Below are 55,617 nucleotides of genomic sequence, written 5' to 3'. Positions count from 1 at the left end.
TGTGACCGCCCGCGTCAGAGCCACCCTGGAGGGCGTCTTCGAGGCCGTCGCGCGCACCGCCGACGAGGCGGCGCATCTGCTGGCCGCCGCCTCCGCGCCCGCCCCGGGAAGCCGCGGTCCGGGAAGCAGCGGCCCGGGAGGCCGCGGTCCGGTCACCGCCGACCTGGCGGCCCTGCGGCCCGCACTGCACCGCCGGCTGGGGGAGGAGCGGCTGGTGTCGGGCATCGGCTTCGTCGCCGCTCCCGGCCTGCTGGCCGACGTGCCGGCATGGCTGGAGTGGTGGCAGTCCGCCCCCGAGGGAGCCGTCCGCCCGCTCCTGCTCGACCTCGACCCCGGTACCTCCGCCTACTCCGACTACACGCACTGGGACTGGTACGCGCTGCCCCGCGACACCGGGGCGCGCACGGTCGCCGGCCCGTACGTCGACTACCTCTGCTCGGAGGAGTACAGCCTGACGCTGGCGGCCCCGGTGCGGGTGGCCGGGCGCTTCGCCGGGGTCGCCGCGGCCGACGTGTACCTGCGGCACTTCGAGGCGGAGGTGATGCCGCTGCTCCAGGGGCTGCCGTACCGGGCGAGCCTGGTGAACGCGCGCGGCCGGGTGGCTGCCTCGACCGACCCGCGCCACCTCGCGGGCTCCCTGCTGAAGGGACCGGACTTCGCCGGCGTCCTCGCTTCCCCGCACCCCGTGGCCCACGCGGGGCTGACGCTGACGCCCTGCGAGGGCATCCCGCTGCTCCTGGTCACGCCGGCGGCCGCTTCCTGAGGTGCTGCGGACCTGGGGTTCCGCGGATCGAGGTGCTGTGGATCCGAGGGTCTTGAGGTGGCCCGCGCCGGGCGGCCGTGGGGGACGAACCGGGTCAACCGCCCGGAGTGCGACATAAGGGTGCGGCCACCTCCGCGGCGTGTCCGGATTCCGGTGCGTGCGCGATCGGGAATCTCGCATTCCGGTTAGTCGTGGCACTCCGGGCCCCGCCCGGCCGCCCGCCGCCGCCGCAGGCTTGCGGATGTGAAGACTGAGGTCAGGAGGCCGTGATCGACGATCTTCGGCCGTCACGGGCCCCTTGCGGAGGATCTCCGGCAGAGCCGGATCGTTATCCTCAAATCTTCCTCAGATCTAGTGACTCCCCGCTCATGGCGTCTCTAGCTTCCTGACCGGGCAGCCCGTGTGCCGGCCCCCAGCAGCGGCCGTGCCGAGGACCTCCTGTCGAAGCTCCCGCACCACCGACGCCTGCGTCAAGATCATTGATTCGAAGGATGTTCAGAGCATGAAGGTTTCCAAGGCCGGTGCCGTCGTCGCGGTCCTCGCACTCTCCCTGACCGCCACCTCGTGCGGCGGCTCCGAGGAGGAGTCCACGATCTCGATCGGCATCAAGTTCGACCAGCCCGGCCTGGGCCTTCGTGAGGACGGCGCGTTCTCCGGCTTCGACGTGGACGTCGCGAAGTACGTCGCCAAGGAGCTGGGCTACGACGAGGACCAGATCGAGTTCAAGCAGGTCTACAGCTCCGACCGCGAGCTGCTGCTCCAGTACAAGGAGGTCAAGTTCGTCGTCGCCAGCTACTCGATCAGCGAGAAGCGCAAGGCGAAGGTCGACTTCGCGGGCCCGTACTTCCTGGCCCACCAGGACCTGATGATCCGCTCCGACGAGACCGAGATCAAGAAGGCCCAGGACCTCAACAGCAAGCGGCTCTGCTCGGTGACCGGCTCCACCTCCGCCCAGAACGTCAAGGACAAGCTGGCGAAGAAGGCCGACCTGCTGGAGCTCGGCGGCTACTCCGAGTGCGTCGTCGCCCTCCAGGACGACGTCCTCGACGCCATGACCACGGACAACGCCATCCTGGCCGGGTACGCCGCCCAGAAGTCCAACCAGGGCAAGTTCAAGCTCGCCGGCCTGAACTTGAGCGACGAGTACTACGGCATCGGCGTCCGCAAGGGCGAGACGGAGCTCCAGACCCAGATCAACGCCGCCCTGCGCAAGATGGTCAAGGACGGCTCCTGGTCCCGCTTCGTGAAGGCCAACTTCGGCGACGAGTACCGCAGCGAGCCGGCGCCCGCCATCACCGAGGGCAAGTGACCCGGGCCGTACCGCCGCCGGCACCGGCCGGCGGCGGTACGGACGCGTCGGTGCGCCGTCGGGGTGCGGGTCAGCCGAGCGGTACGGAGACGATGGAGGACGCCGTCGCGGGGTCGCTCCAGTCCGCGTCGAACGCCGCGTTCACCACGTAGAGCCGCCCGCCCCACACCGCCGCCGTGGTCGGCTCGTCGAAGCGGGCGTCGGTGATCCGCCGCACGAAGCGGCCGCGCGTACCGTCGTCGCTGAGCGTGAACACGTCGACGGCGTACGCCCAGTTGCGCACGACGTACAGCGTCCGGCCGCGGAGTGCGAGACCGTCCCCGAACCCCACCGAACCCTCGCCCTCCAGCACGGTGCGCGTCGCCGCGCCCGTGCGCGGGTCGACCCGGAACAGGGCGGAGACGTTGTCGTTCACGACGAGCAGGGCCCGCCCGTCCGGGGTCCGCTCGATGCCGTTCGAGCCCCAGTACGCGCCGCCCGGCGGCGTCGGCGTCCACGCGCCGCCGAGCGGCAGGACGCGGACCGCCGCCCCGGGCACCCCCGCCGTGCCCAGCGGCAGGTGGTACAGGGCGTCGTTGAACGAGTCGGTGAACCAGGCACCGCCGCAGGCGACCACCACGTCGTTGACGAACGCCGTCCCCGTCACGGCCTGGTGGGTGGCCAGCACCCGCCCGCTGCCGGCGTGCACCACGCTGATCCGGCCGCTGGCGCCGCCCGCGACGAGCAGGCGCCCGTACGGGTCCAGCTTGAGCCCCACCGACATGGGCCCCGTGCCCCGCGTGACGATCCGGCCCGTGCCGGTCACGAGGTCGACCCGGTAGAGGGAGCCGTCGATCAGGGACCCGGTGTAGGCCACGCCCCCGCGGGAGACCGTGATCCCCTCGGGCTGGAAGCCCGGCGGGGTGGCGAGGGTGGTGGGCCGGTCCGCGGTGGTCCCGGCACCGGCGGCCGAAGCGGCCGGGGCGAGCGGGCCCGCCAGGGCGGAGCCGGCGAGGGCCGCGGCGGCACCGAGGAAACCGCGTCGTGAGGGAGAGCCTGCCACTGTCCGGTCCTTCCGAATCGACGGTGGGGCGAGGGCGTGCGACCCATCCACCTCAGCACACCACTCCCGTGACGGCGACGGTCTGCCGGGACGCTTCACAAGGGAATGAGGACGTTCCCCTTCACCCCGCGGGCGCCCGGCCCCCGTGCCGCCCGTACCGCCGGTGCGCCCCGGCCCCCGTGCCGTCCCGGCGGCCGGGTACCTTGATCGCGAGCTGCGGGAGGGCGGTGCCATGACGGAGGACACGGGCCGGCACACGGGCCGGGACACGGAGCGGGACACGGGGACCGGCAGCGCCGCGGCGAGCGGCGCGGGGGAGCGCCGCGTCACGGTGGTGACCGGCGGCAGCCGGGGCATCGGTGCCGCGGTCTGCCGGAGGCTGGCGGCCGAGGGCCACGACCTCGCCCTGGCATACGTGAGCGACGCCGAGGCGGCCGAGCGGGTGGCCGCCGACGTCCGCGCGGCCGGCGCGCGCTGCGTCACCGTACGCGCCGACACCTCGGTGGAGGACGACGTCGACCGCCTCTTCGACACGGCCCGCGACGCCCTGGGGCCGGTCACGGGACTGGTCAACAACGCCGGCGTCACCGGACCCCTCGGCCGGCTCGCCGACGCCCGCACCGAGGACCTCCGCCGCGTGGTGGAGGTCAACCTCCTCGGCAGCCTGCTGTGCTGCCGGCGCGCCGCCCGCGACCTGCCCGACGGCGGCGCGGTCGTCAACATCTCCTCCGCCGCCGCGACCCTCGGCAGCCCCGGCGACTACGTGCACTACGCGGCCACCAAGGCCGCCATCGACACCCTCACCCTCGGCCTGGCCAAGGAACTCGGCCCCGCGGGCATCCGTGTCAACGCGGTGGCCCCCGGCATCATCACCACCGACATGCACGCGACGATGGGCGACCCCGACCGCCCCGCCAAGGCCGCCGCCGGCATCCCGCTGCGCCGGCCCGGACACCCCGACGAGGTCGCGGGCGCGGTCGCCTGGCTGCTCTCCCCGGACGCCTCGTACACCACCGGCACCGTGCTGCGCGTCTCCGGCGGCCGCTGACGGCGCCGGCCGCGGGCGGGCCGAACTCGGCGGCCCGCGAGTCAGGTTGATGTTCTGTCACAGACCGGACCGGTTGTCGGCGCCCGGTGTCATCATGCGGGAATGACGCAGGCATCAGAGTCCGCAGCCACCGGTCCCCGTACCGCGGGCACCGTCACCCGCCTCTTCGCCGCCAGGGTCCGGGAGACCCCCGACGCCCCCGCCCTGATCGCCGTCTCGGGCACCCTCTCGTACGCCGAGCTGGACGGCCGCGCCAACCGGCTCGCCCGCCGGCTCCTCGCCTCCGGGCTCCCCCAGGGCGCCACCGTCGCCGTCGCCCTGGCCGGGGAGGCGGACACGGTCGTGGCGCTGCTGGCCGTGCTCAAGGCCGGCGGCGCGTACGCGCTCCTCGCCCCCGACGCGCCGGGCACCGCCGAGAAGCAGCTCGCGGCCACCGCCCCGGACGCCCTGCTCACCGACTCGCGCACGCGTTACCGGCTGGGCGCGGCACAGGGCGACCACCGCGTGATCCTCCTGGACGACGACGAGGAGGCCGTCGCGGCGCAGCCGGCCGACGAGCCGGGGGCCGAGCCGGGCGGGACCGCCGCGGTCCTCTTCACCGGCGCCGACGGCACCCGCGCCGTCCCGGTCGGCCACGAACGCCTGCTCGCGGCCCACCAGGCCTGGTCCGAGGTGGCCGGCACGACCCCCGCCGACCGGCACCTGATCACCGCCCGGCTCGACGTCACCGCCTTCGCCGCCGGCTGGACCCGGGCCCTGTGCGGCGGCGGGGCCCTGGTGCTGCCCGGACCGGCCCGCGAGCGCGCCGACGAGCTGCGGCGCGTCCTCGCCGAGGAGCGCGTCACCGTCCTGCACACCGACCCCGGCTGGGCCGTCCACCTCTTCCGCCGGCGCACCCCCGCCCCCGACTCCCTGCGGCTGGTCACGGTCACCGGCGACCGCCTCTACGTCGACCAGCAGGCCACCCTCCAGCGGCGGCTCAGCCCCGGCGTGCGGCTGCTCAACGTGTACGGCGTCACGGAGACCGCGGGCGTCGGCACCTGGTTCGAACTGGCCCGCCTGTCCCGCCCGGTGGCCCGGTCCGCGTCCCTGTCGCTCCTCGGCGAGCCCTTCCCCGGCTGCCGGGTCGAGGTCCAGGACGGCGAGATCCGCCTCGGACCGCCCGAGGGCGGCGACGCCGTGCCCACCGGCGACCGCGGCCGGCTCCGCGAGGACGGCCTGCTGGAGTTCGGCGGGCGGACCCGGGACCTCGTCGTGTCCGACGGCCACACCGTGGACGCGTACCGCGTGGAGTCCGAACTCCGCTCCCACGAGGGCGTCGGCGGCGCCATCGTCGCCCGGATGAACGAGGGCGTACTGCTGCGCACCCTGGCGGTGTACGTCGAACCGAGCCCCGACGACGGCGACCGGGGGCCGGACCGCCCCGCCCCGGGCTCGGTCGAGCTGCGGCGCCACCTGGAGGGCCGGGTCCCCAAGGAGGACATGCCCAAGGTGGTCGTCCGGCTGCGCGCCCTGCCGCGCAACCGGGCCGGCCAGGAGGACCGCGCCGCCCTGCCGCGCCCGCCGTCCGGCCACGCCACGGGCACCAAGTACGGCGCGGCGCAACCCGGTTCGGCCGAACCCTCGGGCTGCGGCGCCGGCTGCGCCACGCTCGTGGTGGCCCTCTTCGCCATGGTCCTGACGGACTTCCTCTGGACCGGCTCCACCGACCTGTCGGGCGTTCCCGGCCCCTGGGCGGGCTTCTTCTTCGGCCTGTACGCCGCGGAGTGCCTGGCCTTCGGCGCCGGCATGGCGTTCCTCTTCACCGGCCTGCCGCGGATGCTGCGCGCGGGGCGCTCCCCGGGCCTCACCAGGGCCGCCCACCTCGCGGTGGTGTACCTGCTGGCCTCGTGGTGGCCGCAGGACAACGCGTACCGGCTGGCGGCCAAGACCGACTGGCCCCAACAGGCCCTCCTGGTCTACACGTTCAACATCCCGCTGATGGTGGCCGCCGCGATCGTCGCCGTCTACGTCACCCGCCGCCCGAAGGACACGTACGACGCCGACTGACCCGGATCCGGGGCGCGCGCCGCGCCCCGGTCCCAGGACCGCCGGCCCCTGTCCCCCGGAGACCGGTCAGCCGGTGAACATCATCGAGAGGGCCGAGGAGGCGCGGCGGACCAGGGCGTCGGCCGCGTCCAGGGCCGGGCGGCTGTGCGAGGCGAGGAGTACGCCCAGGTACGGCGAGGGGGCGAAGGCCGCCGTGGGGACGGCCGGCAGCAGGAGCACGCCCAGCTCCGCGCAGCCGGCGGTGAGCGCCTCGACGTGCTCGGCCAGCCCGGCGTCCGGCAGCCGGGCCCCGAGCGGCACCCGGTCCACGATCCGCACCAGGTGCCCGGCTCCGCGCAGTTCGTCCAGCCGGGCCCCCACCATGAACGCGACGGACGGCCCGGTCAGCCGCAGGTTGGTCTCCGTCGGCGCCAGGCGGCCACCCCGGTCGGCGACGAAGTCCACGTCGAACCAGCCCCGGTAGCCGTCCGCCGCCAGCTCCCTGCCCACCGCGTGCCCGAACGCCAGCGCCGCCGCCTCCAGCGGGGCCGGGACCACGCCGGGGCCCACCGTCGCTCCCCGGTAGGCGGTGCCCGCCACCTCCATGACCGCCGCGCCCACGTCGTGCACCCGCCCGGTCGCGTCCACCAGCCCGTCGTACGTCAGGTCGCCGCCCTCCGGCACGCCCTCGACGTACTCCTCCACCAGCAGCGGACCGCGCGGCAGCCGCCGCAGCACCGCACGCGCCCCGCCCGGCGCCACCACGGCGGTGCCGGAGCCGCCGACGCCGTGCTCGGTCTTCAGCACCGCGGTCTCACCCGCCCGCGCGCGGGCCCGCAGCAGCCGCGCGGCCCGCCACCGGGTGGCGGCGTACGCCTGTTCCGGCACCCGGATCCCCGGATGCCGCCCGGTCCCCGCCAGCCGCCGGAACAGGGCGTTGGCGGCCGACTTGGACTCGTACCGCAGCGCGGCCGCCCCGGTCTGCCCCCAGGACACCATCGGCAGCCCCGTCTCCCGCAGCCGCGCGGCCAGCGCGGGCCGCGCCGCGAGCCCGGACCGTACGCCGCCGCGCCCGGACGTTCCCTCCGCCAGCCCGTCGTACAGCTCCACCTCCCCCCATCCCAGCTGCCGCGACACCGTGGCCAGCCAGCCCTGCGGCACGCTCAGCGGCAGCACCAGGGCCGCCGGGTGGGGGCTGTAGAAGGCGGCCAGGCAGGAGTAGTGGTGCGCGGGCTCCTGCACGTCGTCCAGGGTCGGATCCGCGAACTGCCGGTTGTACTCCGCCACGTTGCCGAGGTGCACGGCGCGCCGCCCCCCGGTCCAGGCCCGCACCCAGGCCGGCGTGCCGGCCAGCCGTACCTCGAAGCGGGGAAGCCCGCGCGGGGCCCCGGCGACCGGCCGCGCGCCCACCGCCGTGTAGAACGGCACCGCGTGCGGATCGGCCTCCACCAGCAGCCGGTCCGCCCCCAGCCGCCGCGCCCGGGCCAGCGCGTCGCGGTACAGGGTCCCGCCCACGCCCTGCCGCACGGCCCGGGGCTCCACGAACAGCAGCCCCAGCCGCACCACCGGCGCCTCGCCCTCCAGCGAGGCCAGCCCCAGCACCTCGCCGCGCCGCTCGGCGACGACGATCCGCCGCCCGGCCACCTCGCCGGCCAGGAGGGTGAGTTCGGGGACACACGACTTGAGGAACGCGTCGTCGTACCCCCAGTGCGCCTTGGACCGCAGCATCAGCCCGGTCAGGGCCGCCGCCTCCTCGGGGCGGGCGGCCCGCAGGCGGATGTCCGTACCGGGCATCAGACCCCCGGCGCGGGGACGGTGGCGGCCTGGTGCCGGGCCACCAGCGTGCGGACGTCCCCGGGCAGCCAGTCCCCGGCGGGCTCCCGGCCGGAACGGGAGAGCCGGTGCAGGATCTCGGCCGGCCTCGGCCGGCCGGCCGGATCCTGCCGCAGGCAGTCGCCGACCACGGCGGACAGGTCGGCGGGCAGGGTCCGCAGCGCCCGGTCGAGGACGGTGCCCTCCGGGAAGGGCGCGGCGCCGGAGGCGTGGCACAGCACCATGCCGAAGGCGTACGCGTCCACGGCCGGGGTGAGCGGCCCGCCGGTCAGCTGCTCGGGGGCGAGGAATCCGCGGGTGCCGACCACGAAGTCCGTCCGCGTGAGGGCCGTGCCGTCGGCGGCCCGCGCGATCCCGAAGTCGATCACGCGGGGGCCCGCGTCGGAGACCACGACGTTGCCCGGCTTCAGGTCCCGGTGGATGATCCCGCAGGCGTGGATGCCCTCCAGCGCCTCCGCCAGACCGAGCGCCAGCACCCGTACGGTCGCGGGGGGCAGGGCGCCGTGGGTGCGCAGCACCTCCTGCAGGGACGGCCCCGGGATGTACTCGGTCACCAGCCAGGGCCGGGCGTCGTCGGTGCCGGCGTCGACCACGGGCGCCGTGTGGAAGCCGCCGACCCGCCGTACGGCGTCCACCTCGCGGGCGAAACGCCGGCGGAAGGAGGGGTCCTGGGCCAGTTCCTCCCGCACCACCTTGACGGCGACCCGGCGGGCACCGGGCGACACCCCGAGGTAGACGGTGCCCATGCCGCCCTCGCCGAGCCGGGCGGTGAGCCGGTACCGGCCCACGTGGTCCGGGTCGTCCCGGCGCAGGGGCGGGTGCCGGACGGGCTCGGGGACCGGCGGGGCGGGGTGGCGTGCGGCGGCCGCCGCCGCGTCGTCGGCCTCGGCGGCCCTGCGCAGCCGGGCGATCTCGATCTCGCCCTGGGCGCGCAGCAGCGCGGCCTGCTTCTCGCCGTCGGCGCGCAGGATCTCGGACTGGCGGACGCCTTCGGCCTGGAGGATGGCGGCGCGCTTGTCGCGGTCGGCGCGCAGCTGCTTCTCCATCGAGTCCTGGATCGAGGTGGGCGGTTCGATGGCCTTCAGTTCGACGCGGGTGACGAGGATGCCCCACCTGCCGGTGGCCTCGTCGAGGGCCTGGAACAGGGCGCGGTCGATCTGCGGGCGGGAGGCGAGGGCCCGTTCCAGGTCCATGCCGCCGATGATGCTGCGGAGGGTGGTGACGGTGAACTGCTCGATGGCCTGGATGTAGCTGGCGACTTCGTAGGTCGCGGCACGGGGGTCGGTCACCCGGTAGTAGACGACGGTGTCGATGTTGACGACCAGGTTGTCCCGGGTGATGACCGGCTGCGGCGGGAACGGGACCACCTGCTCGCGCAGGTCGATGCGGTTGCGGATCGTGTCGGCGAACGGGACGACCAGGTGGAAGCCGGCGCCCAGCACGCGCGTGAACCGCCCGTACCGCTCGACGACGGCCGCGCTCGCCTGCGGGATGACCTGCACCGTGCGGATGGCGACCCACAGCAGCACCAGCCCCGCCACCGCCGCCACGGACCAGCCGACCAGCGCCCCGACGTCCACCGCACCCCCCGTGTGCCCGCTCCCCGGAAGCGCAGTTTCGCAGAACGCCCTTGATCCGCACAGGGTTTGGAGGATTCGCGGCGGAGATCCGCCCGCTCAGTAGGAGCCGAACGCGGCCGGCCCGGCCGGCCGGTAGGTGTGCAGGACCACGTCCTTGGAGGTGGTCTCGGTTCCGACCAGCTGGAACCCGGTCGGAACCGCCCCCTCGCCGAAGAGGCGGCGGCCGTCGCCGATGACCACGGGGAAGACGTAGAGCCGGTACTCGTCGATCAGGCCCTCCGCCATCAGGCTCTGCGCGAGCCGGCCGCTGCCGTGGATCTGGATCTCGCCCGGGACGTCCGCCTTGAGGCCGGCGACGGCGTCCGGCACGTCGGAGGAGATCACGGTGGTCCCCTGCCAGTGGGCCCGCTCCGGGGTGAGGGTGGTGGACACGACCCACTTCGGGCAGCCGTTGAGCCGGGCGGCGACGACGTTGTCCGGGTCCTTCTGGTGCGGCCAGTAGCCGGCGAAGATCTCGTACGTTCGGCGGCCCAGGAGGAAGCCGGTCACCGGACGGAACCGCTCGTCGACCAGCCGGCCGAAGTCGGCGTCCCAGTACGGCACGGTCCAGCCGCCGTGGCGGAACCCGCCCGTGGTGTCCTCCATGGGCCCGCCGGGCGCCTGCATGACTCCGTCGAGGGTGACGAACGTGGTGAGGGTCAGCTCGGCCATGGCTCTCTCCAGTCCTCCGGGGGTCCCCCTCACCTCCAGCAGACGCCATCGGCCGGGCGCTCGCACATCGCGGCGTACCGGCGCCCGGCGTCCGGGCGCGGGTCAGGCCGCCGGAGCGGGCTCCGTGCCGGCGGCGGCGAGGAACTCCAGGAGCAGGGCCGAGGTCTCCGCCGGCCGTTCCACGGCCGGGAGGTGGCCCGCCCAGTCCAGCTCGACGTGCCGGGCCCGGGGGAGCAGGGCCGCGACCTCCGCCGCGATCGCCCGGAACTCGGCGAAGTCGTGGGCGCCGCCCACGACGAGGGCGGGCGCGTCGAGCGGCGCCAGCGCGGTGGCGAGGTCCGGTCCGCCGTCCTCGGCAGGCGCGTCACCCTCGGTGACCGCGCCCTCGGTGTCCGCGCCCTCCGCGCCCGACCCCTCCGTGTCGGCGCCCGCGTCCTCCGTGTCCGCCTCGCCGGCCGGGTCCCCGTCCGGCCCCAGCGCGGCGAGCTGGAGTTCGAACGCCCGGCGCTGCATCACGGCCACCAGCGCCCTGGCTTCCGCGGTCGCCTCCGGGCCCACCCAGTGCTCCACGTTCAGGGCCACGGCCGCCTCGACGTCGCCCGCCTCCAGCAGGGCGTCCTCGCGCTCCCAGAGAGCGGTCAGCTCGGCCCCCGGTACGAAGCCCGCCCGGGCCGGGCAGAGCAGGGCCAGGGCCCGTACGCGCTCCGGCGCCCCGGCGGCCAGCTCCAGCGCGACACGACCGCCGAAGGAGGCTCCCACGAAGGCCGCCTCCCGGATCCCGAGGGAGTCCAGCAGCGCCAGCACGTCGTCGGCGTCGCGGTAGGGGCCCGACGCCGCCGGGGTCCGCCCGTACCCGCGGAGGTCGGGCCGCAGCACCCGGTGGCCGGCCGCCACCAGGGCCGCGGCCTGGGGCTCCCACATGCGGCGGTCGCACACGCCGGAGTGCAGGAGCACGACCACGGGCCCGGCACCTTCAAGATCATGAGAAAGGATCATGCGGCGGATCGTAGGGCCGGGCCCGCCCCCGTGAACAGCGGTTATCCGCCGCGCGCCACCGCTCGCGCAGCGTGCCCGGCCGGACACCGGCGGGTAGGGTGCGGCGTATGAGCAGTGAGTCCGCCGTCGCCCCCTTCGTCCGCACCTGGGAGGTCGTGCCCAGCCGCGGGTACGAGACCTCCTGGATCGACCTCGGGGAGACGGCGCTCTCCGCGCGGGGGCGGGCCGTCGGGCTCACCCCGGAGCCGTACTGGGTGGCGTACGAGCTGGAGACGGGCGAGGGCTTCGTCACCCGGCGCCTGCACGTGACCGTGGAGACCGCGGCCGGCACCCGGACCCTCGACCTGCGCCGCGAGGACGGTGGCGGGGGCGGTGCCGGCGGGGGCGGCGGGGGCGGTGCGGGCGGTGGCCGCTGGACCGTGGACGGGGTGCCCCGGCCCGACCTCGACGGCGCCCTCGACTGCGACCTCGGCCTGTGCCCGCTGACCAACACGATGCCGGTGCTCCGGCACGGCCTGCACCGGCACGCGGGCGACGGCCCGCACGAGTTCGTGATGGCCTGGGTCTCCGTACCGGACCTGGCGGTGACGCCGGTCCGGCAGACGTACGCGCACCTGGCCCGCGCCGGGCACGGCGCCCGCGTCCGCTACGCCTCCGGTGACTTCACGGCCGACCTGGACCTCGACGACCACGGCCTGGTCCTCGACTACGCGGGCCTGGCCATCGCACTGACCCGCTGAGCGCTCCCCCCGCTTCCCCCCGAGTGGTGCCCCTCACCAGGCGCAGGGCGGGCGCAGGTCCCCGATGGAGTCCGCCAGTTCGATCGGTCGGGCGGGGAAGCCGGCGGTGTGCCAGTGGGCGATCCGCCAGGACAGCCGGCGGGGCCAGAGCGGTGTGGCCGGGAGGTCCGGGACCGGCACCCAGGTGGGGGTGCCGCCGTAGTTGTCCAGTTCCCCGGCGGGCAGGACCAGGCCCTCGGCGCGCACCGCGAAGTAGTGCTCCCGGCGGCCGTCCTTCCAGACCCGGGCGGCCTCCGAGAGCACCGTGCCGCGCAGTCCCGTCTCCTCCCGCAGCTCGCGGACCGCGGCCTGCTCCGGGGTCTCGCCGGCCTCGACGCCGCCCCCGGGGATCTCGTAGTGCCACCCCTCGGGCCCCTCGAAGCCGATCAGCAGGGCGTGCCCGTCCCGGATCACGATGGCCCCGGCCCGCACCCGCACGGGCTCGCGCACCGTCGGGTCGTCGACCGGCACCGGCCCGGCCGGCGGCACGCCGCGCACCCAGCCCCGCAGCACCGTCTCCGCCGTGCCGACGGGACGGATCGAGGCGTGCAACGCCTCCTCCAGCGACAACCGCCCGTCCCCCGCGCGCTCCGCCCCGCCGGGCAGCACCCAGCACGCGGCGGCACCACCCCGCCCCCGCTCCACCACCAGCCGCCCGCCCTCGAACCGCACGTGTACGAAGGGCGCTTCACCGACCGCGGACCGAGGCTCAGGCATCCACCGAGCGTAGCCCGCCCGCCCGTGGCCGGTCGAGGAACCGGGCGCGCCTCCGCGGCGCCCCTCCGGGCGCGGAGGGTCAGGGACCCGGCAGGGGTGGGGTCGTCGGAGCCGGGCCCAGGGTCGTCGTGCCCGGGGCCGCGCGGTGGGAGAGGCCCGTGCGGTACGCGTCCAGGGCCGCCTCCACGCGGCCGGTGCGGCGCAGCAGGTCGCCCAGCAGGCGGCACAGGTCCGCGAGGTCGCCGCTGGCCCCGCTCCGCTCCAGCAGGGCCAGCGCCCGTACGTAGTGCTCCTCGGCCGCCTCGGTGTCCCCGCGCTCCTCCGCGATCAGGCCGAGCAGCCGGTGCGCACCGCCCGCGTGCACCGCGCCGTGCCGGGCGTCCAGGTCCAGCAGGGCCGACAGCAGGCCGGCGGCCTCCTCGTACCGGCCCAGCCGGCGCAGCACGTCGGCCAGCTCCACCTCCACCTGCGCCGCGAACAGCGCGGCCCGCTTCGCCGTGAGCATGTCCCGGGCCGTGCGCAGTTCGCGTTCCGCCGCCGCGAGTTCGCCGTTCTGCGCCTGCACGTAGCCGCGCATCCAGTGGCAGTGCGCGAGATCCGTGCGCAGCCGCAGCTGGCCGTAGATCGCCTGCGCCTTGGCCAGCGAGGCGTCCGCGTCCGCGATCCGCCCCTCGGCCAGGAACGTCCGGGCCACCTGCCGGTGCATGCCCGCCACCAGCGCCGGGTCGGTGGCCGAGGGGGCCAGTGCCAGGGCGAGTTCCGCGGCGTGCGCGGCCCGCGCGTGGGCCCCCATGTCCATGTACGGGCTGATCACCGCCGCGTAGAGGAGCAGCAGCGCGTCGGGATCGGCCAGCCCGCCCGCCCCCAGCGCGTCGATGGCGGACTCCAGCAGGTAGCACGCGTACCGGAGTTCGCCCGCCAGCAGGTGGGCGATGGCCCGTCCCCGCACCGCCCGGGCCCGGCGCGGCAGCGGCTCGCCCGCCAGCAGCTTCTCCGCCTCCTCGAAGTGCCGCCGTGCATCCGGGAGTTGACCGCACTCCAGGGCGCACTCCCCGAGCCCCAGCAGCGCCTCGGCCCGCTCCGGTACGAGCTCCAGGTGCTCCGCGTCCGTCAGCGCCCGGCGGAACAGCACCGCCGCCCCGTCCGCGGCGCCGGTGGCCAGTTCCCGCTGGGCGTCGGTGAGCGCCAGCCGCAGTTCGGTGCCGAGCCGGGGCGGGCGCCCGGTCGCCAGCTCCTCGTACGACGTGCCGAGCCGCTCCGCGAGGAAGCGCAGGGCCGTCTCCGAGGGGCGCACCTTGCCGGACTCCAGTGTCGAGACGTAGGCCGGCGTGTAGGCGGGCTCCGCCAACTGCCGCTGCGTCAGACCGCGTTCGCCCCGAAGCCGCTGAACCCGGCGCCCGATCTCGGCCGGTTCGTCCATCGGATCCCTCCCGTATCGCCAACTCCTCGCTGAGCGAAGGAAGTAGACCATTGCGCGCGCCCCGCGCCGCCGCATAGCTTAAGCCAGCAGTTCATCAGATTTACTGCACTGCTTAATCACGGTCCACCCTCCACCCCCCTCAGGAGCACACCCCATGCGCACAACCCTGCGCACCGCCGTGGCGACGGCCGGCGTCGCGGCCACCCTCGCCGCGGTGCTGGCCACCGCCCCCGGTATCGCGGCGGCCCAGCCCGAGCCCGCGCCGGCCCCGACCGACGCGAGCGGCGCGGTCGTCGAGGTCGAGATACCCGGCCCGGAGCACGGCCGCCTCGCCGGCTCCGGACACCGCCGCGTCCCGGCCGCCTCCCCGCACAAGTCCACCGCCCTCGACTCGCCGGCCGCCAAGGCCGCCGACGGCCAGGTCACCCGGCTCGTCGACAGCGGCCGGACCGCCGACCGGCTGGACGTCGTGGTCGTCGGCGACGGCTACACGGCCGGCGAACTCGCCAAGTTCCACACGGACGCCCGGGCCAAGTGGGCGGAGATCACCGCCGTCGAGCCGTACACCACGTACCGCAACCTCTTCAACGTCTGGGCCGTCGACGCCGTTTCGAAGCAGTCCGGCGTCACCGGGGACCCCGAGGCCGGCACCCGGCGCGACACCGCGCTCGGCTCGTACTTCTGGTGCGAGGACATCGAGCGGCTGCTCTGCGTCGACCAGAAGAAGGTCGACTCGTACGTGGCCAAGGCTCCCGACGCCGACCTCGTCCTGGTCCTCGCCAACAGCAAGAAGTACGGCGGCGCCGGCTACAACGAGCCCAGCGCCACCCTCGGCTACGAGGGCATCGCCACCGCCTCCGCGGGCAACGACAAGTCCGGCCAGGTCGCCATCCACGAGACCGGCCACTCGCTGGGCAAGCTCGCCGACGAGTACTTCTACCCGGACTACCCGGGCTACGAGAAGTACACCGGCGCCGAGCCGGCCGACTCCAACATCAGCACCCTGAGCGCGGCCGACCTGGCCCGGAAGCGGGCCAAGTGGTACCGCTGGCTCGGCGAGACCTCGCCCGACGGCGGCAAGGTCGGCGCGTACGAGGGCGGCGGCTACTACGTCAAGGGCCTCAACCGGCCCACCGACAACTCGATGATGCGGGTGCTGGACAAGCCGTTCAACCTGCCGGGCGTGGAGCAGATGATCGCCGGCTTCTACCGGCACGCCCGCATCGCCACCCCGCTGACCGCGACCGACCGGACGCTGCGCACGGGAGCGGCCGCGAAGATCGCGGTGCCGAAGCTGGTCACGGCGGACGGCCGGAAGCTCTTCATCCGCTGGTCCCTGGACGGCAAGCAGCTGCCGCAGTTCAACGGCCGCACGAAGGTGCAGGTCTCCGAACTCGGCCTGGCGGCGACCGACCTGCGCACCCACAAGCTGACCGTCACGGTCACCGACCGCACCCGGGCGGTCCGCGACCCGAAGATCGCCGACACGCTGAAGCGGACGGTCGCGTGGAAGGTCCGCCGCTGACGCCCTGGCGGGCATGAGGACGGCGTGCGGACGGCGTGCGGACGGACGGTGTGATGCCGGTCCGCAGCCGGTCCGGCGGGCGGGGCGGCAGATGGGTGCCGTCCCGCCCGTGGCGGTTGCGGGGGCCTACAGCCCGAGCCCGGCGGTCAGGTCCCGGGCGGCGCCGGCGGCGACCGACAGCCGCACGGTCTCGGGGTCGGCTCCGGCTCCGGCTTCGGCTCCGGAGAAGCCGGTGGGGCCGGCGGGCCCGGCGGGACCGGTGGGACCGCCGCCGAGCAGGGCCGTGATCAGCCGCAGCTCCGTGGAGCCGGGACCGCCCGGCCGTACCGGCAGTTGCCCGAGCCGGGGCAGCACGAGCTCCGCGGTGGCCGAGGGCGCGAACACGGCCAGGGCCGCCAGCGCGTACCGGGCCGGCGGCGGCTGCGCGTCCCAGGTGCGGACGAGCCCGGGCACCCGCGCGACCACGGCGGCCCGCAGTTCGGTCGCGTACCCGGCCCGGTCGAAGCCGCCCGGCAGCGGGCCCGCCGGGGCGGCGGGCACCGTACCGGCGTGCAGGTCCGCGGCGGCGGCCAGCAGTTCGCGCAGCGCCACCGTCCGGCCGCCGGGCGAGACCCCGGGTGTCGCGGCGACCTCGGCATGGAAGGCGACGGCCCGGATCCCACCGCCGCCGAGCGCCGGCAGATGCTGGACGCACACCGTCAGTTCCTCCCAGAACGACCGGGTGTCCGGGTACGGGTCCTCCTCCGCCAGTGCCGGATCCAGCAGGTGGGCGAGCCCGGCCGGCGCCGCCTCCGGCGTCCCGTAGAGCCGCCGCGCCACCTCCACCACCTCCCGCACCTCGTCCGGCGGGGCGGTGTCGAAGGGCTCGCCCTTCCACCGCCGCCGCGGGCACGGCACCGCCTCCGGGAGGGGGTCCGGCAGCGGCATCAGCGCCTCCGGTGCCGCGTGCAGCTGCCGGTCGGCCCCCTCGTCCGGCACCGCAGCCGGCCCGTGCGACCAGACGGCCAGCGTGCCTCCGTACTCCCGCGCCAGCGCGGCCACGCGGCTGCGCTCCCCGGCCAGATGGGCGTCCAGCACCTCCGGCGGGCGGCCCTCCGGCACCGGGTACGCGGCCAGCGCCGACAGCCGGGGGAAGCCCGGCCCCGCCTCCAGCCGCACGGAACGTAAGCCCCGGCGCCCCAACTCGGCCGCCGCACCCCGCGCCGCGCCCTCGCCCGGCATCACCAACAGGTACGCCACTCCGATCACCATGCAACCGATCATGCCGCCGCCCCACCCCACACCGGGCCGGAATCCCGACGTCCCCTTACCTGCGGCACCCACCCCACACCGCCCCCGCACCCGGACCGCCGCCCCGAGCCCACCCCGTCCGCGGTCGGGCCCCCGAGGGGGCCCGGCCAGTCCACGGACTGCCGACGCCCCAGCCGCCGGCTCCCGCCGGGCGCGCCCGGGGTGCCGGCCCCGGCTGCTCCGCGTGCCCCGCGCCGGGGCCCGGGCGGTCAGGTCCGGGGCGCCTTCGCCTCCTTCGCCGGCCGCGCAGCCCCCGGCTGGGGAGCCTCCGGTTCCGAGGTCACCGGGATCCGCACCGGGCGCACCGCATCGGGCGCGGCGACCGGCGCGGCGACCGACGGGGAGGCCGGGGAGGGGGCGGTCGGGGCGGCGGCCGGCTGGTCGTTCATCGAGGCGAGCAGCCGCCGCGCCAGCCCGAGCCCCGTGCCGCCCATCGTGAGCGCCTTCGCGAACATGTCGCCCATCCCGTCCGCGCCGTTCAGCAGCACCATGTGCTCCACGTTGCCGAAGGCACCCGCGCCCGCCGCCACGATCTCGGGCCAGTTCTCGGCCAGTTGCTGCGCCACGACCGCCTCCTGATTCTCGGCCAGCGCCGCGGCCCGCGCCTTGATGGCCTCCGCCTCCGCCAGGCCCTTGGCCCGCGCCGACTCCGCGACCGCGAGCCCCTTGGCCTGCGTGGCGGCGGCCTCGGCCTCACCGGTGGCCCGGGTCGCCGTGGCCGTCGCCCGGCCGCGCGCCTCCGTGGCCTGGGCCTCGGCCGCCGCGGCCGCCTTCACCCGCGTGGCCTCGGCCGCCGCGGCCAGCTCGGTCTCCCGCGCCTTCGCCTGGGCCGCCGAGATCCGCGCGTCGCGCTCCGCCTCCGCCAGCGTCCGCTTCTCGTACGCCTTCGCGTCCGCCGGCTTGCGGACGTCCGCCTGGAGCTGCTGCTCGCGCCGGTGCGCCTCCAGTTCCGCCACCCGCGTCTCCTGCACCACCACCTCCTGGCGGGCGGCCGCCTCGGCCAGCGGGCCGGCCTGCCGTGCGGCGGCGGCCGCCTTGTCGCGCTCCGCCTGGTACCCGGCCTGGAGGATCTCGCTGTCCCGGGTGGCCTCCGCCATCCGCGCGAACGCGGTCTGCTCGGCCTCCGTCGCCAGCCGGTCGGCCTCCGCCTGCGCGATCCGCGCGTCCCGCTGCACCGCGGCCGCGTGCGGCATCGCCAGGTTCTTGATGTACCCCGTCGGGTCCTCGATCTCGTGGATCTGGAGGGAGTCCACGATCAGCCCGAGCTTCTCCATCTCCGTCCCGCACGCGGCCCGCGTCTGCCCGGTCAGCTTCTCGCGGTCGCGGATCATGTCCTCGACCGTCAACCCGCCCACGATCGACCGCAGATGACCGGCGAACACGATGTGCACCCGCTCCGGCATCATCTTCTGCTGGTCCAGGAAGCGGCGCGCGGCGTTGGCGATCGACACGAAGTCGTCGCCCACCTTGAAGATCACCACACCCTTCACCCGCAGCGGGATGCCCTGCTGCGTGACGCAGTCCACCGACAGCTGGGTCTCGTTGAGGTCCAGCGACAGCTTGCGGACGGCCTGCACGCCCGGGATGACGAGGGTTCCGCGCCCGGTGACGATCCGGAACCCCATCCCCTCGCCGAGCCCCTCGGTCTTGTGCGCGGAGCCGGAGATGACGAGCGCCTCGTTCGGCTCCGCCACCCGCCACATGAGCTTGAACACGCCGATCAGAACCATGACGGCGAGGAGCACGGCCCCCGCCACGACGCCGACGGACACCGGCGTTCACCCCCTTGGCGCGGTGCCGCTCGGCACCGCTGGACCGGCAGTGTGCTCCCGCCCCCACCCCGGCGAGAAGGCGTGCGCCGCTTCTTGTCGCCGTCTTGATACGCGGGGGCCGGACGCGGTGTCAGTTGTCGTACGCCGCCATGACGTACACCGTGCGCGGGGGCAGGTACTCGACCACCGTCACCACGGTGCCCGTCCCGATCCGGCCCTCTCCCGGGGCCGGGTACGCGAGGAAGTGCTCGGCGCCTCCCCGGACGCGGACGATCACCTCGCCGACCAGGCCCGGCCCCACCGTCCCGGTCACCCGGCCGGTCCGCCCCACCATGTCCTCGTCCATGTCCGGAGCGTACCCAGGGCCCCCGGTCTGGCAAGATCTCCCGCGGATGGACGACATGGAGAACTGCACGGCCTGCGGCGGTACGGTCGCACCCGACGGTCACTGCTGGGACTGCGGCACCCGCCGCCCCGCCCACCGCGCCCGGCTGGAGGCCGGGGCGCCCGACGGCGCGGCCGGCGTCTGTGACCGGGGGCGCGTCAAGGGCGTCAACGCGGACGCGATGGCCCTGGTGACGGCGGGGGAGTGGACGGTCGGCACGGTGTGCGACGGGGTCTCGATGGCCCCGCGCGCGGAGCGCGCCGCCACGCTCGCCGCCGAGGTCGGCGCCCGCGTGCTGGCGGCGCTCCTGACGGAGGGCCGGCTCCCGGAGGAGGCCCTGGAAACCTCGGGGCGGCGGGCCGGCCGCGCGGTCGCGGCCCTGGCCGGACAGACGGCCGGCTCCGTCCGGACGGCCGACTCCGCGCGGAAGCCCGACTCCACGGGGGCGGTCGGCTCTGCCCCGGCGCCCGGCTCCGCCCCCGCCTGCACCTACCTGGCCGCCGCCGTCGGCCCGCAGGGCCTCTGGTGCGGCTGGCTCGGCGACAGCCGGGCGTACTGGCTGCCGGACCGGGGCACCGCGTTCCGGCTCACGGAGGACGACCGGGGCACCGACGGCATGGCTGGGCGCGGACGCGGAGGACACGCCGGTCCACGTACGCTCGTACCGCCCGCGGGAACCGGGCACCCTGCTGCTCTGCACGGACGGCCTCACCCGCTACCTCCCCGACCCGGCGGCCCTGGCCGCCCTCCCGCCCGCCGGAGGCACCCCCCTGACCCGCGCCCGCGCCCTGGTGGACCACGCCCTCGCCTCCGGCGGCGCGGACAACATCACGGCCCTCCTCCTCCCGGCACCGGCTCGGAAGGCACCGATCTCGGGGGCCTGACCGGCGGAGGCACCCCCGGCGCGCCCGGCCCGGCCGGTGTCGACGGGGCGTCGGCCCCCGCCACACGGTCCGGGACCGCGGGCAGCCGCCGTGGCGGCCGGCGGGCGGACACCCGACGCCCGACGCCCGACGCCCGACACCGGACACCCCTCAGGGCGTGCGGGTGAAGGAGCGTCGGTACGTGCGGGGTGGGACCCCGCGGCGGCGGACGAACTGGGCGCGGAGGACGGCCGCGCTGCCGAACCCGGTGAGGCGGGCCACCTCCTCGACCGGGAGGTCGGTGGACTCCAGGAGTTCCTCGGCGCGGTTCAGGCGCAGGCCCAGGAGCCAGGCGTGCGGAGTCGTGCCGGTCGAGGCGGCGAAGCGGCGGGCGAAGGAGCGGCGGCTCATCAGGGCCCGCCGGGCCAGCTCGGCGACGGGCAGCGGCTCGTGGAGGTGCTCGCGGGCCCAGGCGAGCACGTCGGCCAGCCGCTCGTCCTGGCAGTCCTCGGGGGCGGGAGTGGCCAGGTACTGCGCCTGTCCGCCGTCGCGGTGCGAGGGCAGCACCAGGTCGCGGGCGATGGCGTTGGCCGTCGTGGCGCCGTGCTCCCGCCGCAGCAGGTGCAGGCAGAGGTCGAAGCCCGCCGCGGCGCCCGCCCCGGTGATGACCGGGCCCTGGTCGACGTACAGCGCGTCCGGCTCCACCGTCACGGCCGGGTGGCGGGAGGCCAGCAGGGCGGCGAAGCGCCAGTGGGTGGTGGCGCGGCGCCCGTCGAGCAGCCCGGCGGCCGCGAGCGCGAAGGCGCCCACGCAGTGCCCCGCGACCAGCGCCCCGCGCGCGTGCGCCGCGGCCAGCGCGTCGAGCACGGCGGTCCGCGGAGGCGTACGGAAGTCCGCCCAGGGCAGGGCGATCACCAGGTCGGCGGCGGCCAGCCGGTCCAGCCCGTGCTCGGCCACGAGCGGGAGTCCCACATCGGTGCGGACCCGCCCGGGCCGGTCGGTGCACAGGGCGAAGTCGAAGGCCGGCAGCCCCGGCCCCCGCGGGGCGAACACCTCCGAGACGATCCCGGCCGCGAGCATGCCGACGCCCTGCGGGGCGTACGCGGCGACGGTCACGAAGGGCGGCATCCGGCGAGTCTGACACGGCGCCGGCCGATGGCACGAATCCTGCGATCGGTGGCAGAAGGGCCACTCGTGGCACCCTCCGGCCCCCGGAAGACTTCGGGGCATGACAGACGCCCCCACCGGCCGCAGCGCCGAGTACACGATCCTGACCACCGGCTACACCCTCTCCACCGGCCCCGGGGTCGCCGCCACCGTCTCCTACGTACGGGACGGGGACCGCCACGTGATCGTCGACCCGGGCATGGTCGCCGGCCGCGACCGGATCCTCGGCCCGCTGGCCGAACTCGGCCTCGGCCCCGACGACATCACCGACGTCGTGCTCAGCCACCACCACCCGGACAACACGATGAACGTCGGCCTCTTCGGCCACGCCCGGGTCCACGACCACAAGGCGGTCTACGAGAACGACCAGTGGACCGACCGCGACGCGGAGGGGTACGAACTCGCCCCCTCCCTCCGCCTGATCCGCACCCCGGGCCACAGTCGCGAGGACATCACGCTGCTGGCCGGCACGGAGACGGAGGTCGTGGCCTTCGTGGGCGACCTGTGGTGGCGGCCCAACGGCCCGGTGGACGACCCGGTCGCCCCCGACCAGGCGGTGCTGAGGTCCTCCCGGCTCCGGGTGCTGGCCGCCGCGGACGTCATCGTCCCCGGCCACGGCCCGGCCTTCCCGGCGGACGACACCGCGCCCCACTAGGCCCTGTCTTTCGGATCACGCCGGGCTCGCGGGGCCTGGCACGCGCGTTCGCCGCGTTGTCGTCGGTCGCCAACGCTCCGCGTTGACTCCCTCCTCCGCCTTGCGATCGCACGCACCAGGCCCCGCTCCCTGATCCGGCCTGATCCGAAAGACAGGGCCTAGCCCGCCGGAACCCGTCCGCATCCCGGGGACCCGGAACCGTGCCGCCGTCGCGCACGTCCCACCCGGGCCCGGGCGGCAGGACGTCCGTGCACCGGCGCCACACGGCGCCGGGAACGCCACACACGGGGGACACCATGAGGAAGACCGCCACGACCACCGTCACCGCCGCCTGACTGCTGGCCGGCCTGCTCAGCGGCTGTACGACGCATGCCGTCCCCGACCAGCGCGTGCGGCAGGAGGCGGGCGGGGGGACCGCCGGGGCGGAGCCCTGCCCCGGGCTCGCCGAGTCCGGGGCGGGGGCAGAGCCGGGGTCCGGCCCCGGTGCCGCGCCGACGACCATCGACGGCACACCCGCGAACACCCCCGAGGCGCAACGCCTCGGCCAGGCCGTCGGCGACCAGGGGTACGGCGCCTTCGCCGACGTGTACGCCGGCCACATCACCGACCAGCCCGTCGGCCGGGTGGCCCTGTGCGTGACGGACCTCGAACGCGGCCGGAAGCTGCTGGCCGCCGCGCGGCAGGCCGACCCCTCCGTGGACCCGCGCCGCGCCGATCTCTACCTCGCCCGGTACACGGCACGAACCCTGGCCGCGGCCGTCGAGAAGGTCCTGCGCGGGTCCGAGGGCCTCGGACACCCGGTCTACGACGGGTCGGCGTCGTCCGACGCGTCGGCCATCGTCATCGGGACCACGGCGGAAGGCGCCGCGTCGGCGCGCTTCAAGGAGCGCCTGGAACGCCTCGCCGCGCCGGTCCCGGTGGTGCTCCGGAAGGGAGAGCCGGTGAACGAACTGATGGAGGGACAGGGCTAGGCGACGCTCGGCCGTCGGCCGTCGGCCGGTCGGCGAGTCGGCCCGTCGGCGCGCCGCCTCGTGCGGATGCCTTCCCTCCTCCGGCAACGGGCTTGATACTGCGCGCTGTTCGGGGCGGGGAAGGGCGCGGGACGAGCGGGGGAGGCCGTCGTGGCGGGGGAGCGGACGGGCGAGGACGGCGGGCCGGGTGCGGGGGCGCAGGTGGCGGCGCGACTCGGGTCGGCCGTGTGGCGGTGCTTCGGCTTGCGGCTTGCCGTGCGTTCGCGGCTCGCCGTGCGTCCGCGGTCCGCCGTGCGGCAGTGGCCCGCCGTGCGTCCGCGGCCCGCTGTGGGTCCGCCGCGCGCGACCGTACCGGGGCGGCCGACGCGGCCGGGGCGGCGCGTGCCGGTGGCCGGTGCCGTGCTGGTCGCCCTCCTCGCCGGGGCCGCCGGTACGACCGGCTGCGCCGGGAAGACGTACCACGGCACCTTCCGGGTGTCCGTCACGGCCGAGCCCCGGAGGGGGCCGGCCGACGCCCCGCTCCGGATCGGGGTCAGCGGGCTCGCGCCGGGCGAACGGTTCACCCTCACCGCCGCGACGACGGACCGCGAGGGGCTCGTCTGGACCTCGACCGCGCACTTCCGCGCCGGCCGGCGGGGCGGCACCGACCTCGCCCGGGACGCACCGCTGGCCGGCAGCTCGTACCGGGGCGTCGATCCCTCGGGCCCGCTCTGGTCCATGGTCCCCGCCACGGGCGGCGCGGACCGGACCTGGTTCGTGCCCGGACGCCCCGAACGCGCCGGCGCGTACGAGGTGCGGCTCGCCGTCAGCGTGGACGGCGTCGTCCAGAGCCGGACCACGGTCACCCGGGTCCTCGCCGCCCCCGGCGTCCGGCACCGGACCCTGACCGTCCGGGCCGACGGGGTGAGCGGTGACCTGTACCTGCCGCCCCCCGGCGGCACCGGGCGGGCGCCGGTCCTGCTGTTCGGCGGCTCGGAAGGCGGCAACGGCCTCTACGAGGAGGCCGCCCTGCTCGCCTCGCGGGGGCATCCGGCCCTCGCGCTCTGCTACTTCGGCTGCGCCGGCCGGCCCGCCGCCCTCGCGGACATCGACCTCGCCTACTTCGCCGCCGCGGCCCGGCTGGTCGCCGCCCAGCCGGGCGCGGACCCGGCACGGCTCGCGGTCGTCGCCTCCTCACGCGGCACCGAGGCCGCCCAGCTGTTGGCCCAGTACGAACCCGGGCTCGTCCGTGACGCCGTCCTGTTCGCCCCCAGCCGGGACACCAACGGCGCCTATCCCGTCGCCGGCACCGCATGGGTCCGCGGCGGGCGGCCGCTGGAGCACCGGCCCATCCCGCTGGACCGGGTGCGCGGCACCGTGCTGGCGGTCGCCGGCGGTGCGGACGGACTGTGGGACGCGGGGGCGGCCGCGCGTTCGCTCGGGCGGCAGCACGGTGCCGACGGCCGCCCGTACCGGGTGCTCGTCCACCCGCGTGCGGGACACGGCGTGGGCGGCCCGCCGTACCGGCCAGCCGGCACCGTCCTGCCCGACGGAACGCCGCTCGGCGGCACCCGCGCGGCCGACGCCCGGGCCCGGGCGGACGGCTGGGCCGCGGCCCTGGCCCTGCTCGACCGCTGAGCCGGCGGCCGTGACGACGGCCGGCCGGCCCCCCCCCACGGAGGGGGCCCGGCCGGGGAGGCGTACCGGCTAGCCGAGGCGCGTCAGCTTCGCACCGAAGGACGGCGCCTTCAGGTCGTGCTGCACGGCCACCGGAACCGTGGGCGCCCCCGGGCCCGTACCGACGGTCAGCGTGGCGACCACGGTGCCCGCCGGGGCCTCGGCCGGCAGCTTCCCGTCCCCGCTGCCCTTGAGGGCGAGGGACAGCTTCTGACCCGGCACCGCCACCGCCGTGACGTCCTGGGTGGCGACGAGCGGGGTCCGCGTGCCCAGGTGGTCGTCGACGTACCCGACGACCTGTCCCTTCCTGACGACCGTCGCGGCGGTCAGCGCGTTCCGCACCGCCTCGATGATCTTCTTGCTGTTGTCCTTCACCAGGCCGAGGGACCGGATGGCGTCCGGGTCGGGCCCGTCCACGTGCTGGTCCATCAACGTGCCGATGATCAGCGGCGTCTTGTCGCCCACCGTTTTGTACGCCGCCCACATCAGGGCACCGCCGGCCGCCGAACTGGAGCCCGTCTTGATGCCCTTGATGCTCAGGCCGGACAGCAGCAGGTTGTCGTTGTTGTTGTTGATCGGAGCCGGCAGGCCCTCGATCCTCGCGTTCGGCAGCGCGACGATCGCCCGGAACGCGTCGAACTCCATCACCGCCTCCGCGAGCTTCAGCTGGTCGGTCGCGGTGCTCACGGTCTTCGGGTCGAGGCCGCTCGGGTCGGTGTAGCGGGTGCTGGTCATGCCCAGCTCCTTCGCGGCCGCGTTCATCTTGGCCACGAAGGCGGCCTGGTCGCCGCCGCCGTCCCAACGCGCCAGCAGCCGGGCGACGTTGTTGCCCGAGGGGATCATCAGCATCTTCAGCATGTCCTGCTGCGAGAACGTGCTGCCCGCCGTGAGGCCCTCGATGCGCGACTCGTGCTCGGCCGTGCCGTCCTGGACGGCCTGGGCGTCGACCTCGATGCGCGGACCGTCCTCGTTCTTCTTCAGCGGGTGGTCGCGGAGGATCACGTACGCCGTCATGACCTTGGCGACGCTGGCCGTCGGTACGGGCTTCTGCATCCCGAACGTGCCGACGTCCCCGGCCCCCTGGACGCGGACGGCACCCTGTCCGTCCGCCGGCCAGGGCAGGTCCAGCCGCCCGTCGACGGTGGCGGAGGCGGGCGCGCCGTCGGAGGCGAGCGTGGCGGCGGGCACGGGGCGCAGCGCCTGTACGCCCGCGAAGACGCCGGCCAGCAGCAGGACGACGGGCGTCCACACCTTGACGCGGCGCACCAGGGTGCGGGTGGTGGTCTCCGGCGGGGGAGGCGTGTTGGTGAGCTGCGCCAGCAGGTCGAGCGGCGGCAGGGGCTGCTCGGTGGTGGGCGCGGGCTCGGCGGGGGCCGTCCGGGGTCCCTGGGGCTGCGCGCCCTTCGGCTGCGCCTGCTCCCGGTCTCCCGTCTCCGCCGGCTCCGCGTCCTGGCCGTCCGGCCGGGCGGGGGTGCGCAGGTGGACGGTGCGCTGGTCGCCCCCGTCCCGGCCGGGCTCCCGCGCTTCGGCCTGATGTCCGGCCCGCGGGTCCCCGGCCTGCCGCGGTTCCAGCGGCTTCAGGGGTACGAACGTACTGGTCCGCTCGTTGTCGCTCTCGCCGTCGCCGCGCGCCCACGCGGGCACCCGGCCCGCACCGCCCCCGGAAACCTCCCCGGCACCACCGGTATCCGTGGGCTGCGGCCCGTCCCCGCCGGCCCCCGCCCCGTCCTGCTCCCCGCCGCCGCCCGCGGAGGGCCCGTCCGCGCCGGGAGCGCCACCCTCCGATTCCTCGGGCCGTCCCTCCTCCGTGTCGTCGGCCTCGTCGCCCTCGTCGGCCCGCGGCCGTGCATCCTGCGCCGCGTCCCCGCCGGCGTTGGACGGCTCGTCCGCCGCCGGCGCGTCGGCCTCCGGGCGCGCTTCGGCGTCGGATGCCCGGCCCGCTGCCGGGGCATCGTCCACGGCGGTGTTCCGGGCGGTTGCGCCCTCGCCCTCGTCCGCGCCCTCGTCCTCGTCCTCGTCCTCGTCGTCGGGCCGCCGGTCCGGGGCCGGGGCGGGAGCCGGCGCGGTGGCGTTCGGTGCGGTGCTCTCGGAGGACCCGGCTTCCGCCGCGCCGCCGTGCTCCCCGGCCGCCGCGCCGCCCTCGGCGGCGCCCGCGCTATCGGAGCCGCCGTCCTCGGTGCGCTCGGTGCCCTCGGCACCCGTGTCGTCGGCCGCCGCCGCGTCCCGCGGTTCCGCTTCGGTGGCCTCTTCGCCCCCGGTCGCGGCCTCCCGCGGTTCCGCTTCGGTGGCGGCGTCGCTCCCGGCCGCCCGGTCGCCGTCCGCGCCGGACCCGGGCGGCGCGGCACCGCCGTCGTCGCCGTCAGCCTCCGCCACGGAGGGTTCCGCGGCCGTGTCGTCCGCCCGCCCACCAGGCTGCGCCCCGGATTCCGGACCGGTTCCGGCCTCCTCGTCCCGGTCGCCCCCATCGGCGTCCGACGCCGCGTCCCGGGCCCTGCCCGCACGTCCGGCGGACTGGGTTCCGTCCTCCCGCACGGGGCCGTCGGAGGTCTGCCCAGCAGATTCCGCTTCCGCGGCCCGCCCGGGGGCGTCGGCCCCGTCGGCCCCGCTCTCGGCGGCCGCGTCCGTCACCGCCGCCGGCACCGCCGTCCCGTCCGGCACCGCCGTCCCGTCCGGCACCGCCGTCCCATCCGGCACCCCGGCACCGTCACCGGTGCCCGTGCCCTCCGGCTCTCGCTCGCGTTCCCGCTCCCGCCCCCGCAGCATGTCCTCGCCCCGCCCCGCCGGGTCCTTCGCTCCCGGTACCGCTGTCATCCGTCGCGCCGCCTCGCTCGCCGTCCTCCACGTACGTCGTACTAGATGGCCGAAAGGGGCGGAAAGGTTCCCGAACGGCTCCACCCGTCCCGGAAAACCTGCCGGTCAGGGCCTTGATCCCGGCCACGGCGCCGTCACGGCCCCGGCCGCCGCCCCCGTGTGCCCCCCACCCCCGCCCGGACTGGCCCGGCGCTACGACGGAGAGGCGAGCGCGGAGGTGACGCAGGTCACACCGCATTCCCCGATGAGTTCCGGTTCCCGCGGCGGTCTGCCCCGACGAGACGCCCCGGCCGCACCCGGCCGGCCGCGTCAGCCAGCACGCAGCAGACAGGAGACCGCCGTGACCACCCCCGCCAAGGGCCCCGCCAGCTACTTCCCCTCCATCGAGAAGAAGTACGGCCGCCCGATCGCCGAGTGGCAGGAGCTCATCAACGCCTCGCCGCTGACGAAGCACATGGAGCTGGTCGCCTGGCTCAAGACGGAGCACGGCCTGGGCCACGGCCACGCCAACGCCCTCGTCGCGCACACGCTCGCCCAGCGCTGACCGGCGCTGACCGGTGCGCCCCCGCCGGGGCGGCGGCCCCCCCCCGCCCCGGCGCGCCCGGCGCCCCCCTCCCGACCCCGTCCCGCCGCCGCACGGAACGTACGCCTCCGCCGCGCGCCCCCTCGTGCACCCCGCACGTCCACCCCAACTCCCGCTGGTCAGCGCCCTCGGCGCGGTGCGAGCGCGCCCGGCCGGACACGGTGAGTGAGCTATGTTTGAACTCCCAGTGGGTCGAAAGGGAGGCGGACGGTGGCATCGGGCCAGCAGGAACGCGCACAGGCTGCCGCGATCACTCCCGGCGGGCAGTCCGTGGACGCCGAGCGCGCTCCGGCGGACCGCGTCCGCGGCCTCTTCGACGGCCGGCGGCTCTCCCCGGGACAGCGGCGGATCGCGCAGTACCTCATCGACCACCTCACCGAGGCGGCCTTCCTCTCCATCACCGAGCTGGCCGAGCGGGTCGGCGTCAGCCAGCCCTCGGTCACCCGCTTCGCCACCTCCCTCGGCTTCAGCGGCTACCCCGCCCTGCGTGACGCGCTCCAGCCGCTCGCCCTCAAGGCGGTCGCGGGGGCGCCCGAGGGCGACGAGAACCGCCGCAACGAACTCCAGGCGGCCGTGGACGCCGAGATCGAGAACCTGGAGAACGTCCGCAGGCTGCTCGCCGACACGGACCGCGTGCTCGACATCGGCCGGGACCTGGCCCGCTCCGTCCCGCTGACCGTGCTGGGCCTGCGCATCTCCGTCTCGCTCGCCGAGTACTTCGCGTACGCCGCCCGTCGCATCCACCCCGACGTGCGCCTGGTGACCCGTGGCGGCAGCGTCGCGTACGACGCCCTGCTCCAGTCCCGCGCGGCCGGCGGCACCTGGGTGCTGGCCTTCGCGATGCCCCGGCACGCGAAGGAGACCCTCGGCGCCATGCGCGCCGCGCGGAGCGCCGGGCTGCGGATCGCGCTCATCACCGACCTGACCCTGGGCCCGCTGGTGGACGAGGCCGACGTCGCCCTCACCGCCGGAACCGGCTCCCGGCTCGTCTTCGACTCGTACGCGGCACCGGGCGTGCTCGCCGCCGCCCTGCTCCAGGCCATGGCCGATGCCGACCCGGAGCGGACGCAGGCGCGGCTGGAGGGTTACGAGCAGGTGGCCGAGCAGCACAATTTCTTCCTGTAGGACCCGTTTCACGGCGATTTTGCGGCGGATTTTCATGCGCCGATGTCGCATGAAATTTTTCATGCCCTTGCGTACTCGACGGTATATATATTTACTCGGTACTGCGCTCGGGTCGTTCACCCGATGCCAGGGAGGGCGATCCCCTACGCCCTCCTGGAACGCCGACGTTCCGACGCTCCCTCCTCGCGCCGGGCCGAGGCGTCCCTTACGGGCTCGTATCCCGCAGAGCGCCACCGGCGGCCCCGGTCACCCCTTAGACCGGGGCCGCCGTTCCGAGTTCCGCACCCTTGGAAGCAGCGACGAGTATGTCTATGTCGGCCACCATCACGCTCAGCCCCGACTGGCCCTGTCAGGTCAAGTCACCCGGCAGTCACGACTGGGAGCGCACGGCGACCCGCTGGCTGCGGGACCTCCTCCCCGCGCGCTACGCGGGCTACTCGACGCTCACCCGGCACCACGTCCTCCTCGCCCGCCACGCCCAGCTCCAGATCCAGCACGAGATGCGGGCCGTGCGCGTCGCGCTGGAGACCAGCCGGGTCGAGCTGCCCGCCCTCGGCGTCGTCGACGCGGTCATAGAGAACACGATCAGGATGTACGCGATCGAGCTGGAGCAGCTCGGCCGCCTGGCCCGCGGCGTCCGCCTCGTCTCCGACGCCCTGCTCGCCGCCCAGCGCCGCCGCTGACCCCGCGCCGCGGGCGCGCCCCGGCCCAGGGTGCACAATCGTCCGGTGACCGACGACGACGCGTACCTGTGGCTCGAAGACGTGACCGGCGAGGCCGCCCTGGACTGGGTCCGGGCCCGCAACGCCGAGACCGCGGAGGCGCTGACCCGCAACCCCCTCTTCGACGGCCTCACCCGAGAGGTCCGCGAGGTGCTCGACGCCGCGGACCGCATCCCCTACACCCGCCGCAGGGGCGCCCACCTCTACAACTTCTGGCAGGACGCCGAGCACGTGCGCGGCGTCTGGCGGCGCACCACGCTGGAGGAGTACCGCACGGAGCGGCCGGACTGGGAGGTGCTCCTCGACCTCGACGCCCTCGCGGCCGAAGAGGGGGAGGAATGGGTCTGGGCCGGCGCGCAGACCCTCCGCCCGGACCACGACCGCGCCCTCGTCGAACTCTCCCGGGACGGCGCCGACGCCGTCGTCGTGCGCGAGTACGACCTCGTGACCCGGGAGTTCACGCCCGGCGGCTTCCAGGTCCCCGAAGCGAAGACCACGATCGGCTGGATCGACCGCGACCACCTCTACGTCGGCACCGACTTCGGCCCCGGCTCGACGACCGCGTCCGGCTACCCCCGCGAGGTCCGCCGCTGGCGCCGCGGCACCCCGCTCACGGAGGCCGAACCGGTGTACGCGGCGGACGCCGACGACCTGTCGGCCGGCGGCTGGTACGACCGCACGCCCGGCTTCGAACGGCACTTCCTCTCCCGGCAGCGGGACTTCTGGCACCGCGAGCTGTTCCTGCTGGAAGGTGCGCGCACCGACGGCGCGGGCGCCGGAGCCACCGGAACGCCGCGCCGGATCGACGTACCGGACGACGCCGCCGCGTACGCGCACCGGCAGTGGCTGGTCGTCACCACCAAGTCCCCCTGGCTCGGCCACCCCGCGGGCACCCTCCTCGCCTTCGGCTTCGAGGACTTCCTCGCCGGCGGACGGGACGCGACGGTGCTGTTCACCCCCGACGGCAACACCGCGCTCGCCGGCCACTGCTGGACCCGCGACCACCTCATCCTGCACACCCTGGCCGACGTCAGCGCCCGACTGGAGGTGCTCACCCCCGCCGACGGCTGGCGCCGCGAACCGCTGGCCGACGTACCGCCGCACGCCACGGCGACCGTCACCGACACCGACCCGGACACCGGGAACGAATACTTCCTGGTGGTCAGCGGCTTCCTCCAGCCGGCCACCCTGCACCGCGGGGAGATCGGGGCCGGCAGCGAGACACTCAGGCGCTCCCCGGCCCGGTTCCCCGCCGAAGGCCTGGCCGTGGCACAGCACTTCGCCGCATCCGCCGACGGCACCCGCGTCCCCTACTTCGTCATCGGCCCCGAGGCCGGCCCGCAGGGCCCCGCCGCCCCCGCGCCCACCCTGCTCTACGGCTACGGCGGCTTCGAGGTCTCCCAGCTCCCCTCCTACAGCCCGGTGCGCGGCCGCGCCTGGCTGGCCCGCGGCGGCGCGTACGTGGTGGCCAACATCCGCGGCGGCCGGGAGTACGGGCCGGCCTGGCACCGGGCCGCGCTGAAGGCCGACCGCCCCCGCGCCTTCGAGGACTTCGCCGCCGTCGCCCGGGACCTCGTCGACCGGGGCTACACCACCCCGGAGCTGCTCGGCATCGAGGGCGGCAGCAACGGCGGCCTGCTGATGGGCGCGATGCTGACCCGCTACCCCGAACTCTTCGGGGCGGTCGTCGCCACCGTGCCCCTGCTGGACATGCTGCGCTTCCACAAGCTGCTCGCGGGGGCCAGCTGGACCGCCGAGTACGGGGACCCCGACGACCCCGCGGACCGCCCGCACCTGACGGACCTCTCCCCGTACCACCGCGCGGAGGCCGACCGCCCGTACCCCCCGCTGCTCCTGCTCACCTCCACCCGCGACGACCGCGTCCACCCCGGGCACGCCCGCAAGATGGCCGCCCGGCTGCGGGACCTCGGGCACCGGGTGCACTTCCACGAGCACCTCGGCGGCGGCCACGCCACGTCCACCAACCACGACCAGACCGCCTGGAACGAAGCCCTGATCCACACCTTCCTGTGGCACCGGCTGACAGCGCCTGCGACCGGGGCCTGACCGCCGTCCGGCCGGGGCGAAACCCCTCCGGCGCCCGGTCGTTCTCCGGAAGGCTGGGGAGCCGTCACCGGTGATCCGGTACGAGGAGGGGAGCGCCGATGGAGCCGCTGCGCGCCGGGCCGGCGGGTTCTACACCGCGCAGGTGGTCGACGCCGATGCGGCGGACCCGCCCTGGCTGGTGACGGCGTACGTGCCGGGGCCCTCGCTGCACGAGGCGGTGGCTGAGGAACGCCCCGACGTGGGGGAACTGCTGCTCCGCATGGCCGTCATGACACGGCCGGTGCAACGGGGGGTGCGGGGTCGGCTCACGCCGGACGCGGCGCTGAAGCTGGCCGCCACCCTCGTGCCCACGGTGCCGCGGGCCGGCCTGGGAGTGGTCGGCGCGACGGTGGCAGCCGACAGGTGGCTCTACGCGAGGCCCGAGCAGCCCGCACCAGGGGTCAACGGCCCCGGGGCGCGTACATGATGACCGCCATGCCCGCGAGGCAGATCACGGCGCCCGTGACGTCCCAGCGGTCCGGGCGGTAGCCGTCCGCGATCATGCCCCAGGCCAGCGAGCCGGCGACGAAGACGCCGCCGTACGCGGCCAGGATGCGGCCGAAGTCCGCGTCGCTCTGGAAGGTGGCGACGACGCCGTACAGGCCCAGGGCCACCACCCCGGCCCCGATCCACGCCCAGCCGCGGTGCTCGCGCAGCCCCTGCCAGACCAGCCACGCACCGCCGATCTCCAGCAGCGCGGCGAGGAGGAACAGGGCGGCGGAGCGGGCGACGTACACGGGCGCGGCTTTCTGGACACGGGGGCGGCGGGGTCCGGGCGTGGGCCCGGACCCCGCACAGCCTAGGCGCGCGCGGCGCCCGGCTCAGTACAGCGAGACCTTGTACTTCGCCAGGGCCTCCTTCACCGGCTGGTAGAAGGTGGTGCCGCCGGACGAGCAGGTGCCGCTGCCGCCCGAGGTGATGCCCAGCGCCTTCGTGCCGTCGTACAGGGCGCCGCCCGAATCGCCCGGTTCCGCGCACACGTTGGTCTGGATCATGCCGCGGACGGTGCCGCCGCCGCTGTAGCGGACGGTCACGTCGAGGCCCGTCACCGTGCCGCTCCGGGTGCCCGTGGTGGAGCCGCTGCGCTTGACCGGCTCGCCCACGTACGCGTCGGCCGCGGTGTAGCCGCCGGGGTGGCTCAGGCCGGCGTTGTCGTACCGGACCAGCGCGTAGTCGTTGCCCGGGAAGCTGGACCCGACGGTGGGTCCGGCGAGCGTGCTCTGGGCGGAGTTGGTGTACCAGGTCGTGACCACGTTGCCGCAGTGGCCGGCCGTCAGGAAGTAGTACGTGCCCCCGCTGACGGCGTTGAAGGCGACCGAACAGCGGTACCCGCTGCCGTAGACGGCGTCGCCGGGCCCGAGGAGCGGGGTGAAGGTGCCCTTCGCCCGCTCGACGCGGAGCGCGCCCGCGTCGGCGCCCGCGGTCTTCCGGATGTGCGCGAGTTCGGCGGCCGAAACCGTGCTGTCGGCGGTCACGACCACCGTCCCGGTGGCCCGGTCCACCCGCCACGCGGTGCCGCCGACGTCGGCGCGCAGGACGGCCTGGTCCAGCCTGGAGAGCTGTGCCGCGTCCGCGGCCGGGGCCGCGGCGGTGGCCGTCGGCGCGCCGAGTGCCGCGGCCGCCACCAGGGCGGTCGCGGCGGCGGCGAGCGCGGCGGTCCGCGCCGTGCGCGTGCGCGTGCGGGTGGGGGTGTGGGTGGAAGCGTTGCGCGTGATCCTCACCGGTCTCCTCCTCGGAGCGTCGGGCCCCCTGGGTGGTGGGGCTCTGTGAGGCGCGACAGGAATGGCGTGTTCCTGACAAGCGCTGCCCGGCGAGTATGGCGAGGGGCCGGGGACGGTTCAAGACCGCCCGGGGCCCGCTCGTACCGCGGACCGTGGCGCCGGGTGCCGCCCCACCGCAGGGAGCGGCCGTAAGGCGGGGGCGCCGGAGGGGGCCCGTACCCGGTGCACCACACTGGAGGCGGTTGTGACCAGACGGGGCCACGGGGGCCTCCGGTGAGAGGGATGACGTGATGAGCGACAAGGCCCGGAAGCTGTTCGACGCGCTCGACCTGAACGAGGACGGCATCCTCACCCGGGCGGAGGTGATCTCCGCCCTGCGCGCCAAGGGGCCGACCCTCGCCGCCACCGGCGACCTGCCGTTCTGGGGCCTGGGCGACGCGGACGCCTCCTCCGCGCTCTTCGACGCGGCCGACAAGAACGGTGACTCGGTGCTGACCTACGAGGAGTTCGCGCAGGAGGTGGACCGCCGCTTCGGCTGGTAGCCCGCGAAGGCAGTCGGGTACGGATGCCCGGCCCGGTCCGCGCCGACCGGGCCGGGCATCCCTCACCACCCTCCTCCTACCGCTCCTGCGAGAGCCGGTACAGCTCGGCGAACGTCCCGTCCAGGGCCACCAGTTCGGCGAAGGTGCCCTGCTCCGCGATCCGGCCCGCCTCCAGGACCAGGATCCGGTCCGCCAGGCGGCAGTTCTCCATCCGGTGCGTGACGATCAGGGTGATCCGCTCGTCCTTCATCGCCTGCAGCCCGCTGAAGATCCGGTGCTCGCCCCGCGCGTCCATCGCCGAGGTCGGCTCGTCCATGATCAGCAGGGTGGGCCTGCGGTGGAACGCCCGCCCGCAGGCCAGCCGCTGCCACTGCCCGCCCGAGGGCTCGTGCCCGCCCCACAGCGAGCGCGCCAGCAGGGTGTCGAGCCCGTTCGGGAAGTCCTCGACCGCCTCCCGCATCCCCACCGCGTCCAGCGCCTCCCAGACCGCGGCCTCGCCCCGCTCCTCGTCCGGCTGCCCGAGCGTGATGTTCTCCCGTGCGGTGAAGGGCCAGTACGCGAACGACTGCGCCACCAGCCCGACATGGGCCCACAGGCTCTCCTGGTCGGCGTCCCGGGTCGGCACCCCGTCCCAGTACACCTCGCCCTCCCCGGGCAGCGTGAGCCCGGTCAGCAGCCGGATCAGGGTGGACTTCCCGGCGCCGTTCTCGCCCACCACCGCGATGATCTCGCCGCGCGAGAGGGACAGGCTCACCGGACCGAGCGCCGGCGCGTCCTTGCCGGGGTAGGTGTACGCGGCCTCCTCCAGCACCAGCTTCGCCGGCGGCCCCGCGACCGCCTGCCCGCGCCGGCCCGACATCGAGGCGGCCAGCTCCAGGAACCCGCGGTAGTCCTCCAGGTAGAGGGCGTGCTGGAACATGTACGCCCCGTACACCACCAGCGAGGACAGGGCCGTGGCCGAGGTGCGCATGGCGACGATCGCGGTGCCCGCGGCGGCCAGCGCCATGTACCCGCCCAGCACCAGTCCGGCGAGCGCCGCCCACGTGCCCGCCTGGAACAGACCGCCGAGCGCCGCCGCCACGAGGGAGACCCGCAGGAACCGCGGCGCCGAGCCGATCAGCTTGGCGTCGATGCGCTCGCAGACCGTCGCGTACCAGTGGTGCGCGTACGGGCGCATGGAGTTGCACCGCAGTTCGTCGGCGAGCTTGTGGGTGGTGAGGTACCAGCGCATCATCCCGCGGATGTTGCGGGAGGCGTTGGTCTCGTTGTGCAGGGAGTAGTCCAGCCGGGCCGCGAGCAGCGCGCCCGTGCCGCGCGGCACCACGGAGAGCAGCAGCAGGGGCAGCAGCGCGGGGTGGACCACGGTGAGCACCCCGGCCACCGCGACCAGGTTGACCAGCCCGTTGGTGAAGGCCATGGCGTCCTTCACCAGCATCGTGGACCGGGCCGCGCCGATCCCGGCGGCCTCCGACCGGTCGGTGAAGCCCGGCTGGTCGTACGCGCCGACCTCCACGTCCATGTGCGCGTCCACCATCGCCAGATCGGCCAGGGTGGCCAGCCGCGGGGTGAGCCGGCGCGCCGCGCTGCCCGACACGATCTGGGCCACGGTCCCGGTCGCGGCGGTCAGCGCGGCGGTGACCAGCGGCGCGGCCGCCGCCGCGATGCGGGACTCCGCGTCGCCGCCGGTGAGCAGCGGGCCCATGGCGTCGGACACCGCGGCGAGGGTGGCCGCCGTACAGATCCCGGCCGTGGCCTGGCCGGAGACCAGCCAGACCAGGGAGCGGGGGTCGGTCTGCCAGGCCATCCGGGCGGTCTGGGCGAGCGCGGACGGCAGCCGGGCGGCCATCCGGCGCAGCGAGAGTGATTCCATGACCTTGCTGTGGGTGCCCGCGGAGTAGCTGAACTCGGGCGGGTCGGCGGGCTTCCGCCGCGTCTGCCGGGGGGTCTCCCGCCCCTCGTGCTCCTGTCGTGGCCGCGGTGGCTGCGCGTGCTGCGGCTGCGGTGTTCGTGACGCTTCCATCGGCTCCATCGGCTGCTCCTCACGCCTCGGTCCTCGGACGGCACCGGCCCCGGGGGCGCGTGCGGGCACGCCGGACCGCCCCGGTCCGCGGGTGTGCGGAACCGGGGGCGGCAGCCCCTGGGATCGGTGGAGTGGCGAGTACAGCGGAGCCGTGGGGGAGGAGCAGCGAGAACCGGCCGACCTGGCCGGCCGGGCGCACCCGGGACCCGGGGCGGCCACCCGTACCGGGGCCGCGGGCCGGTGGGGGCGAGAACGGCCGGATACCGACCCAGGGCGGAGGAAACCCCTTGCGCAGGGCTCGGGGGGCCGGGGAGCGTGTCGGCCGGGTCCGAACGGCGCACCTCCGGATGTGGCTCCCGCGGGCCGCCGCTCTACTGGGTCTGGGACCCGCCGCGGGGCCCGCGAGGAGGTGGAACCCCATGGCCGTGGTGATGTCGCTGCGCTGGGACGGGGTGCGGCCGGAGCAGTACGACGCGGTCCGCGACCGGGTGGGCTGGGAGGACGACCGGCCGGACGGGGCGGTGCTGCACGTGGCGTGGTTCGAGGGCGGCGCGCTGCACGTCACCGATGTCTGGGAGTCCCCGGCGCAGTTCGAGGAGTTCTTCGGCAACCGCATCCTGCCCGCCGTCGAGGAGACCGGACTGGCCGGCGAGCCGGAGGTGGTCGTCACCCCGCTGCACCGGAGGTTCGTCGCCCCCGGGGTGAGTGGTGCGGCGTGAGGCGGGGCGCGTGAGCCGCGGCGCGCCCGCCCGGTCCGGGAGGCCGACGGGCCCCCGCCCGGAGGCGGGGGCCCGTCGGGCCGTGCCGGGGTCCGGCCGTGGCCGGATCAGTGGCAGGTGGTGTAGCCGCGGCCGTTCGCCCGCCACGAGCAGCTGTCCTTCTTGGTGCCGGCCGGCGTGTACAGGTTCACCGAACCGCTGGAGTTGTTGAACCAGAAATTGTCCTTCTTCCGGTAGACCGTGTACGCGGTGTTGGTGCCCTGGCCGTTGCGCAGCCGGACCGTCTTGCCGGCGCCCAGGGTGAAGGTCCCGAAGGTGTACACGTACCCGGACGCCGTCTTCACCTTGTAGTTCCGCAGCTGCATCGAGCTGCCGGTGTTGTTGTGCAGGTCCACGTACTCGGCGTTGAGCTTGGCGTTCGTGCGCGGCAGGTCCGCACCGGGCCCGTCGAACTGGAGCGCGCCGAAGTGCAGCCCGCCCTGGTGGGTGGCGGCGGTGGCCTGCGGTACGGCGAACGCGGAGGCGGCCATGGCGGCGGCCGCGACGAGGACGGCGGTCTTCCTCATGTGGGTGGATCCCCCCTGCTGGTTGAACGCTGCAGTAATCGGCAGCGGTCAACTAATACAGCATGATGATCGGAAGATTCGGCGGATCCCGGCATCTGCCAGGATCCGCCACCCCCGCTCCGCGTCAGACCACCGCCAGCGGCACGATGAGCGCGTAGGCGTAGCCCGCCTCGACCGCGTAGCCGTACATCGACGGGTGCTGGACGGGCGCCGTCAGCAGCACCACGCTCTGCGCCGCGGTGGCGGCCGCGACCCATTCCTCCGTCGCGCCGAGCGACCCCTGGTACCAGGCCGCGCACAGGCCGGGACCGCTCACCACCAGCATGTCGTCCTCGCGACGGTAGGCGGCCCCCCAGGTCTCGGCCGGGACCGCCCAGCCGTCGTAGTCCGTGAAGGCGTACCAGCCGCCCTCGCGGATCGCCTCGTGGAACGGCCAGCGCCCCAGGCCCTCCGGGGTGAGTGCGACCTCCTGGTCGTCGGTGGTGAAGTGCACCATCGGCAGCGGGTCCGGCCCCTCGCCCGTGCCGGCCCAGGCGTAGAGCGGGGAGAGGGCGGCCGGCTCCTGCCCGGGGGCCTCGCCGGCGTACTCCTGCGCGTACTGCTCCCCGTACCGCTCCCCGTACTCCTGCGCGTACTGCTCCCCGTACTCCTGCGGCGCGTACTCCTGGCCGGACGGCTGCGCGTACTCCTGCCGGTACTCCCGGCCTTGTTCCGGCTGCCCGTACTGCGTCCCCTGGGCGGGGGCGTGTCCCTGCCCGTACTCCGGCTGCGGGTACCCGGGTTCGTACGCCGACGGGTACCCGGGCCCGTGCTCCGGCGGCGACTGGTCCATGTGGGGGAGGTGAGCGGTCATGCCCCGATTGTGGTCCATGGCCGTCAGGGCGCCGTAAACGCCCCCTTCGGCCGGGTTCGGCCCCGCCCGGACGACGGCCCGTCAGGGGACGTCACGCCACGGGCCGTCCGGGCGCCGGTGGTGCCGGCGGTACGGGCCCCCGGCTCCCGGGACCGTCCCCGAAGCTCCCGTGCCGCCCCGCCCCCGCGGCGAACCGGTCGGCGCCCGCCCGCGTCTCGCCGGCGCCCAGCGGCACCAGGCCGTGCCGGTACTCGTTGGCCAGCGCCGCGGGTTCGGGCAGCCCGTGCTGCTCCCGTACCGAGAGGCGGTCGTGGCGCAGGCAGAGCTGCGGGAAGGCGGCGATCTGCCGGGCGAGTTCCTCGGCCTCCTCGCGCGCCCGCCCGGTCGGCACCAGCCGGTTGGCGAGCCCCATCGCGTACGCCTCGGAGGCCGGTACGGGCCGCCCGGTGAGGATCATGTCCATGGCGCGGCTCTCGCCGACGAGCCGGGGCAGCCGCACCGTACCGCCGTCGATGAGCGGCACCCCCCACCGGCGGCAGAACACCCCGAACACCGCGTCCTCCTCGGCCACCCGCAGGTCGCACCAGAGCGCCAGTTCCAGTCCGCCCGCGACCGCGTGACCGGCGACGGCGGCCACGACCGGCTTGCCGAGCCGCATCCGGGTGGGCCCCATCGGCCCGTCGCCGGTCGCCGTGACCGTGTTCCCCCGCTCCGTGCCCACGGCCTTGAGGTCGGCGCCCGAGCAGAACGTGCCGCCCTCGCCCCAGAGCACGGCGACGGCCGCCCCCTCGTCGGCCTCGAACGCCCGGAACGCCCCGGCCAGCGCCTCGGCGGTGGGCCCGTCCACGGCGTTGCGCGCCTCCGGCCTGCTGAGGATCACGGTGAACACCGGTCCGTCCCGCTCCACCCGCACCGCGGGCGTCCCCGCCCCCGCGTTCGCCACGTTCCCCACGTTCCCCGAGCCCACCGCGCCCACCGTCCGTCCCCCTCTGGTCGTCCTGTCCCGCTGGCCGCCCCATTGTGCGGGGCGCGGGCCCGAGCCGGGCGGGCGGACGCCGGTGGGCGGCCGATGGGCGGTGGGTGGACGCCGGCGGACGGCCGGATCAGTACGGCCCGTCGGCCGAGTGCCGCAGCACGGCCAGCACCTGCTCGGCGATCGCCGTCTCGTTCTCCTCGAAGGCGGGCCCGGTGAGTTCGGCCGGATCGGCCGGCAGACCGGTCAGCACCGGGGTGTGCAGGTGCCCGCCCGGCAGGCCCGGGTTGAGCTCCAGGCGCAGCCGGTTGGATCGGTACGCCACCTCGTTGGAGAGGTAGCCGCCGCCTCCGCCCGCCACCGCCCGCGAGCCGGGCGTGGGACCGTCGGGGCGGTCCGCCGGCCGGGTCTCCCCGGCCGGGATCTCGGTGACCGTGCCGTTCAGCCGTACCGGGAAGGGCGCCTGGACGGCCGTCATCGGGCCGGTGGGCAGGCTGGTCCTGATGAACTCGGCGCCGGGGCCGACCCCGGCGGGCACCACCGGGTGCTCGCGGGTGCCGCCGGACAGGGCGCGGGCGTTGTCCGGGTACGGGTCGGCCGACCGCGCCCGCGCCGCCCACTCCTCCAGCGTGAACAGCCCGGGGTAGCCCTGGCTGATGCTGGTGATCTGGTCGGCCGCGCGGGGCCCCGGGGTCATCCGGGGGCCGTACGCGCGCTCCACGAGGCCCCGGTCGAAGTCGCCGTAGCGTACCGGGAGCACGACGGCGCGGATCTCGGCGCGGGTGCCGTCCGCGAGGGTGACGCGGCGGCCGTTGAGGCGGAGCGCGGCGGAGCCGGAGGGGTTGGCGCGGCGCAGCTCCGCGTCGAGGCCGAAGGGGTCGAAGCCGCTGACGAAGAGGCGCCGGACGCCCGGCGTGCCGCGGAACGCGTTGCCGGTCAGGCCCCGGGAGGCGTCCTCGAAGGAGGTGCGCAGCGCGTCCCGGTCCACCGGGAACTCCGGCTGCCAGCGGGCCAGTCCGACGGTCATCGCCAGCCGCGCCCAGTACAGGGGGCGGTCGTCGCCCGGTGCCAGGTCGCCGCCGGGCCGCCGGCCCTGGGCCCGTTCCACCGCGGCCGCGAACAGGGCCTCGCCCCAGACGCGGACCAGCCCGTCGGCGCCGGCCGCGTCCCGGGTGGTGCAGAGGGCGGCGGGGAAGCGGCGTACGAAGGCGTCGAGTTCCCCGCGCTCGACCAGGGCCGTGGTACGCGGATCCGCGAGCCGGGCCTGCTCCGCGTCCGGCACGACGGCGGGGTCGGTGCGGCACGGGGGAGCGGCCGGCGCGCCACCGGGCGGGGTGGCACCGGCGGCGAGCGCGGGTCCGGCGGGCAGGGCGGCGGCGAGGGCGCCGAGCAGGGCGGCCGCGAGGGCGGCGCGACGTAAGACCATCATGCGATGTGACATTACACAGGAAGGTCAACTCCTGTCAGGGGCGCCGGAGTCGGGACGGTGGTGCCGCGCGGGCGGGGGGAGTGGACACCCGCGCGGCACCCGGTCCGGCCGGCGGCCGGACCCCGGTCAGTCGAGCTTGATGGAGCTCACGCGGTCGTTCCAGCCGGAGCGGAGCGCGCCTTCCTGGGCCCAGGGCGCGGTGTTGCCCGGGTACCAGTAGCCCACGCCGTCGTTGTGCTCGGCGAGGTGCGCGTAGCAGGCGCCGACCTTGTACGAGGACATCTGGTCGTTGAAGCCCCAGCCGCCCAGGTTCTGCCAGTATCCGCGGTCGTAGAAGACCAGCCGGCGGCCGCCGAACCAGCCGTGTTCGAACAGCTCCAGCGGCGAGGAGCAGGCCGCCAGCGCCCCGGAGGCGGACCGGGCCCCCGTGCCCGCGGCACGGTCGGCGAGCTTGGCCTCGACGGACCGCAGCTCGCCCAGTGTCCGGAAGCACTCGACCGTGCCCGCCGCCCGCCAGACCAGGCAGGCCTTCGCCGCACCCCAGTCCCCGGCCATGTCGAGCGTCCCGCCCTCGAAGGCGGCGACGGTGGAACCGGGAGCCGAGGGTAAGCCGCCCGGGTCCGCCTGCGCGGTCCCGGTCGCCAGGGTGGCGGTCAGGGCCGCCGCGGCCGCGGCGGCGGCCGTCCAGGTGCGCGTGCGGGATCCCGGTCCTCGAACGTTTCGCATCACGGTGCTCTCCTTGCGCGTCGGGCCGGCCCCACGGGTCGGGGCCGGTCTGCGCTCAGCACCATAGGAGGCCGCCGTGGGGCCCCTGGGCCGGCCGGGGTGCGAGGGGCGCCGAGTGCGGCGTGGGGCGGTCCCGGACCCCGGGGGCGGCTGTCCCGGACGCGGAACGGAGCCCGGCCGGAGGCCGAACGGAGGCGGGCCGGACGGTGGGTGGACGGCGAGTGGACGACGGGTGGGTGACAGATGGACGGCAGCCGGCCCGCGGCTGGACGGCGGGTGGACGGACGGTGGGCGGGGCGCGGCCCGCCGGGCCCCGACGGCCCGTTCGCCCTCGTCGCTCCCTCGCCGGGGCTCGCGGGCGGCCCCTCCGGCGGACCCGGGGAGCGGGCGGCCGCTCCTCCGGGACCCGGCTAAGTTGAGGGTCGCTCACCCCGGCGTGGGGAAGGCGACGATGGAGGGGGTGCGCGATGAAGCTCGCGGTGTTCGGCGCGACCGGAGGGGTCGGCCGGGAGATCGTCCGTCAGGCACTGGCGGCGGGGCACGACGTGACGGCCGTGGTACGGGATCCGGCGCGGCTCCAAATCCAGGGGCCGGGCCTCGCCGTGCGCCGGTCCGGCCTCGACGATCCGGCCGCGCTCGCCGGGGCCCTCGCCGGGCACGACGCGGTGCTCTCCGGCCTGGGCGCACGCAGCCGGGCCGACGCGGCCGGCGGCATCGCCGCCACCCTCACCCGGGCCGTGCTCGCCGCCATGGAACCGGCCGGCGTCCGCCGGCTGCTGGTGGTCAGCGCCGCCCCGCTCGGCACGCCCCCGCCCGGGGAGCCCGTCGTGGACCGGATCGTGGGGGCCCTGGTGAAGTCCGTGTTCGCACCCGTCTACGCCGACCTCGCCGTGATGGAGTCGGAACTGGCCCGCAGCGGCACGGACTGGACCTCGGTCCGCCCCCCGATGCTGAAGAACCGCCCCGCGACCGGGCGTTACCGCACCGCCCTGGACGGCAACCCGCGCAGCGCCCGCACGATCGGCCGCGCGGACGTCGCCCACGCGATGCTGTCCCTGGTCGACGCCCCCGACACGCACCGCCGCGCCGTCGGGGTCGCGTACTGAGACCCCGGGGCGCGCACCTCCGCGGGGGCGCGCCCCGGGGGCCGTACCCCGGCACGGCGGCCGGCCCGTCCCGCGCGGCGTGGCGGCGTACGCCGGGACGTCAGCCGTGCCGGGCGAGCTTGACGGCGGACACCACCAGGATCACGCCGAGGGCGGGGATCAGGAACAGGTCGGGGAACACCCCGAGCAGGAGGCCGCCGAGGGCCGCTCCGGCCACCGAGCCGGCGACCATGACCAGGGTGAAGCGGAGGCTGGCGCCGAGGACGGCGAAGCTGCCGTCCCGGCTGTAGCGGGCGAAGGCGACCAGCATCGTCGGCAGTGACACCAGCAGCGACAGGCTCCCGGCCGTCTTGATGCCCAGGCCGAACAGCAGGACGATCGTCGGGATCAGCAGCTCGCCGCCGGCCACGCCCATCACGGCCGCGACCACTCCGATGCCGAAGCCGGCCGCCACCCCCAGCGGGACCTGCACCGCGGTGGGCAGGGCGAGGGTGCCCAGGGCGGTGGTGTGGGCGACGACCAGGGCCAGCGCCATGAGGAGCATCAGGGCCGCGAGCACCCTGTGGAGGGTGGCGCTGCGCATCCGGACGGCCCACGATGCTCCGGCCCACGCCCCCGCGAGGCTCCCGGCCAGCAGGTTGGCCGCGACGGGCCAGTGCGGGGCCAGCGCGGACGCCGGGACCGCGGCCATGCGCGCCGGGAGCGCGACCAGGACCACGGCCAGGCTCATCGCCTTGTTCAGGATGACCGCGGAGAGCGCGGCGAACCCGAACAGGCCGATCAGGAGCGGCAGGCGGAACTCCGCGCCGCCCAGCCCGACCATCCCGCCCAGGACGCCGACGGCCGCCCCGGCGCCGAACACGAGGGGCGCGGGGTGGGCGGTACGCACCGGAACGCGGTCGGGGTCCATGGCCATGCCGTGCATCATGCCTGTTCACGGCTGTTCCTGGCAGCGTGGAGCCGAGTTCTGGGGAAACCGCCGGGCGCCGGGCCACGCGGTCGTACGGACCTCCGAGCCCGTGACCGGGCGGCGGCCCCGCCGGCCCGGCAGTCCCGCCCGTGCCACACCCCGTCCGCCCCGTCCCGGGAGCCGCCCGGGCCGGGGCGGACCCGTTCCGCGCCGAAGACCGCGGCTATCCTGCACCTCGGCCCGCGCACGCGACGCGGCCACCCGACACACACGCAAGACGATGCCGGCCCGCACCGCGGCACGGCAGGAGACGGAGCCCCGGTGGACGTGCAGCACTTCGAGCGGATCACCGCCTTCATCGAGGCCCGCCTGACCCCGGTCTTCGACCCGGCCGACGGCAACGACCACGGCTGGGGCATGGACGACACCTCGCGCGCCCTGCGCGCCCTCCGCAACACCGTCCTCGGCGCCTCCGCCATCAAGGGGATCATCGCGCAGCGCGCCACCGCCGACCCGAAGATGCGCGGCATCATCGACCAGTCCCTGGAGCACAACTGGGACGTCCTGCGCGGCGTCGCCCGCCAGTGGGAGGACCACCCCGACTTCCGGCGCGAGTTCAAGCGCCACGCCTGGGAGCTCGACGAGCTCGGGGCCGCTCCCGCCGCACAGGGCTGACACGCGGTCAGGAGCGGCTCCCATGGCCGAGTCCCGGCTGACCACGCCCTCGTACCTCGTGCTCGGCATCGTCGAGAAGCTGGGCGAGGCCAGCCCGTACGACGTGAAGGTCGAGGCGGCCCGCACCGTGGCCCCCTTCTGGTCCATGCCGCACGCCCAGGTCTACGCCCAGTGCGACCGGCTCGTGGCGGCCGGCCTGCTGTCGGAGTCGCGCCAGGCCGGCGGGCGCAACCGGCGCCTGATGACCCTGACCGAAGCCGGCCGCACCGCCCTCGCGGCGTGGCTGGCGGACCCGGAGTTCGTCCCCGTCGAGGCCCGCGAACGCGGCATCCTCAAGCTCTGGTTCGGGGCGCGGCCCGAGGTCCTCTCCCCGGTCCAGCTCGACGAGCACCACAGGACCCTCGCGGACTACGAGCACCTGGCCGAGAGCGTGGGCGCCCTGCTCACGCCCGGCCAGCGCGAGGCCCTGGAGTTCGGCATCCGCTACGAGCGCATGATGGTCGACTTCTGGCAGTGGGTCGCGGGCCGCGCGCACGAAGGCGACCGCGGCGGCGAGGCACCCGACCACGGCGGTGACCGCGGCACCGCACCCGACCCCGGCGGCACCGCACCCGACCACGGCGGCACCGCCGAACACTGAGGCCGCGCCGCACCGTTGACCCCGGCCCGGCCTCCCCCTTACCTTCCCCATAGTCCAGAGAGGACTATTGAGGGGGAGTCGCCGTGCACCGACCGGGGAACGCCGCCTTGGGCCGGGTGGCCGTGGTCACCGTCGTGGCCGTCTGCCTCGCCTACGCGCCCGTCGCCGCCACCGAACTGTGGCCCTACGCCCGCCCCGGCGCCCCCGCCCTCGGAGAACGCCTGCTCGCGGAGACGGTCTCGCCCGAGTACGTCGCCGAGGCCGTCGCGGACCGCACCGGCCCCTACGGCCGGAGCCTCCTGCCCCTGGTCGTCCACTCGGTGCTGGGCGGACTGCTGATGGTCCTCGGACCGGTCCAGCTGCTCTCCGCGATCCGGCGCCGCCCCCGCCTGCACCGCGCGACGGGCGTCCTCTTCGCGCTCACCGTGTACGCGTCCATGGCGGGCGCGGCGCTCTACCTGGCCAGGACCGCGCCCGAGGACGCCTTCGGCGGCGCCGCGTTCTGGATCGTGCTGGCCACCATCCTGGTCGGCACCGTGCTCAGCGTGACCTACGGGATCATCGCCGCCCTCGGCCGCCACCCCGACCTGCACCAGCGCTGGATGCTGCTCTGCTACGGCTTCCTGATGACCGCGCCGCTGCTGCGCCTGGAGTGGGGCGCGCTGCCGTACCTGATGCCGGGCCTGTCGATGGAGCAGGTCAACCAGGTCGCCGTCATGCACCTCGGCTCGGTCGTCGCCTTCGGTGCCCTGGCCGCCTCCCGCGCCCTGGACCGGCGCGCGGAGGTGCCGGGCGTCACGGGCAGCTGGGTGCCGGCCCCGGTCCTGCTGCTGGCGCACCTGGCCGCGCTGCCCGCCCTGGTCTGGGTCGGGGCCGCGTTCCTGGAGTGGGGCGCCGCCGGCCGACGTCTGCTGCTGGGGTTCCTGCTGCCGTACGCCGCCACGTACGCGGTGATGGTCCTGCGCCAGCGCCGCGCGCACCGGCAGGGCCGCGGCTGGGCGCGCGAGGAGTGGCGCGTGCACCTGGTCGGGCTGCTGCTGGCACCCGTCTTCTCCGGCGGCGCCGCCCTGCCCCTGGAGCGCCTGCTGGGCCTGGACCGGCCCGCCGCGCTGTGCGCGGCCGTCGCCATCGGCTGCGGCGTGCTTTCCACCGCGGCCACCACCGTGGTGAGCCTGCGCGTCCTGTACGCCCGGGAGCTCCTCAAGCGGACGCCCACCCCGCCGCCGGTCGGCGCCAGGACCCCGGCCCCGGCCCCGACCAGGTAGCCCCCGGGCCCCGACCAGGTGGCCCCGCACCACCCCGACGCACGGCCCGCCCCACCCCCGCCCCAGCGCCGACCAGGGAGCCCCGATGAGCGACGCGGCCGAACCCGGCACAGGCACCCCCGCCGCCGACCCCGCGACCCACCTCACGACCCACCCCACCGCCCAGCCCACGAGCAGTCCCACCCCCACCCCCGGCCCAGCCCCCACGGAGGCGTCCGATGCCGACGGCCGCGCACTCGCCCCCGTCGTGGCCCTGCTGGCCACGACGGTCGCCGTGACCAGCTCCCTCACCGGACTCCTCCTGACGGCCGGCGCACTCGCCGGCCGGGTGGCCGGCCCCTGGACCTCCCCCTCGCCGGTCGGCCCCGGCCTGGTGGGCGCCGCCATGCTCGGCACCGCACCCGGCCTCCTCGCCCTCGCCCGCGCCCGTCGCTGGGAGGAGGCCCGCACCCTGGTGTTCCCCCTGGTCACGGTGCTGGTCGGACTGTTCGCGGTGGCCGTCCTGAACGCCGGTCAGCTCCAGGCGGCCGAGGGCGGACCGCTGTTCCTCGCCCTCTTCAGCCTGGGCTGGGTCGCGGTGCTCGGCCTGCTCGCCCTGGCCGCCGTACTCTGCCTCGCCCGCCAGTACACCCGGCCCGCCACACCCCTCCGGGGCCCGGTGGTACCGCCGCCCGCCTGGTCCAGGCCGCTGCTGGCGGTACTCGGCTCCTCCTGGCTCGGGACCGGCGCGGGCCTGCTCTTCCTGCCCGGCTTCTGGGCGGAGTTCGTCCCCTGGGAGGTGAACCGCACCGACGCCCAGTCCCTCGGCGTCTGGGCCCTGGCCCTCGGGATCGGCGTCCTGGGCACGCTCGCCGAGGACGACCTCCGCCGCGTCAGGCCCGCCCTGATCTCCGTACCGGGCGTCGCACTCGCCGCCGGCGCCGTGCTCGCCGTACGCGCCGGCGACGTCGACTGGACCTCGGGCGGTGCCGTCTCGCTCGCCGTGCTGCTCCTGGGCCTCCTCACCTCCGGCCTGACCGGCCACCGCCTGGCCGCCCGCGCCGGCCGAACGCCCCCGGCCCGCGCCGGCCGAACGCCCCCGGCCCGCGCCGGCGGAGCACCCCCGGCCCGCTCCTGAGCCGGACACCCCGCGTCCGCGTCAGCTGTCGAGTTCCCGGCCCCACAGCCGTTCGGTGAGCCGCTCCACGCCCGCGGCCAGGTGGCGGCGGTACGTCGACATCGGGAGGCGGAGCAGGTCCGCCGCGCGCTGCTGGGTGCCGGCGGGCTGGAGGTACGTGTGGTGCAGCGCCCGGTACGCCCGGCGGTCCCGCGGGGCCGCCTCCAGCTCCGCGGCCGCCTCCCGCAGGACACCCGCCAGCACCGCGGCCCGCTCGTCGGGCCCTGCCTCCGGCCCCGCCCGGTCCGCCACCAGCCGGGAGCGCAGCAGCACGCACTCCCGCAGGCCCCCGGCCCGGCCCAGCCCGCGCAGCGCCTCCCGTACCCCCTCGGCGAACGCGTCGTGGTCCAGCACCCGCAGCGGACCCGGCGGCGCCGGCGGGCTCACGGCGAGGGGGTCGGGCGCCGCCTCCCGCTCCGTCAGCAGCCCCAGCCAGGCCAGCGGGGGAGTGACCCGCCAGTCGTGGACGAACATCCCGTACCCGCGCCCGCCCACCGAGAAGTCCGCCTCCGGCACCCGCCGGAAGTCGGTGTACGCGCACCCCGCCGCCCAGAACGCGGCATCCGCGAACGGCAGCAGCGTCACCGCCGGCCGCTGGTCCGTGAGGTAGTGGTGGGTCAGCCGCAGGGTGATCAGGGTCTGTACGGGCGACACGTCCTGGTACCCGTCCCGCGCCAGCCAGCTCCGCACCAGCAGCGCCCGCTCCCCGGCCCGCAGCGCCCCCGCGCCCGCCAGCCAGCCCCGGGCGGCCCGCACCGCCGGGTCCCCGGGGTCCGCCGCGCCCGCCGGGCCGGTGTCGCCCAGGGCGAGCAGCAGGTAGAAGCCCACCGGCCCCTCCCCGTCCGCGCTCACCGTCCCCCACGAGGCGGCCGGATGCCCCCACCAGCGCGCCAGCAGCCGCGCCGAGTCCGCCCCCTCGTGCATCTCGGCCATCGCCAGCAGGGCCGGCAGTTCGGCCTCCCGGGTGGGCGCGATGGACAGCGCGTCGAGCCGCGCCGCACCGGCCGCACCGCCGGTGACCGGCGCCAGCAGCGGGCCCACCAGCGGGCTGTCCCGGTGCAGGTAGGCGAAGTCGGCCAGCACCGTCCGCTGCCGCGCCCGGTCCCCGTCGGTGAACAGCTGCTGGTAGTAGGCGCCGGCCCGGCGCCGCAGCTCCGCCCGCCGGCCGGGGTGCCGCCAGCGCAGCTCGGCGTCCAGCACGGACCGGGCCAGGTCGTGCGGGTGGATGCCCCGGCTGCCGTACTCGGTGACCGACAGGGTGCACAGCCAGTCGAACAGGTCCCGCGCGTCCGGCACCCCGGTGAGCGCGGCCAGCAACGGCTCGCTCGTGACCAGCACCTGGGCGCTGGCCTCCAGCGCCGCCCGGTGCGCCGGACTCGGCACGGCGTCCAGCAGCGCCTCCAGCAGGGTGGTCACCACCCAGGCCGGCTGCCCCGGGCTCGGGTCCCTCCCGGGGCCCTGCGCCCGTACGTCGGCGATCAGGGCCAGCGCCAGGGGGTGCCCGTGGGCGAACTCCAGGGCCCGGCCGTGCTCCTCCTCCGGCACGCCCCGGCGCCGCAGCAGCTCTCGGCTCTCCTCCGTCGGCAGCGGCCCCAGCCGCAGCGGGTGCAGCAGGCCCTGCCAGGCCGGGTCGGTGCGCCAGGCCAGCGGGGGCGCCTCCCGCCCGGCCAGGACCAGCACCGTGTCCGCCGGCACCTCCTCCAGCAGCCGCTCCGCGAGCGCCTCGGCCCCCTCCGCGTCGACGACCACCACCGCGCCCGGCCCCGCGCACAGGCCCTCCGCGTCCGCGCCGCCCGCGGTCACCACCGGCCGTCCCGCCCGGTCCGCGAGCCAGGCGAACCGGTGCAGCAGCGTGGTCTTGCCGATCCCGGCCGGGCCGTGCACGTGGACCACCGCCCCGAGCCCGGACGCCAGGATCCGCTCGAAGACGGCCGTCTCCGCGGACCGCCCGACGAACCCCCGCGCCCGCGCCTCGGCGAACCGGTCGGCCAGCCGTGTCGTGGTCATCCCCTCGCCTCCCCCCTCCCCGGTGATACCACCGCCCGGACCGGAAGCGGACCCGATGACCAGGTATTGAGCGGGAGTTGAACCCTTTTCGGCGTGTCGGACGGACGGCGGCCGCTCCTACCGTGAGCAGTGCCAGGGGGAGCCGGACAGCACCCCGGGCACCACCTCCCACCAGGAAGGACACCCGAAATGAACACCACCGCGACGAAGCGCCCCGCCCTCGGCGACCGCGCCCTCAAGAGGTCCCTCTTCGCCACCGGCTTCGCGGCCGCCTGCGCCGCCGTCCTGCTGGGCACCGCGGGGCCGGCCGCCGCCGGACAGTTCTACGGCGGCACCCTGCACCCGGGCGAGCAGCGCTGCGTCCAGCAGTACGCCGGGTACCAGGTGCGCGCGGACGGCCGGGCCACCGGCCAGGGCGCGAAGTTCAAGCTCCAGTACAACGGGGTCACCGTCGTCGGTTCCCCGGGCCTGGTCACCGCCTGGGCCGCGGAACTCCGTTCCTCCTGGGGCAACTTCCCGGGCGCGGGCTCCTACACGGCCTGTGTGACCAACAACGGCACCGCGGACACCAACGTCCGCCTGGAGCTGAAGACCGACGGGGAGATCTGACCCGGGAACGCCGGAGCCCCGGCGACGGTGCGCAACCGTCGCCGGGGCCCCGCCGGACGCCGCCTGCCGCGTCCGAGGGCAGTCGGCCGTCAGCTGTTGACGGCGCCGTTGCCGGCCAGCACCGACAGGTCGTTCGCGATGTGCGAGATCGGCTCGTCGCCCTTGGCCTGGGTGGAGTTCTCGGCGCACTGCTGGGTCTGCGGCGCGGACAGGACCGGGATGTCCTGGACGCCGACGTTGGCGATGATCGCCACCAGGGACTGCGCGTTGACCTTCGCGGGCACGCCGAGGCAGAGCTTGTTCGCGGTGCCCTGGATCAGCGCGGCCTGCGGGCTCATGAGGCCCTCGGTGGCCTGGTTGCCGTAGACCTGCTCCGCCCCGTTGCCGTTGACGGTCTTCACGCCGTCGTCGTTGCCGATGGCCATCGCGGGAGCGGCCACGGCGGCGCCCGTGCCGACCACCGCGGCGGTCGCAACGGCGGTGAGCATGATCTTCTTGAACATTTTGGGTCTTTCTCCTCGTCACGGGCCCCGTTCCTGGGGCGCCGTGACCAACGACGCGGACCCGCCGGGGTTCCGCCGCTTCACCCGCACAGCCCGGACGGAAGGGACGGCCGGTGACGCGCACGACCACCGTGGCCGGCACGGGTACGGCCCCCCGCGGCCGGTGTGCGCCGCGGGGAGCCGTACCGCCGGGGGACGGTCAGAGCGTCCTGAAGTCACAGGTCGTGGTGACCGTGCAGGGGAAGAGGGCGCTGTCGGACTCCTCCTCCTGAAGCCACTGCAGGGCCTCCACGCCGACCTCCAGGTCGAGCTGCTCCATGGTGTTCACCTCCTTCCCTCCACTCGTCGGACGGGTGTCACCGCACCGCCAGCGACCCGGAGCCGCGGACGGTACGGGGCTCAGAGGGCCGCGTCGGGCAGCCACAGGCGCGGGCCGCCGTACCGCAGCCGCAGCAGGAAGGCCAGGACGCCGCTCAGCCCGGTGCCGTAGTCGGCCACGACCGCCGCGCCGGTCTCGTCGGGGGCGACCGCACGGCCGTCGCGCAGCGCGTGCCGCGCCCGGGTGAACGCGGCCAGCTCGCGGGCCCGTTCGCGGTGGGACTCCTCACCGGTGGCGTCGGCCAGGTCGAGCAGGAAGTCCCCGTCGCCGGCCAGACCGTGGCACTGCGCGGGCGACGCGTGGCGGCGGGTGCGGTACGAGGCTTCGGCCGCCCGGCGCGCCAGGGACAGCAGCGCGTCGTCCCCGTTCGCGACGCCCGCCCTGAGCAGGAAGGTGCCGATGCCGGAGGACCCGCTGCACCAGTGGGTCCGGTGCGCCGCCCGCGTGTCGTCGGCCGGCCAGTACGCGGCGCCGCCCTCCGACCGGACCGCACCGGCCAGGGTGCGCGCCGCGGCTCCGGCGAGCCGCAGGTAGCGCTCCTCCCCGGTGCTCCGCCCGGCCGCCAGCAGGAAGGCACCGCAGCCGGCCACCCCGTGGGCGAACCCGTAGTGGCTCACCCCCGCGAGCGCCGAGTCGAAGCCGGCCGGCACCGTCCAGCGCGCCCCGCCGTCCCGCTCCCGGGCGGCGCCGGCCACCGTGTCGGCGGCCTCCCGCGCCCGGTCGAGGAACCGCTCGTCCCCGGTGGCCTCCCAGAACCGCAGCTGCGTCAGGCCCGCGCCGGACGTGCCGTGGCAGACGTCCGGGTTCGGCGACCTGACCGGCACCCGGAGGGCCAGCTCGCGGGCCAGCGCCTGGGTCGTCCGGTCGCCGAGCAGCCGGCCGGCCTCCAGCAGGGCCCACGCGGTGCCGGACCGGCCGAAGTACAGGCCGGGCAGGGCCCGTGGCTCGCGGTGCACGTGCCGCCCGATCCAGCCGGCCGCCGCGGCGACGGCCGCGCGCAGCGCCGGGTCTTGGCCGGCGGCGGTGCCGGTGCCGGTGCCGGTGGCGGTCGCGGCGCGGACGAGGACGCCCAGGACGCCGGCGGCGCCGTGCTGGACCGTGAACGGATCGGCCCGGCCGGCGAACGGTCCGGTCGGCCAGAGCCGGTCGGGGTCCTCCGGGTCCATGGTGGCCAGCAGGTGCTCCAGCGCGTCGGTGACCGCCCGCTTCAGTTCGTCCTCACCGAAGCCCCCGTGGGCCGCCGCGTCGTCCCGCACCGCCGGTGGCGGTCCCGCGTCGTCCCGTGCCGCCTGCGCCGTCGGGCCGCCGGCCCGTACCGCGTGTGCACGCGGGGCGGCGGCCCGTACCGGATGTGCACGCGGGGCGCCGGCCCGTACCGGATGTGCACGTGCCCCGTCGGCTCGGGCCGCGTCCGCCGCCGCGCCCGGTGCCGCGTCCAGCCGTGCCCGTACCGAGGCCGGGTCCGGGCGCCGGGCGGGGTCGTCGTCCAGCAGGGCGAGGACCAGCGGCCCGAGCGCACGGGCCGCGGCGTTGTCCGGGGCCAGCAGTTCCAGCCACTCGCCGATCCGCTCCCGGACCGGGCGCACCTCGGGTTCGTCGGCCGGCAGCACCGGGTCCAGGCCGGTGGCCAGGCAGAAGAGGGTGGCGCCGAGGCCGTAGAGGTCCGCCGCGGGGCCCGGCGCCGGGCCGAACGCGGGTGCCCGCCGCAGCTCCGGCGCGAGGTAGCCGGGTGTTCCCGAGCGGACCACCGCCTCGCCCGGCCGGGCCGCCAGCTCCAGGTCGATCAGCCGGGCCCGGCCCTCCGGCGTGACCATCACGTTCGACGGGGTCAGGTCCCGCAGCACCAGCCCCTCCGCGTGCACGGCCGCCACGGCCGAGGACAGGTCCCGCGCGAGCCGCACTGCGGCCCCGGTCCCCGGACCCCAGGAGTCCTCGCCCGGACGGGAGTTGTCGGCCGCCCAGCGCCGCAGGGTGGTCCCGGGCACCGCCTCCTGCACGAGGAACACGTCGCCCTGCTGCTCGAAGAGCCCCAGCGGGCGCGCGGTCACCCCGGTGGGCGCGAGCAGCTCCATCATCCGGGCCTCGTGCCGTCTGGCGTCCCGCGCGTCACGGCCCGTCAGGTCCGCCGCGGCATGCGCCCGGCCCTGCTTGACCACCACAGCGGCGCCGGTGGTCCGGTCCACGGCCCGGTAGACCCCGCCCTGGAACGAGTGCCGGACCACCCGGCGCACCTCGTACCGGCCGTCGAGCAGCACGGCCCCCGGCCGCGGCCGCCGTACGCCGGGCGCGTCCTCGGCGGCGAACGGGTCGCGCGGCGCCCAGGCGGGCGGCGCGTACCAGGCCTCCCGGGGATCGGGAGCCAGGGTCCCGTCGGGGGCGAGCAGCGCGGCCTCGTACGTCCCGTCGTTCCCGAGCACCGGCACGCCGGTGAACGCGCCGTACCGGTAGTGCACCAGGCTCCCGGGGCGGTACGGGCGGTCGGAGAGGATGCCGGGGCCCGGCAGCCCCTCGGTCGCGGCGTGCAGCTCCGCCGCCAGGTCCCGCAGCCGCACCTCGTCCCCCTCGGGGTACGCGGTGAGGAACTTGCCGCCGCCCCCGCGCGGGGCGTGCCGGGACACCAGCTCCCGGACGCCGTCCACCGTCGCCGCGAACTTGAAGGCGCAGCCGTGCCCGATCAGCACCCGCGCCGCGCGGTCCAGCACCTCGGGCGCCGACAGCGGCGTGGCGGACAGGTGCAGCTTCCAGCCCTGTACGCGGTGCCGGTGCCGTGGCGGGTTCACCCGGCACCAGAACCCACCGGTCTCCACCCGCCAGCCGGTCGCGCCCGCCCGGTCCAGCCGCGCGCGCACCGCGTCGGCGAACGGGCCGTCGGGCGGGTCGTGGGGCCGGTCGTGGGGCCGGTCGTGGGGCGGGCCGCCCGTCGGTCCGGCGCGGGTGCCGGCAGGGGCAGGGATCGTGTCCATCGTGGCCCCCGCCCGTCAGGCGCGCGGAGCCGCGAACAGCGGGCGGCGCGCGATGCGGTCGAGGTCGTCGGGCGCGGCGAAGCGCTGGTCGACCGCGCGGGTCGCCCGGGCCCAGCCGGCCATGGTGGCGACGGGGGAGAGGGTCTCGACCACGAAGGGGTCGCTCCAGCGCGCGACGGCGCGCCGCCACAGTTCCGCGGGCGGATCGGTCAGCAGGCTGCCGACCGTCCCCTCGTAGATGGGCATCGCCCGCACCGCGCCGTCGGGTTCGACCTGGAGGGCGTGGAACCCGCCGCCCGGCCCGGTGGCGACGTCGTACATCCACAGGAAGGAGTTGTCGGTGGTGCGGATCCGCAGGGTGTCGGGCACCAGGGCCTGGCAGCGGGCGGCCCGTGCGCCGTCGGCGAGTTCGGCGGCCTGGGCGTCGGAGATCAGCTCGTGCTCCTGGAAACCGGCCCGGCTGGCCAGGCCGGCGGGCACGGCGGCACCGAAGAAGACGAAGCCGAGCTCGGGGAATCGGGCGGAGACCGTCGTGCAGAGCTCCTCCAGCTGGTGGAAGTTGCTCCGCACGACGACGTAGTCGATGCCCAGCCAGGGTTCGCGCTCGCCGCTGCCGCGCCGCTCGCGGGCGGCGGCGTCCAGCAGGCCGAGGGCCTTCATGGCCCGGTCGAAGGAGCCTGCGCGGCCGCGGATCCGGTCGTGCACCCCGGCGGTGGCCCCGTCGAGGCTGACGCTGACCCGGGAGAACAGCCGGGAGATGGGGTCGGTCATCCAGGGGGCGAGCGACCAGCCGCCGGTGTAGAGGATCACCTCGATGCCGGCGGCGCCGAGCCGCTCCGCCACCTCGAACACCCCCTTGACCATCAGGGGTTCGCCGCCGGCCAGCGCGATGCTGGCCGGGCCCAGCTCGATCAGGCCGTCGGCGACGCGCAGCAGCTCCGCGCGGTCCAGCTGGCGCGAGGGCCGTCTGCCGGACTCCGAGTAGCAGTGCGTACAGCGCAGGGGGCAGGAGTACGTGATGTCCCAGACGATCTGCGCCGGGCCGGTGGACGTGGCCGTCATGTCGATCCCCCCACGGAGTCGTGCGCCGCGGGCTGCCCCCGGCGGCCCGCCCACCTTCGCAGCGCCGCCGTCCCGGGCACATGAGGCACCCGTCCCGACCTCCCGGGACCCCGCTGCGAGTCCGGACGCGCCGGACGACGAGGCTGCGCGCCGGCGGGAGGCCGGGGCGGGCGGGCGGCTCCTGGCCCGGGGCCGTGTCGGGGTGGTCAGGAGGCGAGGGACGGGAGGACCGTGGCGCCGGGGAGCAGGGACAGGGTGCGGCCCGGCAGGATGAGCTTGCCGCGCCGCCTGCCGCTGCCGACCAGGACGTACGGGGCGTCCGCCACCGCCGCGTCGATCAGCAGCGGCCACCCGCCGGGCAGCCCGACCGGCGTGATCCCGCCGTACTCCATGCCGGTCTCGGCGACGGCGGTGTCCACGGGCGCGAAGGAGGCCTTGCGTGCCCCGAGGTGCCTGCGTACCGCCGAGTTGACGTCCAGCCGCATGTCGGCGCGGACCAGGCAGGCCGCGAGCGTGGTCTCGCCGCCCCGCTTCGCGGCGACCACCACGCAGTTCGCGGAGGCCTCCAGCGGCACCTGGTAGGCCTGGGCGAAGACCGCCGTGTCGGCCTTCTCCGGGTCGGTCTCCACGTACAGCACCGACCGCGCCGCCCCGGCGTCCGCCCAGTCCTCCAGGGCCCGGGCGACCGGTTCGGCCAGCCGGCCGGCGACCTCCAGCGCGGGGTGGGCGGCGTCGAAGTTCCCGAAGGGCGGCTGCACGAGTGAGGTCATGCCCCGACCCTAGGCCCTGTCTTCCGGACCGGACCCGGCGAGCCCGGCGTGATCCGGAAGACGGGACCTAGTAGTGCTTCGTTACGTCGGGTGATCTTGCCTGCTCGTGGGCAGCTTCTGCGCATGAGGCTGGGGGAGGTGGAACGGCTCCGTGATGAGTTGGCGG

48 protein-coding genes and 2 pseudogenes (1 of these 50 only partly in view) are annotated in these 55,617 nt (G+C 75.9%); 23 read left to right on the top strand and 27 right to left on the bottom strand.

Annotation, left to right across the window (positions count from 1 at the left end; genetic code table 11):
- Window positions 1–763: the 3' portion of a cache domain-containing protein gene (locus ACIQUR_RS27000; RefSeq protein ID WP_403669268.1), read on the top strand. 38 nt of this gene lie to the left of the window's left edge; 763 of the gene's 801 nt are visible here — the last part of the coding sequence; its start codon lies beyond the left edge, outside the window; the stop codon is at window positions 761–763.
- 502 nt (window positions 764–1,265) lie between these two features.
- A complete protein-coding gene (locus ACIQUR_RS26995) occupies window positions 1,266–2,072 on the top strand; it encodes a glutamate ABC transporter substrate-binding protein (protein ID WP_403669265.1) in 807 nt (268 codons plus the stop codon).
- A 70-nt stretch (window positions 2,073–2,142) separates the two neighbouring features.
- Here ACIQUR_RS26995 and ACIQUR_RS26990 read toward each other — a convergent pair whose 3' ends face one another.
- On the bottom strand, window positions 2,143–3,114 hold the full coding sequence (locus ACIQUR_RS26990) for an SMP-30/gluconolactonase/LRE family protein (RefSeq protein ID WP_403669263.1): 972 nt from the start codon (window positions 3,112–3,114) through the stop codon (window positions 2,143–2,145).
- 232 nt (window positions 3,115–3,346) lie between these two features.
- Here ACIQUR_RS26990 and ACIQUR_RS26985 point away from each other — a divergent pair, with 232 nt between their 5' ends.
- Both ACIQUR_RS26985 and ACIQUR_RS26980 read left to right on the top strand, forming a co-directional pair.
- Window positions 3,347–4,162: an SDR family NAD(P)-dependent oxidoreductase gene (locus ACIQUR_RS26985; RefSeq protein WP_403669260.1), complete on the top strand. Its 816-nt coding sequence runs from the start codon at window positions 3,347–3,349 to the stop codon at window positions 4,160–4,162.
- Window positions 4,163–4,264: 102 nt separating this feature from the next.
- Entirely contained in the window at window positions 4,265–6,211 is a 1,947-nt protein-coding gene (locus ACIQUR_RS26980) for an AMP-binding protein (protein WP_403669257.1), read from the top strand.
- A gap of 66 nt (window positions 6,212–6,277) precedes the next feature.
- On the opposite strand, the gene ACIQUR_RS26975 is transcribed toward ACIQUR_RS26980, so the two are convergent.
- The 5 genes and pseudogenes from ACIQUR_RS26975 to ACIQUR_RS26955 form a co-directional block, all read right to left on the bottom strand.
- Entirely contained in the window at window positions 6,278–7,984 is a 1,707-nt protein-coding gene (locus ACIQUR_RS26975) for a GNAT family N-acetyltransferase (RefSeq protein ID WP_403669254.1), read from the bottom strand.
- A pseudogene (locus ACIQUR_RS26970) lies at window positions 7,984–8,790 on the bottom strand (serine/threonine-protein kinase); the annotation flags it as partial. The pseudogene ACIQUR_RS26970 and the gene ACIQUR_RS26975, both read right to left, overlap by 1 nt.
- 114 nt (window positions 8,791–8,904) lie before the next feature.
- A pseudogene (locus tag ACIQUR_RS26965) lies at window positions 8,905–9,588 on the bottom strand (SPFH domain-containing protein); the annotation flags it as partial.
- A gap of 111 nt (window positions 9,589–9,699) precedes the next feature.
- On the bottom strand, window positions 9,700–10,314 hold the full coding sequence (locus ACIQUR_RS26960; protein ID WP_403669251.1) for a dihydrofolate reductase family protein: 615 nt from the start codon (window positions 10,312–10,314) through the stop codon (window positions 9,700–9,702).
- 102 nt (window positions 10,315–10,416) lie between these two features.
- Entirely contained in the window at window positions 10,417–11,310 is an 894-nt protein-coding gene (locus ACIQUR_RS26955; protein WP_403669248.1) for an alpha/beta fold hydrolase, read from the bottom strand.
- 107 nt (window positions 11,311–11,417) lie between these two features.
- Here ACIQUR_RS26955 and ACIQUR_RS26950 point away from each other — a divergent pair, with 107 nt between their 5' ends.
- The gene (locus ACIQUR_RS26950) at window positions 11,418–12,050 is read left to right on the top strand and encodes a putative glycolipid-binding domain-containing protein (protein WP_403669245.1); all 633 of its coding nucleotides are present in this window, start codon (window positions 11,418–11,420) and stop codon (window positions 12,048–12,050) included.
- Between the two features lie 33 nt (window positions 12,051–12,083).
- On the opposite strand, the gene ACIQUR_RS26945 is transcribed toward ACIQUR_RS26950, so the two are convergent.
- Together ACIQUR_RS26945 and ACIQUR_RS26940 are read right to left on the bottom strand one after the other, a co-directional pair.
- Window positions 12,084–12,806 (bottom strand): NUDIX domain-containing protein, encoded by a 723-nt coding sequence (locus ACIQUR_RS26945; RefSeq protein ID WP_403669242.1) that lies wholly within the window; start codon window positions 12,804–12,806, stop codon window positions 12,084–12,086.
- Between the two features lie 79 nt (window positions 12,807–12,885).
- Window positions 12,886–14,226: a tetratricopeptide repeat protein gene (locus ACIQUR_RS26940; RefSeq protein ID WP_403669239.1), complete on the bottom strand. Its 1,341-nt coding sequence runs from the start codon at window positions 14,224–14,226 to the stop codon at window positions 12,886–12,888.
- Between the two features lie 154 nt (window positions 14,227–14,380).
- Here ACIQUR_RS26940 and ACIQUR_RS26935 point away from each other — a divergent pair, with 154 nt between their 5' ends.
- Complete coding sequence (locus tag ACIQUR_RS26935; protein ID WP_403669236.1) at window positions 14,381–15,751, top strand: M64 family metallopeptidase; 1,371 nt, start codon at window positions 14,381–14,383, stop codon at window positions 15,749–15,751.
- A gap of 126 nt (window positions 15,752–15,877) precedes the next feature.
- Here ACIQUR_RS26935 and ACIQUR_RS26930 read toward each other — a convergent pair whose 3' ends face one another.
- From ACIQUR_RS26930 to ACIQUR_RS26920, 3 genes are all read right to left on the bottom strand, one after another.
- Window positions 15,878–17,002 carry a hypothetical protein gene (locus ACIQUR_RS26930; protein WP_403669233.1) on the bottom strand — a complete coding sequence of 375 codons (1,125 nt, stop codon included), beginning with the start codon at window positions 17,000–17,002 and terminating at the stop codon, window positions 15,878–15,880.
- 248 nt (window positions 17,003–17,250) lie between these two features.
- The gene (locus ACIQUR_RS26925; protein ID WP_403669684.1) at window positions 17,251–18,771 is read right to left on the bottom strand and encodes an SPFH domain-containing protein; all 1,521 of its coding nucleotides are present in this window, start codon (window positions 18,769–18,771) and stop codon (window positions 17,251–17,253) included.
- 172 nt (window positions 18,772–18,943) lie between these two features.
- The gene (locus ACIQUR_RS26920; RefSeq protein WP_403669230.1) at window positions 18,944–19,159 is read right to left on the bottom strand and encodes a hypothetical protein; all 216 of its coding nucleotides are present in this window, start codon (window positions 19,157–19,159) and stop codon (window positions 18,944–18,946) included.
- Here ACIQUR_RS26920 and ACIQUR_RS26915 point away from each other — a divergent pair.
- On the top strand, window positions 19,146–20,249 hold the full coding sequence (locus tag ACIQUR_RS26915) for a PP2C family protein-serine/threonine phosphatase (protein ID WP_403669227.1): 1,104 nt from the start codon (window positions 19,146–19,148) through the stop codon (window positions 20,247–20,249). The genes ACIQUR_RS26920 and ACIQUR_RS26915 overlap by 14 nt on opposite strands.
- Here the strand turns inward: ACIQUR_RS26915 and ACIQUR_RS26910 are convergent.
- Window positions 20,233–21,189 carry a GlxA family transcriptional regulator gene (locus ACIQUR_RS26910; RefSeq protein ID WP_403669224.1) on the bottom strand — a complete coding sequence of 319 codons (957 nt, stop codon included), beginning with the start codon at window positions 21,187–21,189 and terminating at the stop codon, window positions 20,233–20,235. The genes ACIQUR_RS26915 and ACIQUR_RS26910 overlap by 17 nt on opposite strands.
- A 100-nt stretch (window positions 21,190–21,289) precedes the next feature.
- Between ACIQUR_RS26910 and ACIQUR_RS26905 the strand changes: the two genes are divergently transcribed.
- From ACIQUR_RS26905 to ACIQUR_RS26895, 3 genes are all read left to right on the top strand, one after another.
- Window positions 21,290–21,883, top strand: a complete 594-nt coding sequence (locus ACIQUR_RS26905; RefSeq protein WP_403669221.1) for an MBL fold metallo-hydrolase — start codon at window positions 21,290–21,292, stop codon at window positions 21,881–21,883.
- A 389-nt stretch (window positions 21,884–22,272) separates the two neighbouring features.
- Window positions 22,273–22,854, top strand: a complete 582-nt coding sequence (locus tag ACIQUR_RS26900; RefSeq protein WP_403669218.1) for a hypothetical protein — start codon at window positions 22,273–22,275, stop codon at window positions 22,852–22,854.
- Window positions 22,855–23,235: 381 nt separating this feature from the next.
- On the top strand, window positions 23,236–24,471 hold the full coding sequence (locus ACIQUR_RS26895; protein WP_403669216.1) for an acyl-CoA thioesterase/BAAT N-terminal domain-containing protein: 1,236 nt from the start codon (window positions 23,236–23,238) through the stop codon (window positions 24,469–24,471).
- Between the two features lie 69 nt (window positions 24,472–24,540).
- Here ACIQUR_RS26895 and ACIQUR_RS26890 read toward each other — a convergent pair whose 3' ends face one another.
- A complete protein-coding gene (locus ACIQUR_RS26890; RefSeq protein ID WP_403669213.1) occupies window positions 24,541–27,321 on the bottom strand; it encodes a serine hydrolase in 2,781 nt (926 codons plus the stop codon).
- Between the two features lie 340 nt (window positions 27,322–27,661).
- Here ACIQUR_RS26890 and ACIQUR_RS26885 point away from each other — a divergent pair, with 340 nt between their 5' ends.
- From ACIQUR_RS26885 to ACIQUR_RS26865, 5 genes are all read left to right on the top strand, one after another.
- Window positions 27,662–27,865, top strand: a complete 204-nt coding sequence (locus ACIQUR_RS26885) for a DUF4287 domain-containing protein (RefSeq protein ID WP_403669211.1) — start codon at window positions 27,662–27,664, stop codon at window positions 27,863–27,865.
- A 249-nt stretch (window positions 27,866–28,114) separates the two neighbouring features.
- Entirely contained in the window at window positions 28,115–29,029 is a 915-nt protein-coding gene (locus ACIQUR_RS26880; protein WP_403669209.1) for a MurR/RpiR family transcriptional regulator, read from the top strand.
- 311 nt (window positions 29,030–29,340) lie between these two features.
- Window positions 29,341–29,712: a hypothetical protein gene (locus ACIQUR_RS26875; protein WP_403669206.1), complete on the top strand. Its 372-nt coding sequence runs from the start codon at window positions 29,341–29,343 to the stop codon at window positions 29,710–29,712.
- Window positions 29,713–29,757: 45 nt separating this feature from the next.
- Window positions 29,758–31,818: a prolyl oligopeptidase family protein gene (locus ACIQUR_RS26870; RefSeq protein WP_403669203.1), complete on the top strand. Its 2,061-nt coding sequence runs from the start codon at window positions 29,758–29,760 to the stop codon at window positions 31,816–31,818.
- A 70-nt stretch (window positions 31,819–31,888) separates the two neighbouring features.
- Window positions 31,889–32,284, top strand: a complete 396-nt coding sequence (locus tag ACIQUR_RS26865; protein WP_403669200.1) for a hypothetical protein — start codon at window positions 31,889–31,891, stop codon at window positions 32,282–32,284.
- Here the strand turns inward: ACIQUR_RS26865 and ACIQUR_RS26860 are convergent.
- Window positions 32,259–32,594: a YnfA family protein gene (locus tag ACIQUR_RS26860; protein WP_403669197.1), complete on the bottom strand. Its 336-nt coding sequence runs from the start codon at window positions 32,592–32,594 to the stop codon at window positions 32,259–32,261. The two genes, ACIQUR_RS26865 and ACIQUR_RS26860, sit on opposite strands and share 26 nt — an antisense overlap.
- An 84-nt stretch (window positions 32,595–32,678) precedes the next feature.
- Window positions 32,679–33,578 carry a S1 family peptidase gene (locus ACIQUR_RS26855; RefSeq protein ID WP_403669194.1) on the bottom strand — a complete coding sequence of 300 codons (900 nt, stop codon included), beginning with the start codon at window positions 33,576–33,578 and terminating at the stop codon, window positions 32,679–32,681.
- Window positions 33,579–33,868: 290 nt separating this feature from the next.
- Between ACIQUR_RS26855 and ACIQUR_RS26850 the strand changes: the two genes are divergently transcribed.
- On the top strand, window positions 33,869–34,120 hold the full coding sequence (locus tag ACIQUR_RS26850; RefSeq protein ID WP_403669191.1) for an EF-hand domain-containing protein: 252 nt from the start codon (window positions 33,869–33,871) through the stop codon (window positions 34,118–34,120).
- Between the two features lie 76 nt (window positions 34,121–34,196).
- Here ACIQUR_RS26850 and ACIQUR_RS26845 read toward each other — a convergent pair whose 3' ends face one another.
- Entirely contained in the window at window positions 34,197–36,149 is a 1,953-nt protein-coding gene (locus ACIQUR_RS26845; protein ID WP_403669188.1) for an ATP-binding cassette domain-containing protein, read from the bottom strand.
- A 410-nt stretch (window positions 36,150–36,559) separates the two neighbouring features.
- Between ACIQUR_RS26845 and ACIQUR_RS26840 the strand changes: the two genes are divergently transcribed.
- Window positions 36,560–36,859, top strand: a complete 300-nt coding sequence (locus ACIQUR_RS26840; protein WP_403669185.1) for a hypothetical protein — start codon at window positions 36,560–36,562, stop codon at window positions 36,857–36,859.
- Between the two features lie 107 nt (window positions 36,860–36,966).
- Here the strand turns inward: ACIQUR_RS26840 and ACIQUR_RS26835 are convergent, their stop codons facing one another.
- From ACIQUR_RS26835 to ACIQUR_RS26815, 5 genes are all read right to left on the bottom strand, one after another.
- Window positions 36,967–37,425: a lamin tail domain-containing protein gene (locus ACIQUR_RS26835; protein WP_403669182.1), complete on the bottom strand. Its 459-nt coding sequence runs from the start codon at window positions 37,423–37,425 to the stop codon at window positions 36,967–36,969.
- 124 nt (window positions 37,426–37,549) lie between these two features.
- A complete protein-coding gene (locus ACIQUR_RS26830; RefSeq protein ID WP_403669179.1) occupies window positions 37,550–38,278 on the bottom strand; it encodes a hypothetical protein in 729 nt (242 codons plus the stop codon).
- A 91-nt stretch (window positions 38,279–38,369) separates the two neighbouring features.
- A complete protein-coding gene (locus ACIQUR_RS26825; RefSeq protein WP_403669176.1) occupies window positions 38,370–39,221 on the bottom strand; it encodes a crotonase/enoyl-CoA hydratase family protein in 852 nt (283 codons plus the stop codon).
- Window positions 39,222–39,381: 160 nt separating this feature from the next.
- Entirely contained in the window at window positions 39,382–40,680 is a 1,299-nt protein-coding gene (locus tag ACIQUR_RS26820; protein ID WP_403669173.1) for a pyroglutamyl peptidase, read from the bottom strand.
- A 126-nt stretch (window positions 40,681–40,806) separates the two neighbouring features.
- Window positions 40,807–41,406 carry a hypothetical protein gene (locus ACIQUR_RS26815; RefSeq protein WP_403669170.1) on the bottom strand — a complete coding sequence of 200 codons (600 nt, stop codon included), beginning with the start codon at window positions 41,404–41,406 and terminating at the stop codon, window positions 40,807–40,809.
- Window positions 41,407–41,873: 467 nt separating this feature from the next.
- On the opposite strand from ACIQUR_RS26815, the gene ACIQUR_RS26810 reads away from it, so the two are divergent.
- Window positions 41,874–42,512 carry an NAD(P)-dependent oxidoreductase gene (locus tag ACIQUR_RS26810; protein ID WP_403669167.1) on the top strand — a complete coding sequence of 213 codons (639 nt, stop codon included), beginning with the start codon at window positions 41,874–41,876 and terminating at the stop codon, window positions 42,510–42,512.
- Between the two features lie 100 nt (window positions 42,513–42,612).
- Here ACIQUR_RS26810 and ACIQUR_RS26805 read toward each other — a convergent pair whose 3' ends face one another.
- Window positions 42,613–43,428 (bottom strand): TSUP family transporter, encoded by an 816-nt coding sequence (locus ACIQUR_RS26805; RefSeq protein ID WP_403669164.1) that lies wholly within the window; start codon window positions 43,426–43,428, stop codon window positions 42,613–42,615.
- Window positions 43,429–43,743: 315 nt separating this feature from the next.
- Between ACIQUR_RS26805 and ACIQUR_RS26800 the strand changes: the two genes are divergently transcribed.
- The 4 genes from ACIQUR_RS26800 to ACIQUR_RS26785 all read left to right on the top strand — a co-directional run bounded on the left by ACIQUR_RS26800 (window position 43,744) and on the right by ACIQUR_RS26785 (window position 47,119).
- Window positions 43,744–44,097 carry a hypothetical protein gene (locus ACIQUR_RS26800; RefSeq protein WP_403669161.1) on the top strand — a complete coding sequence of 118 codons (354 nt, stop codon included), beginning with the start codon at window positions 43,744–43,746 and terminating at the stop codon, window positions 44,095–44,097.
- Window positions 44,098–44,119: 22 nt separating this feature from the next.
- A complete protein-coding gene (locus ACIQUR_RS26795; RefSeq protein ID WP_403669158.1) occupies window positions 44,120–44,737 on the top strand; it encodes a helix-turn-helix transcriptional regulator in 618 nt (205 codons plus the stop codon).
- An 83-nt stretch (window positions 44,738–44,820) separates the two neighbouring features.
- Entirely contained in the window at window positions 44,821–46,002 is a 1,182-nt protein-coding gene (locus ACIQUR_RS26790) for a DUF2306 domain-containing protein (protein ID WP_403669155.1), read from the top strand.
- A gap of 85 nt (window positions 46,003–46,087) precedes the next feature.
- Window positions 46,088–47,119: a hypothetical protein gene (locus ACIQUR_RS26785; protein ID WP_403669152.1), complete on the top strand. Its 1,032-nt coding sequence runs from the start codon at window positions 46,088–46,090 to the stop codon at window positions 47,117–47,119.
- 21 nt (window positions 47,120–47,140) lie between these two features.
- Here the strand turns inward: ACIQUR_RS26785 and ACIQUR_RS26780 are convergent, their stop codons facing one another.
- Window positions 47,141–49,165 carry a hypothetical protein gene (locus ACIQUR_RS26780; RefSeq protein WP_403669150.1) on the bottom strand — a complete coding sequence of 675 codons (2,025 nt, stop codon included), beginning with the start codon at window positions 49,163–49,165 and terminating at the stop codon, window positions 47,141–47,143.
- 189 nt (window positions 49,166–49,354) lie between these two features.
- Here ACIQUR_RS26780 and ACIQUR_RS26775 point away from each other — a divergent pair, with 189 nt between their 5' ends.
- The gene (locus ACIQUR_RS26775) at window positions 49,355–49,774 is read left to right on the top strand and encodes a hypothetical protein (protein ID WP_403669147.1); all 420 of its coding nucleotides are present in this window, start codon (window positions 49,355–49,357) and stop codon (window positions 49,772–49,774) included.
- Window positions 49,775–49,863: 89 nt separating this feature from the next.
- Here ACIQUR_RS26775 and ACIQUR_RS26770 read toward each other — a convergent pair whose 3' ends face one another.
- From ACIQUR_RS26770 to ACIQUR_RS26755, 4 genes are all read right to left on the bottom strand, one after another.
- Window positions 49,864–50,277 carry a rodlin gene (locus ACIQUR_RS26770; RefSeq protein ID WP_399942632.1) on the bottom strand — a complete coding sequence of 138 codons (414 nt, stop codon included), beginning with the start codon at window positions 50,275–50,277 and terminating at the stop codon, window positions 49,864–49,866.
- A 399-nt stretch (window positions 50,278–50,676) separates the two neighbouring features.
- Complete coding sequence (gene lanL / locus ACIQUR_RS26765; RefSeq protein WP_403669143.1) at window positions 50,677–53,619, bottom strand: class IV lanthionine synthetase LanL; 2,943 nt, start codon at window positions 53,617–53,619, stop codon at window positions 50,677–50,679.
- A gap of 15 nt (window positions 53,620–53,634) precedes the next feature.
- Window positions 53,635–54,681: a radical SAM protein gene (locus ACIQUR_RS26760; RefSeq protein WP_403669140.1), complete on the bottom strand. Its 1,047-nt coding sequence runs from the start codon at window positions 54,679–54,681 to the stop codon at window positions 53,635–53,637.
- A gap of 206 nt (window positions 54,682–54,887) precedes the next feature.
- The gene (locus ACIQUR_RS26755; protein WP_403669137.1) at window positions 54,888–55,451 is read right to left on the bottom strand and encodes a YbaK/EbsC family protein; all 564 of its coding nucleotides are present in this window, start codon (window positions 55,449–55,451) and stop codon (window positions 54,888–54,890) included.
- Between the last annotated feature and the right edge of the window lie 166 nt (window positions 55,452–55,617).

Origin of the sequence: Streptomyces sp. NPDC101132, assembly GCF_044759225.1 — a bacterium.
Lineage (GTDB): Bacteria > Actinomycetota > Actinomycetes > Streptomycetales > Streptomycetaceae > Streptomyces.
The sequence above is the reverse complement of the archived record's forward strand: the minus strand, read 5'-3'. Positions and strand labels throughout refer to the sequence as shown.

Bases quoted from the DNA above. Each gene is read 5' to 3' on its own strand.
- ACIQUR_RS26995 (WP_403669265.1), top strand. From the start codon at position 1,266: ATGAAGGTTTCCAAGGCCGGTGCCGTCGTCGCGGTCCTCGCACTCTCC.
- ACIQUR_RS26985 (WP_403669260.1), top strand. From the start codon at position 3,347: ATGACGGAGGACACGGGCCGGCACACGGGCCGGGACACGGAGCGGGAC.
- ACIQUR_RS26980 (WP_403669257.1), top strand. From the start codon at position 4,265: ATGACGCAGGCATCAGAGTCCGCAGCCACCGGTCCCCGTACCGCGGGC.
- ACIQUR_RS26975 (WP_403669254.1), bottom strand. From the start codon at position 7,984: ATGCCCGGTACGGACATCCGCCTGCGGGCCGCCCGCCCCGAGGAGGCG.
- ACIQUR_RS26960 (WP_403669251.1), bottom strand. From the start codon at position 10,314: ATGGCCGAGCTGACCCTCACCACGTTCGTCACCCTCGACGGAGTCATG.
- ACIQUR_RS26955 (WP_403669248.1), bottom strand. From the start codon at position 11,310: ATGATCCTTTCTCATGATCTTGAAGGTGCCGGGCCCGTGGTCGTGCTC.
- ACIQUR_RS26950 (WP_403669245.1), top strand. From the start codon at position 11,418: ATGAGCAGTGAGTCCGCCGTCGCCCCCTTCGTCCGCACCTGGGAGGTC.
- ACIQUR_RS26945 (WP_403669242.1), bottom strand. From the start codon at position 12,806: ATGCCTGAGCCTCGGTCCGCGGTCGGTGAAGCGCCCTTCGTACACGTG.
- ACIQUR_RS26940 (WP_403669239.1), bottom strand. From the start codon at position 14,226: ATGGACGAACCGGCCGAGATCGGGCGCCGGGTTCAGCGGCTTCGGGGC.
- ACIQUR_RS26935 (WP_403669236.1), top strand. From the start codon at position 14,381: ATGCGCACAACCCTGCGCACCGCCGTGGCGACGGCCGGCGTCGCGGCC.
- ACIQUR_RS26930 (WP_403669233.1), bottom strand. From the start codon at position 17,002: ATGGTGATCGGAGTGGCGTACCTGTTGGTGATGCCGGGCGAGGGCGCG.
- ACIQUR_RS26925 (WP_403669684.1), bottom strand. From the start codon at position 18,771: ATGGTTCTGATCGGCGTGTTCAAGCTCATGTGGCGGGTGGCGGAGCCG.
- ACIQUR_RS26915 (WP_403669227.1), top strand. From the start codon at position 19,146: ATGTCCTCGTCCATGTCCGGAGCGTACCCAGGGCCCCCGGTCTGGCAA.
- ACIQUR_RS26920 (WP_403669230.1), bottom strand. From the start codon at position 19,159: ATGGACGAGGACATGGTGGGGCGGACCGGCCGGGTGACCGGGACGGTG.
- ACIQUR_RS26910 (WP_403669224.1), bottom strand. From the start codon at position 21,189: ATGCCGCCCTTCGTGACCGTCGCCGCGTACGCCCCGCAGGGCGTCGGC.
- ACIQUR_RS26905 (WP_403669221.1), top strand. From the start codon at position 21,290: ATGACAGACGCCCCCACCGGCCGCAGCGCCGAGTACACGATCCTGACC.
- ACIQUR_RS26890 (WP_403669213.1), bottom strand. From the start codon at position 27,321: ATGACAGCGGTACCGGGAGCGAAGGACCCGGCGGGGCGGGGCGAGGAC.
- ACIQUR_RS26875 (WP_403669206.1), top strand. From the start codon at position 29,341: ATGTCGGCCACCATCACGCTCAGCCCCGACTGGCCCTGTCAGGTCAAG.
- ACIQUR_RS26850 (WP_403669191.1), top strand. From the start codon at position 33,869: ATGAGCGACAAGGCCCGGAAGCTGTTCGACGCGCTCGACCTGAACGAG.
- ACIQUR_RS26845 (WP_403669188.1), bottom strand. From the start codon at position 36,149: ATGGAGCCGATGGAAGCGTCACGAACACCGCAGCCGCAGCACGCGCAG.
- ACIQUR_RS26840 (WP_403669185.1), top strand. From the start codon at position 36,560: ATGGCCGTGGTGATGTCGCTGCGCTGGGACGGGGTGCGGCCGGAGCAG.
- ACIQUR_RS26835 (WP_403669182.1), bottom strand. From the start codon at position 37,425: ATGAGGAAGACCGCCGTCCTCGTCGCGGCCGCCGCCATGGCCGCCTCC.
- ACIQUR_RS26830 (WP_403669179.1), bottom strand. From the start codon at position 38,278: ATGACCGCTCACCTCCCCCACATGGACCAGTCGCCGCCGGAGCACGGG.
- ACIQUR_RS26820 (WP_403669173.1), bottom strand. From the start codon at position 40,680: ATGATGGTCTTACGTCGCGCCGCCCTCGCGGCCGCCCTGCTCGGCGCC.
- ACIQUR_RS26815 (WP_403669170.1), bottom strand. From the start codon at position 41,406: ATGCGAAACGTTCGAGGACCGGGATCCCGCACGCGCACCTGGACGGCC.
- ACIQUR_RS26810 (WP_403669167.1), top strand. From the start codon at position 41,874: ATGAAGCTCGCGGTGTTCGGCGCGACCGGAGGGGTCGGCCGGGAGATC.
- ACIQUR_RS26805 (WP_403669164.1), bottom strand. From the start codon at position 43,428: ATGGCCATGGACCCCGACCGCGTTCCGGTGCGTACCGCCCACCCCGCG.
- ACIQUR_RS26795 (WP_403669158.1), top strand. From the start codon at position 44,120: ATGGCCGAGTCCCGGCTGACCACGCCCTCGTACCTCGTGCTCGGCATC.
- ACIQUR_RS26785 (WP_403669152.1), top strand. From the start codon at position 46,088: ATGAGCGACGCGGCCGAACCCGGCACAGGCACCCCCGCCGCCGACCCC.
- ACIQUR_RS26780 (WP_403669150.1), bottom strand. From the start codon at position 49,165: ATGACCACGACACGGCTGGCCGACCGGTTCGCCGAGGCGCGGGCGCGG.
- ACIQUR_RS26775 (WP_403669147.1), top strand. From the start codon at position 49,355: ATGAACACCACCGCGACGAAGCGCCCCGCCCTCGGCGACCGCGCCCTC.
- ACIQUR_RS26770 (WP_399942632.1), bottom strand. From the start codon at position 50,277: ATGTTCAAGAAGATCATGCTCACCGCCGTTGCGACCGCCGCGGTGGTC.
- lanL (WP_403669143.1), bottom strand. From the start codon at position 53,619: ATGGACACGATCCCTGCCCCTGCCGGCACCCGCGCCGGACCGACGGGC.
- ACIQUR_RS26760 (WP_403669140.1), bottom strand. From the start codon at position 54,681: ATGACGGCCACGTCCACCGGCCCGGCGCAGATCGTCTGGGACATCACG.
- ACIQUR_RS26755 (WP_403669137.1), bottom strand. From the start codon at position 55,451: ATGACCTCACTCGTGCAGCCGCCCTTCGGGAACTTCGACGCCGCCCAC.